The following is a 57671-nucleotide window of genomic DNA, read 5'->3' as shown; positions in this document are numbered from 1 at the left end:
CTGGGCAGCCAGTCGCGGTAGGTCTTGCCGTCGTCGATGGGCCGCACTTCGCTGCCGACCGGCTGCGAGGCATCCCAGTAATTGGCCTGCGAGGATTGATCGGCGCTCTGCAGCTGCACGCCGATATTGCCGCGCACGCCGACCACGCCCCACTCGGTATCCAGGTTGGCGCGCAGCCAGGCGGTGGTGATCTTTTCTTCGACCGTCCAGGCCTTGGAGACCAGGAACGATGCGTCATCGCTGGGGTTGAACAGCATGTAGCGCGAGACCGTGGCCGGCACGTTCCAGGCGGGCAGAGCGCCGATGCCGGCAAAACCCAGATTGACCGGGGCGTATTGCAGGTCGGCAGCCACGGTGGCTTCGCCTTGCGCGCCGAGCGTGATGTTGCCTTCGGGCTGGGTCTTCTGCTTTTCGCGGTGTGCGTAGTTCACGCCCACGTCCAGATCGGAGAACCAGCTCAGTGCTTCAGGCATCGGGAAGCTGGCCTGCAGGCGCGCGCCCTTGAGCACGTCTTCCACCCGTGGCACCTTGCCGTAGCCGGAGCCATAGATGGTGTTGGTCAGGAACAGCGCATCGGGGTTGGAATAATTCAGGCCCGGGCTGAGTTGCGAGAAGCCATTGCCGTTCACCGCCACGCCAACGGTGTCCAGCTGCGGCATCGGCGCGAGCTGGAGATTGTTCTCCAGATTCAGTTCGTCGCGCGTGGCCTTGGAGTAGTTGAGATCGGCGATGATCTTGACCGCGCCTGCGGTGATCTCGTTGTTCCAGCCGAATGCGTCGATCTTGTCTTCGCGCTTGTTGTACATACCGCGCACCAGCGGGTACACGCCGCTGGCGTTACCGCCGAGAAACGTGTTGCGGTCGTTGACGCGCACGTCGGTGATGTTCAGGCCCGGCGTGTAACCGCCGTTGTAGTTGCTGAGGTTGAGCTCGAACTGGTTGGCAGTATCGATCTGCTCGGCTTCGGTGTGGAAGGCATCCAGCGTGCTTGTCCAGGCGTTGGACGGGCGGTACTGCAGGGTCGCCATCACGCCATCGCGCTTCTGGTTGCCGGTGCGGCGCAACGCCTTGATGCCGTCGGAGAAATACACGCCGTCTGCCACGCCCGGGCGCTGCCGCTGGGCATTGACCTGCTGCCAGGGTTCGTACAGGCCGACCTGGTTTTCCTGGATCGGCATGTCCGTATGCGCGTAGCCGATGGTCAGGCCGATGGTGCGGTCGGCGAACTGGTCGATGTAGCTGACGTTGAAGCGGTTGCCGTACGGGTCCACGTTGGCGGCCTTGCCCAGCGAATTGCGCTGGTAGCGGCCACCGATGGCGATCACGCGCTCGTTGTAGCTGAGCGGGCGGGCGGTCTGCATGTCCACGGTACCCGACAGGCCCTGGCCAACCAAGCCGGCATCCGGCGTCTTGTACACGGTGACGCCGCTGACCAGTTCGGACGGGTATTGGTCGAACTCCACGCTGCGGTTGTCGCCGGTGCTGACCACTTCCCGGCCATTGAGCAGGGTGGTCGAAAAATCCGGCGACAGGCCACGAACGCTGATCACCTGTGCGCGGCCGGCGACGCGCTGCGCGGCCAGGCCAGGCAGGCGCGCCAGCGATTCGGCAATGCTCACATCGGGCAGGCGGCCGATGTCTTCGGCCGAGATGGCTTCCACGATCGAGGTGGAATCACGCTTGACCGAAATGGCGCCTTCGATCGCGCGGCGCAGGCCGGTGACCTGCACCTTGTCCAATTCGGTCACTGCACCGGCGTTCTGCTGGGTGCTGGCGGGTGCGTCTGACGGGGCTGCCGTTTGTGCGGCGGCCAACGTCGGTGCCATGGCAACTGCCATGGCGATACTCAGCGCGGTGCGCTTGTGGTTCAACATTTTCCCCTCCCAGGTACATGTTGTTCTTTGATGTTTTGATCCGGCAATTGCCTGGATGTGCTGCATCGCGCGCCAGGACGGCGATCACGCATTCTCGCGACTGCAACGTATGGTAGACACCGCGCTTGCATGCAAACGCGGCCTGCATACGTATTCAACGGCGATTACGCTGCTGAAATCGATTCCACTGATGCGTCATCGAGTGGCGAGTGCTTGCGCTGCGCTGCAGCGAAGGCTGCAGGTTGCAAACGCCGGTCAGCAAGGCGCTTGGTGCAACCGATGGCAGCACTGCGCAGGCAAGGCACGCCCGCGCAGCAACTGCATTAGGGCGCTGACTCCATCGGCACGAAGCGAATCGCCTGGCCACCACCGGGTGCCAGCCGCAGTTCCAGCGTGTCGATGCTGCTGACCTGGCGTTCTTCGCGGATAAAGGCGAACGGGTTGTGCACGTAGCCGGCGTCATCGCCATCGCGGTAGATCTGCGCGCGATAGCGCACGCCCGGTTCCAGAAACCCCAGCGGCACCTGCAACAGGCGGCCATGTTCGTCGGTGATGCTGCCCAGGAACCAGTCGCGGCTATGCCGGTCCTTGCGCGCAATGGTGACGTAGTCGCCCACCTCGCCATTCAACGCGCGGGTCTGGTCCCAGTCCACGGCCACATCCTCAATGAAACGGAACGCATCGCGGTGCTGCAGATAATGCTCGGGCAGATCGGCCGCCATCTGGATCGGGCTGTAGAGCGTCACGTACAAAGCCAGCTGGCGTGCCAGCGTGCTGGGAATCGCCTGGCCATTGCGGCCCTTGAGGCTGACGATGCCGGGCGTGTAATCCATCGGCCCGGCGAGCAGGCGAGTGAACACCAGGTTGACTTCGTGTTCGGGCGGATTGGGCGGCTGGCCCCAGGCGTTGTATTCCATGCCACGCGCGCCTTCGCGCGAAATCCAGTTGGGATAGGTGCGGCGCAGGCCGGTGTCCTTGATCGGCTCGTGCGCATTGACTGCAAGGTGGCGCTCGGCTGCCTCCTGCACCACGTGCAGGTGATGGCGCGCCATCCACTGACCGTCGTGCCATTCGCGCAACGGCGTGCCACCGGCCGGATTGCGCCGCTCCACCTGGCCGTCGTCGCAGACATAGCCGGTCTTGACCGAATCCACGCCGAAACGGGCGTACAGATCCATCGCTTCGGCAATCTGATCTTCGTAATGGTCCACCGCACACCCCGTTTCATGATGGCCGATCAGATGCACGCCCTTGCCGGCGGCATAGCTACTCAGCGCAGGCAGGTCGAAATCTGGCGTTGCTCTGGTGAAATCGAAGCTGCCGCCATTGCCAAACCACTCGCCGTCCCAGCCGGGATTCCAGCCTTCCACCAGCACACCGCGAAAGCCGTGCGCGGCGGCGAAGTCGATGTAGCGTTTGGTCGTGGCGGTGGTAGCCGCATGTTTCGGGCCGGTGGCCCAGGTCTGCTGGTTGAGATGCATCGACCACCACACGCCGACATATTTGGACGGTTTGACCCAGCTCACATCGCCCAGGGCGTTTGGTTCGTTGAGGTTGAGAATGAGGTTGGATTCAACCAGGCCGGTGGCCTGATCGGCGATCTGCAGCGTGCGCCACGGGGTATCGAAGGGCAGGGTGCGGCGTACCTTCCAACCCTCGGCGGCGGGCGAGAGGTGGGCACGCAGCCGCTGCCCTTCGGTACGGCGCAGCCACATGCCGGCGTAGTCCACCAACGCGGCTTCGTGCAGCGCCACGTGCAGCCCGTTGCGGCTGCGCAGCGTGAGCGGCGTATGCGCCAGCGCCACTTCGTTCAGCGGCGTGCGCTGATACAGGTATTCGTAGTGGATGGGCTCGCCGGCGGGGATCCACCACGCCTCGGAAGGCTGCGCAATGGCGAACTCGGTGACTTCTTCGTCGATGATGGCTTCGCGCAGCGCGGCTTGCGCAGGGAAGTGATAGCGCAGGCCGAGCCCGTCGTCGTACACACGCACGATCACATCGAAGCGCCGTTGCGCGCCCTCGCGCTCGCCAAGGCTCACGCGCAATTCGTTGTAGTGGTTGCGCACCAGCCGGGTTTCGCCCCAGGGTTGTTCCCAGGTGTCATCGTGGCTGCTGCGCGCCTGCGACAGCACCTGCAGGCCGCGATCCAGGCGCCCATCGCGCAGCTGAAATCCAAGCCGCGAGCGCTCCACCACCGGCTCACCCAGCCGCTGCACACGGTAGTACGGCGTGCCGCCATCCACTTCCACGGTCACCTGCAAAATCTTGCCGGGCGAGGCAACGTCGATCGCATCCTCGGCCTGGGCAGTGGCAGCGGCGCCGCCCAGTGTGGCGATCACCAGCAGGCGCGCGATCCACGCGGCACCCAATGTCGAGCGTACTCGACGCGAAGACAGCGGCATATCCCCTCCCAAGGTCACCGTTGCACAAGCGCCGACTATGCCGCGCCGTTGCGTGCAGGCGTTGTGCTGCGTGCGGCGTGTGGCCATGAATACGTATGCAGGGGTGCGGAACCGTGGAGTGCGGCACTACCATGTTGCCCACGGTACCTGGGAGGGGCCGCGGCCGTGGCAGGCACTGCCACGCATCACAACGCGTGCAACGAGGGAGGGAGGCCGACGGCGCAAGCTGTCTCGCCGCTTCGATGCTGAAGATGATCTGCATGGCAGCGACGCTGGGCGTCGCCGCAAGTTCGCCGGTAGCGGCCGATGAACTGGAGTTTCAAGGACGCCGGGCGCAAGCGCAGGCGTTGGACGATGGTGGCTTTTTGTTGCGCTGGCCGCAGGGCGAACGCCGCATTCCCGCACAACCGATGCGCACCGACACCGCCAGCCCGGTGTTCGATGGGTTGTTCGCGCTGGCGCAACAGGAACTGGCCGACGACCGCGTGGAGGCGATCCGCGATCCCGCTTTCAATCACGGCAAGCCGGTAGCCTGCGCGTGCTTTGAAACCGGCGAGCGCTGGCCGTATGTGTGGACGCGCGATGTGAGCTTTGCCGCCGATCTCGCGCTGGCGCGGCTGGAGCCGGAGCGCACCCGCACCTCGCTGCGATTCAAGCTGTCGCAGGCGCGCGATGGACGCACGCCGGGCCTGTTTGTTGCGCAGGACACCGGCTCCGGTGGCAGTTGGCCGATCAGCAGCGACCGCGTGGTGTGGTTTCTGGCCGCACGCGGCTTGCTCGAAGATCGCGCGTTTGCCGACGAAGTCTGGAGCGCATTGCAGGCCACCGTGGCACAGGACCGCGACGCGGTCTTCGATGCGGATATGGGTCTTTATCGCGGCGAAACCTCGTTCCTGGACTGGCGCGAGCAGACCTATCCTGCATGGACGCGCGAGGATGTGCGCTTCATCGCCGAATCCTTCGCGCTGTCGACCAATGTGCTGCATTACCAGGCCCTGCGCCTGGCCGAGCAGCTGGCGCGGCAGCGTGGCGACGCGCGGGCCCGCGAATATGCGCGCTGGGCCGCGCAACTACGGCAGGCCATCGATACACGTTTCTGGGATGCAACACAGCAGCAGTACGTCAGCTATCTTGGCAGTGCGGCGCACCCGGTGCGCTACGCCAAGGTGGACATGCTGGGGCTGTCGCTGGGTGTGCTGGCCGATGTGTTTCCCCCCGAGCGAGCGCGTGAGGCGATGCGCCGCTATCCGGCCGTGGCCGGCGGCACGCCCGTGGTGTGGCCGCAGGAACGCATGCAGCCGATCTATCACAACCGCGCGGTGTGGCCGTTTGTCAGTGCCTATGCGCTGCGCGCCGCGCGCACGCTCGACAACGCACCACGGATTGCACTCCAACTGGAATCGCTGATGCGCGCAAGCGCGTTGGCCGGTTCCAACATGGAAAACTACGAGATGCAGTCGCTTGCCGTGCATGTGGAGGAGGGAGCGCGCAGCGGCCCGGTGGTCAATTCGCCACGGCAGCTGTGGTCGGTGGCCGGGTACCTGTCGGCGGTGCTGGAAGGCGTGTTCGGCGTTGCTGCCGATGGCAGTGTGACGCCCAAGCTGCCGCGTTCGCTGGTGCCGCTATTGTTCGGCGACCGTACCCAGATCGTGCTTGAACAGGGTGCGCGGCGCTACGTATTGGTACGCCCCGAAGGCCGCGATGTTGATGGCGATCTGCTGGTCGCCGGGCGCATCGAACACCAAGGGCAGACCACGCGTGTGCAACTGGTTGGCCGTGCCGCGGAGATGCAGGCACCACCGCGACCCGCCCAGGTATTCGCGCCGGAAATGCCGCCTGCGCCGCATGTTCAACCGCATGGCGATGGCCTGCGCGTTGCCATTCCTGCCGGCACCACGCTGTATCTGGATGGCCGCGCGGTAGAGGCCAGCACACGGTTTGACCTGAGCGACGACGGCCTGCTGCACGACCTCAGCCTGACCCGTCGCGCTGACGGTCTGGAGTCACTGCATAGCCCCACGGTCACCGTTGGCCCGATGCAGGCGCTGCCCGGCGCTGCGCAGTGGGCGTGGCAACCCGCACGTGCCGGGCGTCACCGCATCGCACTGCGGTATCGCAATGACAACGGCCCGATCAATACCGGCATCACCGCTGCGGTGAAACGGTTGCAGCTGGAGTGCCCGGGCCATGCGCCGCAGACCCGCACCATCGTGATGCCGCATAGCGTGGGTGAGCAGCTGTCCACGCACGTGGTGTTCGATCTGCCGGCACTGCAGCGCTGCACGCTACGTCTGGAGGAAGGCTTCAACATGAGCGCACTTGCGCATTTTGCCGCGTACAACGGCGGGCGCGGCGGCGAGGATGGTGTGCGAAATCAGGCCACGGTGAGCGCCTTGTTGGTCGGGCCGGTCGCCTCAGCGGAGGCGGCGCCATGAAGGCCAAGCCAACGCTGAGTTTCTGGCAGATCTGGAACATGTGCTTTGGATTCCTCGGCATCCAGTTCGGCTTTGCACTGCAAAACGCCAATGCCAGCCGCATCTTCCAGACGCTGGGCGCGCAGGTCGACGATGTGCCCGGGCTGTGGATTGCCGCGCCGCTGACCGGGCTGATCGTGCAGCCCATCATCGGCTATCTCTCCGACCGCACCTGGACCGGCTGGGGCCGCCGCCGGCCGTACTTCATGATCGGTGCGGTGTTCACCACGCTGGCGTTGCTGGTGATGCCCAACGCGCCGGTGCTGTGGATCGCAGCCGGCACGCTGTGGGTACTGGACGCGTCCATCAACATTTCGATGGAGCCATTCCGCGCCTTGGTCGGTGACCAGCTGCCGGCCGAGCAACGCCCCAGCGGCTACGCGATGCAGAGCTTTTTCATTGGCGTCGGCGCGATTGTGGCGAGCTTTCTGCCCTGGCTGCTGACGCGCTGGGGCGTAGACAACACTGCACCTGCCGGCGAGCTGCCCGATAGCGTGCGCTACGCGTTCTACCTAGGTGCGGCGGTGTTGTTCCTGTCGATCAGCTGGACGGTGCTGCGCACGCGCGAATACAGCCCGGCCGAGCTGGCGGCGTTTGAACCGGCGCCGGCACCGGCTGCCGCGCAACTGGCCGCCACCGATCAACCCAGCCTGCAGGCCAGCGTGCTGTGGTGTCTGGGCGGGTTGCTGCTGGCCGCTGCCATCGCCTGGCAGCACGGCGATCGCATGTTGTACGTGCTGGCGGGCCTGTGCATCGCCTATGGCGTGCTGCTGGCGTTGGCGCGCGTGCTGCCGCGTGGCGGCATGCTGGTCGCAATCATGCACGATCTGCGCCACATGCCGCAGACGATGCGGCGCCTGGCCTGGGTGCAGTTCTTTTCGTGGTTTGCGCTGTTTGCGATGTGGATCTACACCACCGCGGCAGTGCCGCAGGTGCATTTCGGCGCACGCGATACCGTCTCGGCCGCCTACAACGACGGGGCGAACTGGGTGGGTGTGTTGTTCGGCGCCTACAACGGCTTTGCCGCGCTCGCCGCCACCGTCATCCCGCTGATGGTGCGTGCGATCGGGCTGCGCTGGAGCCACCTGTGCAACCTGTGGCTGGGTGCGGCGGGGTTGTTGTCGATGCTGTTCATCCGCGACCCGTACTGGCTGCTGCTGTCGATGCTGGGCGTCGGTTTTGCCTGGGCCTCGATCCTGTCCTTGCCCTATGCACTGCTGTCCGACAGCGTGCCCGCCGCCAAGATGGGCGTGTATATGGGCATCTTCAATTTCTTTATCGTGATTCCGCAATTGGTTGCCGCCAGCGCCCTGGGCTTCGTGCTCCGCGTGTGGCTGGGCGGGCAACCGATCTACGCGCTGGCGATCGGCGGCTTGAGCCTGATCGTGGCCGGTGTGTGCGTGGTGCGGGTCCCAAGCGCCCAGGGAGGGCAATGATGCGCAGCGTCTTGATGGCAGCCATGCTGCTTTATTCGGGAGCAGCCTGCGCTGCGCCTGCACCCGGTGATTACTACGGCACCCTGGAACCGTTCGCCGCCGATGCGGTGTATTTCGTGGTCACCGATCGCTTCGTCAACGGCGACACGGGCAACGATCACCGCGACCAGGGCGGCGCACATCGCAGCTTCGATGTGCCCACACCGTGCGACGGTGGCGTGGGCGACAACATCGGTTACCTCGGCGGCGACTTCAAGGGCATCGTCGATCATGCCGACTACATTCGCGGCCTCGGCTTTGGCGCGGTGTGGATCACCCCGATCGTCGACAACCCGGACGAAGCGTTCACCGGTGGCAAGCCCATCACCTGCGAGAGCACGCTCAGCGATCACGGCAAGACCGGTTATCACGGCTATTGGGGCGTCAATTTTTACAGGCTCGACGAACATATCCCCAGCCCGGGGCTGGATTTCGCCGGGTTCACGCGCTCCATGCACGCCAATGACCTGAAGGTGGTGCTGGATATCGTCGGCAACCACGGCTCGCCCGCCTACAGCATGCCGGTGGCGCAGCCCGGGTTTGGCAAGCTCTACGACGCACAGGGCCGCCTGGTTGCCGATCATCAGAACCTCGCACCCGCACAGCTCGACCCGGCGCACAACCCGTTGCACGCGTTCTACAACACCAGCGGCGGCCTGGCGGAATTGTCGGACCTCAATGAAGACAACCCGGCTGTGCTGGACTATCTAGCCGGCGCCTACCTGCAGTGGATGGAGCAGGGTGCCGATGCGTTTCGCATCGACACCATCGGCTGGATGCCAGACCGCTTCTGGCATGCCTTCGTAGCGCGGATCCGCGAGAAACGCCCGGGCGTTTTCATGTTTGGCGAAGCCTTCGACTACGACCCGGCCAAGATCGCCGGCCACACCTGGGCGCGCAACGCCGGCGTCAGCGTGCTGGACTTCCCGCTCAAACAGCAGCTATCCGCCGTGTTCGGCCACAAACAGGCTGGCTTCGAACAGCTCGCCACGCCGCTGTATCTGCGCAAAGGCCCGTATGGCAACCCGTACGAGTTGATGAGCTTCTACGACAACCACGACATGGCGCGCCTGGATGCCAGCGATACCGGCTTCATCGATGCGCACAATTGGTTGTTCACCGCGCGCGGCATTCCGGTGATCTATTACGGCTCGGAAACCGGCTTCATGCGCGGGCGCGCCGAACACGCGGGTAATCGCAATTATTTTGGCGAAGAGCGCGTCAGCAACGCACCGCAGAGCCCGATCTTCGGCCCGCTGCAGCGCATCGCGACCTTGCGGCGCAATACCCCGGCCCTGCAGCGCGGCGTGCAGGTGGATCTGCAGTTGCGCGGCGACCAGGCAGCGTTCCTGCGCGTCTACCAGCATGCGGGCATGACGCAGACCGCGTTGGTCTTGCTCAACAAGGGCGACGCGGCGGCGGACATTGCGGTGTCCCGCTTGCTGCAGCCCGGCAGCTGGCGCGACGCCTTCAGTGGCGAGCAGGTGCAGGTGCAAGGTCGCGTGACGCTGCAGGTGCCGGCGCATGGCGTGCGCGTGCTGCTGTCGGATGCGCCGGTGACCGACGTCGCCCTACGCAAGCAGCTGGACGCACAGATGGCGGACCAGGCCGCGCGCGATGCACGCAACAAGTAGGAGCGCGCCAGCGCGCGATGCGGCGTTATCGGTGACGCCTCATCGCGCACAAGTGCGCTCCTACAAAGGCATCAGTCGGCTGCAATAGCGTCAGCAGGTCGCGACCAACAACGATGGCGACTCATCCGCGCGACGCATGCTCCAACGATTCCCGCTTCCCGCTTCCCGCTTCCCGCTTCCCGCTTCCCGATTCCCGAATCTCAGCGCGTCGCGTTTCCGCTCGCCGCCTTCCCGCGCAGCCCATCGCTGGACTCCGCAGCCGTCGACGGGTTCCACCCCAGCGGCGGTTGCAGGCCACTGCTGGTCGACGACTCGCGCACCGCCAGCCGAACCGGGATTGTGCGGCTCTGTGCAGCGTCACCACGAATCAGCGCCACCAGGCTTTCGACCAACAGGGCGCCGGCCTGCTTGGTGTCCTGTTGCACGGTCGATAGTGCTGGCGCCACCGAGGCAGCCAGGGCGATGTCGTCGAAGCCGCTGACGGCCACGTCCTGCGGCACGCGCAGTCCGCGTTCGCGCAGTGCCCGCATCGCGCCGATCGCAATCAAATCGCTGGCCGCGCACACCGCGTCGAACGCCTGCCCGCTGTCGAGCAGCGCCAGGCACGCGGTGTAACCGGACAGCTCGGTGGTAATCGCATCGAACTGCAGCGCGGCATCCGCCGCCACACCCTGTAACGCTAACGCTGCGACATGCCCGCGATAGCGCTCCTCGAACTCCGGGTAATGGTTGGAGGCGTGGCCGAGAAATGCGATCCGCCGGCAGCCCTGCGCGAGCAGGTGCTCGGTGATGTCCAGCCCGCCCTGATAGTTATCGCTGCCGATCGAAATACCCGGTTGACCCGGCAGCGCCGCGCCCCAGCGTACGAAGTGCGTGCCTTGTTCGACCAGCAGCTGCAGCCGCTGGCGTGATTCCTGATAATCGCCGTAGCCGAGCAGGATGATGCCGTCGGCCTTGTTGCTGTCTTCGTAATCGGCCTGCCAATCCTTGGACAGCTGCTGGAACGACACCAGCAAGTCGTAGCCCTGCAGCGCGCAGGCACGGGTGATCGAGCCCAGCATCGAGTGGAAGAACGGGTTGATCAGCGAGTCATCGGCGGTGGGGTCTTCGAAGAACAGCAGCGCCAGCGTGCCGGCGTTGCGCAGCCGCAGCGAGGAGGCGTTTTTGTCGACCTTATAGTTCAGCTCGCGGGCAATCCGCAGGATCCGCTGGCGGGTGTCCTCGTTCACCATCGGGCTGCCGCGCAGGGCACGCGAAACGGTCGGTTGCGAGACGCCGGCCAGGTAGGCGATATCCAGCGAGGTGGCTTTACCCTTGATGGTCATGATCGGCAACGGCAGGACAAGTGGCCGGCATCATGCCATGCGCCCGCCGGGCCCGTGCTGCCACGCGCATCGGCCCGCTGATTGGTTTACCATTCGCCTCAGACACCCTTGCGAGAAGGTGGCCCGCGCCCCGCGCCGGCCGAGCGTGCGACATGAGCACTAGCCCTGCCCACCGCTGATCCCGACCGGCGCCAGACCGCAAGGCGCCCACGCGGCGCTTTTTTTGCGCCTGACTTCTTCGCCTGACCCTTTCGAGCCTGTCCCCGCGTGGACGGATCTCTCACTGCAGCAGCCACCGGCTGCGGCCAGACCAGACCCTATCGTTGCCCATGATCACCATTACGCTTCCCGACGGCAGCCGCCGCGAATTCGATGCTCCCGTGTCCGTCATGCAGGTCGCCCAGTCGATCGGCGCCGGCCTGGCCAAGGCCACCATCGCCGGCCAGGTGGACGGCCAGCTGGTCGACGCCAGCGACCTCATCGAACATGACGCCAGCCTGCGCATCATCACCGCCAAGGACGCCGAAGGCGTGGAGATCATCCGCCACTCCTGCGCCCACCTGGTCGGCCATGCGGTCAAGCAGCTGTACCCGGACGTCAAGATGGTGATCGGCCCGGTGATTGCCGAAGGCTTCTATTACGACATCTACAGCGAGCGCCCGTTCACGCCGGAAGACATGGCGGCGATCGAGCAACGCATGCAGCAACTGATCGCGCAGGACTACGACGTGATCAAGAAGGTCACCCCGCGCGCCGAGGTGATTGAGGTGTTCGCCCAGCGCGGTGAGGAGTACAAGCTGCGCCTGATTGAGGACATGTCCGACGACATCACCGCGATGGGCCTGTACTACCACCAGGAATACGTGGACATGTGCCGCGGCCCGCACGTGCCCAACACGCGCTTCCTCAAGGCCTTCAAGCTGACGCGCATCTCCGGCGCCTACTGGCGTGGCGATGCCAAGAACGAGCAGCTGCAGCGCATCTACGGCACCGCCTGGGCCGACAAGAAGCAGCTCGACGCCTACATCCTGCGCATGGAAGAAGCCGACAAGCGCGACCACCGCAAGATCGGCAAGGCACAGGACCTGTTCCACCTGCAGGAAGAGGCCCCGGGCCTGGTGTTCTGGCACCCCAAGGGCTGGTCGCTATGGCAGGTGGTCGAGCAATACATGCGCAAGGTCTACCGCGACAGCGGCTATGGCGAGGTGCGTTGCCCGCAGATCCTGGACGTGTCGCTGTGGCAGAAATCCGGCCACTGGGACAACTACCAGGACGCGATGTTCTTCACCGAATCGGAGAAGCGCACCTACGCAGTCAAGCCGATGAACTGCCCCGGCCACGTGCAGGTGTTCAATCAGGGCCTGCACAGTTACCGCGACCTGCCGATCCGCTACGGTGAGTTCGGCGCCTGCCACCGTAACGAGCCCTCCGGCGCGCTGCACGGCATCCTGCGCGTGCGTGGCTTCACCCAGGACGACGGGCACGTGTTCTGCCTGGAATCGCAGATCGAAGCCGAAGTCACCGCCTTCCATCAGCAGGCGCTGGCGGTCTATACCGCCTTCGGTTTCGACGACATCCAAATCAAGATCGCGCTGCGCCCGGAAAAGCGCCTCGGCGACGATGCGACCTGGGACAAGGCCGAGGCCGCGCTGCGCAGCGCGCTGGGCGTATGCGGCGTGGAATGGCAGGAGCTGCCGGGCGAGGGCGCCTTCTATGGCCCGAAGATCGAGTACCACCTCAAGGATGCGATCGGCCGCACCTGGCAACTGGGTACGATGCAGGTCGACTTCATGATGCCTGGCCGCCTCGGCGCCGAGTACGTGGACGAGCACAGCCAGAAGAAGCATCCGGTCATGCTGCATCGGGCCATCGTCGGTTCGATGGAGCGTTTCATCGGCATTTTGATCGAGCACCACGCCGGCGCATTCCCGGCCTGGCTGGCTCCGGTCCAGGTCGTTGTCGCCAACATCACCGACGCTCAGGCTGAATATGTGGACTCGGTTCGGAAAACCCTTGCAAATCAAGGCTTCCGTGTCAGCGCCGATTTGCGTAACGAGAAGATCGGTTATAAGATTCGCGAGCATACGCTGCAACGCGTGCCGTATTTGCTCGTGGTTGGTGACCGCGAGAAGGAAAATGGCGCGGTCGCCGTGCGGACGCGTTCGGGAGAGGACCTCGGAACCATGACGGTTTCGGCCTTCATCGAACGCCTGCAGGCAGAGCAGGCAGCGTGAGCCAACCCCGGCCGGTCTGGATGATCCGGATGCGCCGGTTCGATTCCCCTGGGAGATTGCAATATCAGTACCCCTGACAACAAACAGAACCGCAAGAACCAAGAAATCCGTGTGCCGCGCGTTCGCGTGATCGGTAGTGACGGTGAGATGGTCGGCGTGTTGTCGCGCGACGAAGCGCTCGCCAAGGCCGAGGAAGAAGGCCTGGATCTGGTCGAAATCCAGCCGCAGGCCGATCCGCCGGTCTGCAAGATCATGGATTTCGGCAAGTTCAAGTTCGAGCAGCAGAAAAAGGCCAACGAGGCCAAGAAGAAGACCAAGCAGGTCGAGATCAAGGAACTCAAGTTCCGTCCGGTCACGGACGAGGGCGACTACCAGATCAAGCTGCGCAACATGCGCCGTTTCCTGGAAGAGGGTGACAAGGTCAAGGTCAACATCCGTTTCCGTGGCCGCGAAATGAGCCACCAGGAACTGGGCCGCGAGATGGCGGCACGGATCGAGGCCGATCTGGGCGAAGACATTGTCATCGAGTCCCGTCCGCGCCTGGAAGGGCGGCAGATGGTCATGATGATCGCGCCCAAGAAGAAGATCTGATCCTGCGCCGCGGCGGGCCCGAGAGGGGCCGCCCAGGCGGCGACAGCGACGATTTGCAAGAATTCCCGGCAACGGGCATACTGCGCGGCCCGGTTTTGCCGGGGAGCTGTGCAAGCGGTACCAGGACCTGTCCTGATCGTGTTCGATCAAGGGCTTACAAGCAGGCAAGGGCAAGGATGGAAAGCGTGGCCACAAGGCTGCCGCCCGTGTCAGTGACAAAACACCATCAAGGACATAGCAATGCCCAAGATCAAGACCAACCGGGCGGCGGCCAAGCGTTTCCGCAAGACCGCCTCCGGCAAGTACAAGTGCGGCCACGCAAACCGTAGCCACATCCTCACGAAGAAAGCGACCAAGCGGAAGCGCAACCTGCGGCAGACGAATCACGTCCGTGCCGAGGACGCTGGCCGTCTTGACCGTATGCTTCCCTACCTCTGAGGACTGACCCATGGCACGAGTAAAGCGTGGCGTACAGGCGCGTCGCCGCCACAAGAAAATTCTGACCCTGGCAAAGGGTTACTACAACGCACGCCGCAAGGTGTTCCGCGTTGCCAAGCAGGCCGTCATCAAGGCACAGCAGTACGCCTACATCGGCCGCAAGCAGAAGAAGCGTAATTTCCGTTCGCTGTGGATCACCCGCATCAACGCGGCTGCCCGCATCAACGGCTTGAGCTACAGCCGTTTCATGAATGGCATGCTCAAGGCTGGTATCACCCTGGACCGTAAGGTGCTGGCTGATATCGCCGTGCACGACGCCGCCGGCTTTGCCGCGCTGGCCGAGAAAGCAAAGGGCGCGCTGGCAGCGTAAATGCAGGTCCCTCTGCAGGCCTCGCACCTATGTGCGGACGCTTGAAGAGAGAGTCCACAACAGCAACCCACACTATGTGCGGTTGTTGAAGAGGGCAGATCACCGTAAGTCTTCGCATCGTCGTGTGCAGGGCTTCGGTGAGGGAAACGCAGATATGCAGGGGGAAGGGCGCGAGTCCTTCCCCTTTTGCGTTTCAGGGAGCGGCCACCGCAGCAACGCGCGGTACGGCTTCCAGGTGTGCAAGGCGGCCCGGTGCAGTCCGGGAGTTCGTTCGGCTGAGCAGGTGAGGCACGAGTGCAATGAGTGAGATTCAATCCCTGACCGCGCAGGCGTTGGCCGATGTTGCTGCCGCGCACACGCCGGACCAGCTGGAAACGCTGCGCGTCGCGCTGCTGGGCAAGAACGGCAGCATCACCGCCCAGCTCAAGCAGCTCGGCACGTTGCCGGCCGACCAGCGCAAGGCGGCTGGTGAGGCGATCAATCTGGCGCGCGATGCGCTGACCACGGCGCTTTCCGAGCGCAAACAGGTGCTCGAAACCGCAGCGCTGGACGCCCGTCTGGAAGGTGAGCGCATCGATGTGACGCTGCCCGGCCGACGCGGTGAGCGCGGCGGTCTGCATCCGGTGACGCGGACCCTGGAGCGCATCGTCGAGATCTTTGCGCGGCTGGGTTACGAGTTGTCTGACGGCCCGGAGATCGAGGACGACTGGCACAACTTCGAAGCGTTGAACTTCCCGCCGCATCATCCGGCGCGTGCCATGCACGACACGTTCTACTTCGGCGATGGCCGCCTGCTGCGCACGCATACCTCCGGCGTGCAGGTGCGTTACATGGATACCGCAGTGGCCACCAAGAGTGGCCCGCCGCTGCGCATGATTGCGGCCGGCAAGGTGTATCGCTCCGATTCGGATCAGACCCACTCGCCGATGTTCCATCAGGTCGAAGGTCTGCTGGTGGACGAGCATTCCAACTTCGCCGATCTCAAGGGCACCTTGTCCGAGTTCGTGCGTGCGTTCTTCGAGCGCGATTTCGAAATGCGCTTCCGGCCCAGCTATTTCCCGTTCGTTGAGCCTGGTGCGGAAGTGGATATCGCCTGGCAGCAGCCCGATGGCAGCACCCGGTGGCTGGAAGTGCTTGGCTGCGGCATGGTGCACCCGAACGTGCTGCGCAGCGTCGGCATCGATCCGGAGCGCTACACCGGCTTCGCCTTCGGTCTGGGCGTCGAGCGCTTTGCGATGCTGCGCTATGGCGTCAACGACCTGCGTGCCTTCTTCGAAAACGACGTGCGGTTTCTCAGGCAGTTTGCTTGAGGGCAGGAAATCGGGAATAGGGAATAGAGAATCGGAGCAGCCAAGCGCGCTCCTGGCTCACCTTCCAGATCCCCGAAGACCTCCCGCTGCTGCGATTCCCGATTCCCTATTCTCTTTTCCCGGCTCCCCATGAAATTCTCAGAAAATTGGCTGCGTAGCCACGTTCCGATCCAGGCGAGCCGCGAGGAGCTTGCCGCGACGCTGACGGCCATTGGCCTGGAAGTCGAAGCGGTCACGCCGCTGGGTGATGCGCTGGGCCAGGTGGTGGTGGCGCGGATCATCGCGGCGGTGCGCCATCCGGAGGCCGATCGCCTGCAGGTGTGCAGCGTCGACGCGGGGCAGGGCGAGTTGCTGCAGATCGTCTGCGGTGCGCCCAATGCGCGCGCTGGCCTGGTCGCGCCACTGGCCCTGGTCGGTGCGCAGATCGGCGAGCTGACGATCAAGGCGGCCAAGCTGCGCGGTGTGGCGTCCAATGGCATGTTGTGCTCGGCCAAGGAGCTTGGCCTGGACAGCGACGCCTCGGGCCTGTTCGAGCTGCCGGACGATGCGCCGGTGGGCCAGGCGCTGGCCGAGTATCTCGGTTTGCCCGATGCCAGCATCGAAATCAAGCTCACCCCCAACCGCGCCGACTGCTTCAGCGTGCGCGGTATTGCCTTTGACGTGGCGGCTGCCTGCGCCAGCGAAGTCGCCGCCTTTGATGCGGCTGCCGTGGCGCCTGTATCGACGCGCACGCTCGCGGTCGAGCTCAATGCCGGCAGCGAGGCGCCGCGCTATTGCGGGCGGGTGATCGAAGGCATCGATCCTGCGGCGACTACGCCGGTGTGGATGGCCGAGCGTCTGCGTCGCAGTGGCGTGCGCCCGGTGTCGTTGCTGGTGGATATCACCCAGTACGTGATGCTGGAGCTCGGCCAGCCGATGCATGCCTTCGACCTGGATACGCTGCATGGGCCGGTTGGCGTGCGGCGCTCGCGTGCTGGCGAGCAACTGGCATTGCTCGATGGCCGTGAGGTCACGCTGGACGACAGCTTCCTCACCATCACCGACGCAGATCGCCCGGTGGCACTGGCCGGCTTGATGGGCGGGCTGGACACGCGCGTCACCAACACCACGCGCAATGTGTTTCTGGAGTCGGCATATTTCGATCCGGCCGCGATCATGGGCCGCGGCCGCAAGCTTGGTCTGCACACCGATGCCGGTCATCGTTTCGAGCGTGGCGTGGATCCGGCGCTGGCACCGCAGGCGATCGAAGTCGCGACGCGCTTGGTGCTGGAGCTGGCCGGTGGCATGCCCGGGCCGGTGGTGGACGCCGCGCTGCCGCACCATCTGCCGCAACCGGCGTCGATTCTGTTGCGGCGTGCGCGCATCGCGCGCGTGCTCGGTATCCAGATCGACGATGCGGACGTGGCGCGGATCCTGACCGCGTTGGGCATGCACGTCGAGGCGGCTGCAGACGGCTGGCAAGTGACGGCGCCGAGCCGCCGCTTCGACATCGCGATCGAAGAGGACCTGATCGAAGAGCTGGCGCGCATCCACGGCTACGACCGTGTGCCGACCACCTTGCCCGGTGGCGCCAGCCGCATCGCCATGCCCAGCGAAACGCAGCTGGACGAGCTCAGCGTGCGCCGCCAGCTGGTGGCGCGCGAGTTGCAGGAAACCATCAACTACGCCTTCGTCGATGCCGCATTGCTGGAGCGCTGGCAACTGACCGATGGCGTGGTGCCGCTGGCCAATCCGCTGAGCGCCGAGCTTGCGGTGATGCGCCCACGGTTGTTGCCGGGCCTGGTGGCCACCCTGGGGCGTAACGTTGCGCGGCAGGTTGGGCGGGTGCGCTTGTTCGAACTGGGCAAGGTGTTCTCCGCTGCAGGCCCTGGCGATGCGCCGGTCGAGTCGCAGCAGGTGGCTGCGGCTGTCTGCGGCGATGCACTGGCGCTGCAATGGGGTGAGCCAGCGCGCAAGGTCGATTTCCACGATCTGAAGGGCGATTTGCTGGCCCTGGCTGCGGCCAGCGGCGCGGTGCTGGAATTCCAGCCGTCCACGCAGCCATTCGGTCACCCGGGCCGGTCCGCCGACATCTATCGCGATGGGGTATGCATTGGCTGGATCGGCCAGGTGCACCCGCGCCTGGCCAAGTCCCTGGACATCGACGTGGACGTCATCGCGTTCGAGCTGCAGCTTGCGCCGCTGGTGAAGCGGGCGCTGCCACGTGCTGGCGAGCTCTCGCGTTACCCCTCGATGCGTCGCGACCTGGCCTTCCTGGTGCCCGATGCGGTGAGCTGGGCGGCGCTGTCTGCAAGCGTGCGCACCAGTGTCGGCCCGTTGCTGCGCGAGGTGCAGTTGTTCGACCGGTATGTGGGTCAAGGGGTCGAGCCAGGTTTCAAGAGTCTGGCTATGGGCTTGATTTTGCAGGATAACTCGCGCACTCTCACCGACCGGGACGTGGATGCGGTCGTCGCCGATGTGGTGGCCGTGATCGAGCGCGAACATCGCGCCCGGATCCGGGGTTGAGGCGGTAACAGGGGATTGGCATGGCATTGACGAAAGCGGAGATGGCCGAGCGTCTGTTCGACGAAGTCGGCCTGAACAAGCGTGAGGCGAAGGAATTCGTCGACGCGTTTTTCGATGTGCTGCGCGATGCACTGGAGCAGGGCCGTCAGGTGAAGTTGTCGGGCTTCGGCAACTTCGATCTGCGGCGCAAGAACCAACGGCCCGGTCGCAATCCCAAGACCGGTGAGGAAATTCCGATCTCGGCCAGGACGGTGGTGACCTTCCGCCCCGGCCAGAAACTCAAGGAACGGGTGGAGGCTTATGCTGGATCCGGGCAGTAATCGCGAGCTACCGCCGATTCCGGCCAAGCGCTACTTCACCATCGGTGAGGTGAGCGAGCTGTGCGACGTCAAGCCGCACGTGCTGCGCTATTGGGAAACCGAATTTCCGAGCCTGGAGCCAGTCAAGCGGCGCGGCAACCGACGCTACTACCAGCGGCACGATGTGCTGATGGTGCGGCAGATTCGTGGCCTGCTGTACGAGCAGGGTTACACCATCGGGGGCGCGCGTCTGCGTCTTGAAGGGGATGGGGCCAAGAGCGAGTCAGCGCTGAGCAATCAGATCATCAAGCAGGTGCGCATGGAGCTTGAAGAAGTCCTGCAGCTGCTGCGACGCTAGGAAAGCGCCGCATAAAGCCGCTATAATCGCAGGCCGCCTCAGGGCGGGACGCAACATCTTCGGGGTATAGCGCAGCCTGGTAGCGCACTAGTCTGGGGGACTAGTGGTCGTCGGTTCGAATCCGGCTACCCCGACCAAACAACAGGCCCATGTCGCAAGACGTGGGCCTTTTTGTTGCGTCGCAACATGTCAGTTCGATGGCATTCCAAGCTATGTCACTATGCGCAACGGCATATTGCAAGGCGGCATATGCAAGTCCTGTGCGCAATTATTTTGCGGTTCAGGCTGCTACATGTCGAGATCGGTAGGCGTCCGTAAGTGCCCGGAAACGCTAGAGTTCGTATGCTGAGAATGACGACCCGGGTCACGTTCTCTTAACGTCGAGGCGACGAACTTGAATCAATAGGCCAACGCCGTCAAAAAAATGGCGTGTTGTGCCTTGCGATGTGTTCGTTCTATGCCATAGTGCACTGCAACACGCGATTCAATGTTGGTCCCGGCACGTGTCGGGATGCAACTTCCTGTCGTACGTTCGTGCTGGCGCCTGAGCCGGTTGAATGCTGCGCGAGGTCCTGTCCCACCCAACAGAGGCAGCCAGCTACACGCATGAAGAAACTGATCGGACGACTCTGCCAAGGCCTCAGCCTGGCTCTGCTCTGCTCGATGTCGCTGGGCGCTTGCAGTACCGGCCCGGAGATGGCGTCTTCGCTGCCGCATCCGGACCCGCTGGCAATGTCCACGGTGCAGCCCGAATACCGTCTTGCACCGGGCGATCTGTTGCTGGTGAAGGTGTTTCAGATCGACGATCTGGAGCGGCAGGTCCGCATCGACCAGAACGGTCACATCTCATTGCCGTTGATTGGCGACGTCAAGGCCGCCGGTCTGGGCGTTGGCGAACTGGAAAAGCTGGTCGCCGATCGGTATCGCGCTGGCTACCTTCAGCAGCCGCAGATTTCGGTGTTCGTGCAGGAGTCCAACGGGCGTCGCGTCACGGTCACTGGTGCAGTGGACGAGCCGGGCATCTACCCGGTGATCGGCGCCAACCTCACCTTGCAGCAGGCGATCGCGCAGGCCAAGGGTGTCAGCACGGTGGCAAGTCGCGGCAACGTGATCGTGTTCCGCATGGTCAACGGGCAAAAAATGATTGCGCGGTTCGACCTGACCGAGATCGAGAAGGGGGCCAATCCGGATCCTGAGATCTATGGCGGCGACATTGTCGTGGTGTATCGCTCGGATGCGCGCGTGTGGTTGCGCACCATGCTGGAACTGACCCCCTTGGTGATGGTGTGGCGCGCTTACCGATGAGTATGAATTCCGACAATCGTTCCTCTTCGTCGCAGCGTCATGGTCATCTGGAACTGGCAGATGTCGGCTTGATGGACTACTGGCGCGCCTTGGTCTCGCAGCTCTGGCTGATCATCCTGATCGCCGTCGGCGCGCTGTTGCTGGCATTCGGCATCACGATGTTGATGCCCGAGAAGTACCGCGCCACCAGCACGCTGCAGATCGAGCGTGACTCGCTCAACGTGGTGAACGTCGACAACCTGATGCCGGTGGAATCGCCGCAGGATCGCGATTTCTACCAGACCCAGTACCAGTTGCTGCAGAGCCGTTCGCTGGCGCGTGCGGTGATCCGGGAAGCCAAGCTCGATCAGGAGCCGGCGTTCAAGGAACAGGTGGACGAGGCGCTGGCCAAGGCCGCCGAAAAGAATCCCGAGGCGGGTAAGTCGCTCGATTCGCGGCAGGCGATCGTCGAGCGCAGCCTCACCGATACGTTGCTCGCCGGGCTGGTGGTCGAGCCAATCCTCAACTCGCGTCTGGTGTACGTCAATTACGATTCGCCAGACCCGGTGCTGGCTGCCAAGATCGCCAACACGTACCCGAAGGTGTTCATCGTCAGCACCCAGGAACGCCGCATGAAGGCGTCTTCGTTTGCGACACAGTTTCTGGCCGAGCGCCTGAAGCAGTTGCGCGAGAAGGTCGAAGACTCTGAAAAGGATCTGGTCTCGTATTCGACCGAAGAGCAGATCGTGTCGGTTGGCGACGACAAGCCCTCGCTGCCTGCGCAGAACCTGACCGATCTCAATGCTTTGCTGGCATCCGCACAGGACTCCCGGATCAAGGCCGAGTCCGCTTGGCGGCAGGCTTCCAGTGGCGATGGCATGTCATTGCCGCAGGTGTTGAGCAGCCCGCTGATTCAGAGCCTGCGCAGCGAGCAGGTGCGTCTGACCAGCGAGTACCAGCAGAAACTGTCGACCTTCAAGCCGGATTACCCGGAGATGCAGCGCCTCAAGGCGCAGATCGAAGAGTCGCGTCGTCAGATCAATGGCGAGGTCATCAATATCCGTCAGTCGCTGAAGGCGACCTACGACGCCTCCGTGCATCAGGAGCAGCTGCTCAACGATCGCATCGCTGGTCTGCGGACCAATGAGCTGGATCTGCAGAGCCGCAGCATCCGCTACAACATGCTCAAGCGCGACGTCGACACCAACCGCCAGCTCTACGATGCGCTCCTGCAGCGCTACAAGGAAATCGGCGTGGCGAGCAACGTGGGCGCCAACAACGTGACCATCGTCGATACCGCAGACGTGCCTACGTCTAAGACTTCGCCGAAACTCAAATTGAACCTCGCGTTGGGCCTGATCTTTGGCGTATTCCTGGGCGTGGCTGTGGCTCTGGTTCGCTACTTCCTGCGTGGTCCTGCTCCGGAGTCGCGGTTGAACTGACATCGTGATGTTGCAAAACGATGGTTAATTGAAGTGACAACTGATTCAGCGTGGAAAAGGTGGGATCCCGTAAGGTGCGGACTCCCTCGTTTGAAGGTTTGTCTCTGTTGAAACAAAGGGCTGTCTTGCGATCTGGGGTCGGTAGGTATTACCGCGGTGATCGGACGACAGGATGATTGAAAGCTCGCGTGCGATTCGTATGTTCCCCCGCATGCGCCGTATCGAGTTTGGAGGACATCCCCATGCTTTTGGCAGACTTGAGTAGCGCGACTTACACGACATCCTCGCCGCGATTGTTGTCCAAATATTCGGCAGCCGCCGACCTGGTCTTGCGAGTGTTCGACCTGACCATGGTCGTGGCGTCCGGACTGATCGCATACCGCATCGTTTTCGGTACCTGGGTACCCGCAGCGCCTTATCGTGTCGCGATTGCAACAACGTTGTTGTATTCGGTGATCTGCTTCGCGTTATTCCCGCTGTATCGCAGCTGGCGCGGCCGTGGGTTGCTGAGTGAGCTGATGGTGCTGGGCGGTGCGTTCGGCGGCGTGTTTGCGCTGTTCGCGGTGCATGCATTGATCGTGCAGGTGGGTGAGCAGGTGTCGCGTGGCTGGATTGGCCTGTGGTTCGTCGGCGGCCTGGTGTCGCTGGTGGCCGCACGCACCTTGCTGCGTGGCTTCCTCAATCATCTGCGTACGCAGGGTGTGGATGTCCAGCGCGTGGTGGTGGTCGGTCTGCGTCATCCAGTGATGAAGATCAGTCATTACTTGAGCCGTAACCCGTGGGTCGGTATGAACCTGGTGGGCTACTTCCGCACGCCGTACGACCTGGCAGTGACCGATCAGCGCCAGGGCCTGCCGTGCCTGGGTGATCCTGATGAGTTGATCGAGTACCTGAAGAACAACCAGGTGGAGCAGGTGTGGATCTCGTTGCCGCTTGGCGAGCGCGACCACATCAAGCAGCTGCTGCAGCGTCTGGATCGCTACCCGATCAACGTGAAGCTGGTGCCCGACCTGTTTGACTTCGGCCTGTTGAACCAGTCCGCCGAGCAGATCGGCAGCGTGCCGGTGATCAACCTGCGCCAGGGTGGCGTGGATCGTGATAACTACTTCGTGGTCGCCAAGGCGCTGCAGGACAAGATCCTGGCGGTGATTGCGCTGATGGGCCTGTGGCCGCTGATGCTGGCCATTGCGGTAGGCGTGAAGATGAGCTCGCCCGGCCCGGTGTTCTTCCGTCAGCGCCGCCACGGCCTGGGTGGCCGCGAGTTCTACATGTTCAAGTTCCGCTCGATGCGGGTGCATGACGATCATGGCACCACGATTCAGCAGGCGACCAAGAACGACACGCGGATTACGCGCTTCGGCAGTTTCCTGCGCCGCAGCAGCCTGGACGAGCTGCCGCAGATCTTCAATGTCTTGGGTGGCAGCATGTCGATCGTGGGCCCGCGCCCGCACGCCGCGCAGCACAACACGCACTATGAAAAGCTGATCAACCATTACATGCAGCGTCACTACGTCAAGCCGGGGATTACCGGTTGGGCGCAGGTCAACGGTTTCCGCGGTGAGACCCCGGAGCTGCGGACGATGAAGAAGCGCATCCAGTACGACCTTGACTACATCCGTCGTTGGTCGCTGTGGCTGGATATCCGCATCATCGTGCTGACGGCCGTGCGCGTGCTCGGACAGAAGACCGCGTACTGATGACGGTGGGGAGTGTGCGACCTGGCGCACCTTGCGCCGCGGGCGGCTGCATCGCAGCCGCCTTTCTCTCGCGGGCGCTGACATGCTGATTCAAATGAGCGAGCAGGCGCGGGTGCGTTGGCACAACGCGCTGATCGAGCTGACCCTGCTGACCGGCGTGGGCTACAACCTGCTGCTGGCGTTGATCAACGCCAACGTGTTCACCGTACGTCCGGTGATCACATATGCAGTGGAATTTCTGGTCTACGCAGCCTGTTTCCTGCTCGGGCTGGGCTCGATGAGCCGACAGCGCATCGCGATGATCTTCGGCGGGCTAGGCTTGATCGTGACGCTGATGTTCGTGCGTTTCCTGGTCAACTGGCAGATCGACCCCAAGTTCTTCCGCGATGCCCTGGTGGTCTTTGCATTTGTCGTGCTGGGGTCTGCTTACACCGGCTCGTTGCCCAAGCTGTTCATACGCATGACGATCATCGTGTCATTGGTCGCTGCGTTCGAGCTGGCGATGCCCTCGGCTTATGGCGATCTGGTCAACCCGAAGAGCTTCTTCGTCAATGCGCGCGGCATGAGTGCAGAAGGGTTCTGGAACGAGGACAGCAATCTATTCGTCAGTGCCACACGACCCGGTGAGCGCAACTTCCTCCCAGGCTCGAACCTGCCACGCGCCTCTTCCTGGTTCATCGAGCCGGTGACGATGGGCAATTACATCTGCTTCTTCACCGCGATCGTATTGACGTTCTGGCGCTGGATGCGGCCGTCGATGCTGATTCTGTCTATTGGATTGATCGGCTTCATGATTGTGGCATCCGACGGCCGACTGGCTGCCGGCACCTGTGTGCTGATGGTGCTGCTGTCGCCGTTATTGAAACGGATGGATCAGCGGTTGGCGTTCCTGTTGTTCCTGTTTGTGATCGCCTCTGCCTGGCTGCTGGTGTGGATGACCGGGATTACGGCCTACCAGGACACCACGATGGGGCGCATCTTCTTCACTGTGAATTCGATGAACAATCTATCGTTCGAGTCGTGGATGGGCCTGGATTTTGCGCAGGCCTACCGGTATTTCGACAGCGGTATTTCTTACTTTATTGCTTCGCAGTCGATTGTCGGCGTGCTGGCGTTCCTGCTGTCTTATTCGTTCCTGCTGCTGATGCCGAGCAAGGAAGGGCAGTTGTTCAAAAACCAGGCGATGTTTGCCTTTGCACTGAGCCTGTTGGTGTCTAACGGCTATTTCTCGATCAAGACTTCGGCGCTGTGGTGGTTTGTCTGCGGCTGCATGTGGCACCTGATGCCATCAGCGTCAGCCGTGCCGGTGCGTGACACAAACAAGGAAGATCCAACGGACAACGGCGTGCATGTGCCGTTGCCCGCAGGAGCGCCGCGGTGAATACGGTGACAGGGGCATCGGGGGCGTGGGCGCCTGTGCAGGCTGCCGGCGCGCGTGCCTTCGCGAGCGGCCGTAGCCGCGATCCACGTATCGATGCGACCAAGGCGATCGCGATATTGCTGGTGGTGTTCTGCCACGCAAAAGGCGTGCCGCACGGCATGACCCTGTTTGCCTACAGCTTTCACGTTCCGCTTTTCTTCCTCGTATCGGGTTGGCTGGCTGCCGGTTATGCCTCGCGCACAACCAGCCTGCTGCAGACAATCACCAAGCAGGCACGTGGTCTGTTGCTGCCCTATGTCGTGTTCTATCTGCTTGGATATGTGTACTGGCTGTTGACGCGCAACATCGGCGAGAAAGCTGCACGTTGGGGGAGCCACCCGTGGTGGGAGCCGATCGTGTCGATGTTTACCGGCGTTGGCCCGGATCTGTATGTGCAGCCGCCGCTGTGGTTCCTGCCGGTGATGCTGGTCACCGTGATTGGCTACGTTCTGCTGCGGCGCTGGATGCCGCCACTGGTCATTGCGGCTGTCGCAGTTGTTCTCGCCTGGTTCTGGATGAACTGGTTTCCGCTCCAGCACATGCGATTGTTCTGGGGCCTGGATGTGCTACCGGTGTCGCTGTGCTTCTACGCACTGGGCGCGCTGCTGATCCACGTGTCGCCGTATCTTCCAACCTCCTTGCCTGGTAGCGCGTTGGTCACCGTAGTGGTGGCAGCATTGGTTGCCTGGCTGGCCGGGGTCAACGGCCGCATCGATGTCAACATGCTGGAATTCGGAAGGCAGCATGCCGTATTCCTGTTGAGTGCAGTGGCGGGTTCGTTGATGGTGATCTGCGCGGCGCGCCTGGTGCAGGAATGGACATGGCTGCAGTGGATCGGGCGCAACACATTGCTGATCCTGTGCACGCACATGCTGGTCTTCTTTGTACTGTCTGGTGTTGCGGCCTTGGCGGGTGGGTTTGGTGGGGCGCGCCCAGGCCTTGGTTGGGCCATCTTCGTGACGCTCTTTGCGCTGGTCGCCAGCGTTCCGCTGCGCTGGTTTCTGATGCGTTTTGCCCCCTGGACCTTGGGTGCACGTCCGGTGTCGGCATGACGACGGCTGCGATCACTGCCGGTCGCGTCGACACAATCGCCTCAACTGTCGCGGAGCGCGAATGGCAGATCGACGTGGCCAAGGCTCTTGCGATCATTCTGGTCGCGCTGGGGCACGCCAGTGGCATGGCACCTGCCTACAAGCTGTTTGCCTACAGCTTCCATGTGCCTCTGTTTTTCGTTCTTTCCGGCTGGGTCGGTGAACGCTTCGGGCGTCGTGCATTTGGCCGGAAGACGGTGGGAAAGCTTGCGCGCACGCTGCTGATTCCCTACGTCAGCTTTTTTCTGGTGGCTTACGGCTACTGGATACTGAGCGCAGTGCTCAACGGCACATCCCAGTCCTGGGCTGGCCACCCCTGGTGGCATCCGTTTGTTGGATTGCTGTGGGCCAATGGATCCAGCTTGTATGTGCTCCCGGCCTTGTGGTTTCTCCCCGCACTGTTTGTCGCCACCGTTGTCTACCTGGCACTGCGCGAAGACCTGAGCGCCGCAGTGCTCGCGGTCTGCAGTTTGCTGGTTGTGTGGGCGTGGACGCGTTGGTTCCCAGGGCTGCGGCTGCGCCTTCCGTTTGCACTGGATGTGCTGCCGGTCGCGCTGTTCTTCATTGCAGTCGGCGCATGGCTGTCACGCTTCGCAGAGAGAGTGCGCGCGCTTCCTGCGGTCGTTTGGGTCGTCGCGTTCCCGGTCCTGGCATTCGCCTGGGGGGGCGTTGCAGCCATGAACGGGCAGGTGGATGTCAATAATCTTCAGTTCGGAAAATCGTCGCTCCTGTTCCTGATCGCAAGCCTGCTGGGTACAGCAATGACGTTGTGCATTGCCTACTTCATGCAAGGGTGGCGCTGGCTGCGTTGGATCGGCGCCAATACGCTGCTGATCCTTGGCACGCACACGTTGGTGTTTCTGGTCGTGACCAGTGTCGTGGTGCGAACCGGGGTGATCGATCGCAAACTCATCGGTACACCTGTCTGGGCGCTGGCTCTCTGCGCCTTTGCCATCGCTGCCTGCATTCCCATGCGTGCCGTGCTGGTGCGCGCCGCGCCCTGGATGTTGGGATTGAAACGCAAGTGAGACATTTTCAGAATCATCAGTCGATGTGGCGTGTTCGTGTGAGTCACCGGCAAAGGAGATCGGCGCAATGAAAGTCGTGCATGTGGTCCGCCAGTTCCATCCGTCGATCGGGGGGATGGAGGAAGTCGTGCTGAACGTGGCACGTCAGCATCAGGCCAACAGTGCCGACACGGTTGAGATCGTGACGTTGGATCGTGTTTTCACCGATCCCTCTGCGCAACTGGCGCAGCACGAGGTCCATCAGGGGTTGCCGATCACTCGCATCGGCTATCGTGGTTCATCGCGGTACCCGATCGCGCCGTCGGTGCTGGGGGCGATCCGTTCGGCGGACGTGGTGCATCTGCATGGCATTGATTTTTTCTACGACTACCTGGCGTTGACCAAGCCGCTGCACGGCAAGCCGATGGTGGTCTCGACGCATGGCGGGTTTTTCCACACTGCCTATGCGTCGCGCATGAAGCAGATCTGGTTCCAGACGCTGACGCGTACTTCTGCGCTGGCCTATGCGCGTGTGATCGCCACTAGCGAGAATGACGGCGATCTGTTCGCCAAGGTGGTCGCGCCGTCGCGCTTGCGGGTGATCGAGAACGGTGTCGACGTGGAGAAGTATGCAGGGCAGGGCGCTCGAGCGCCGGGACGGACCATGCTGTATTTCGGGCGTTGGTCGGTCAACAAGGGCCTGATCGAAACGCTTGAATTGCTGCAGGCTGCGCTCACGCGTGATCCGCAGTGGCGGTTGATCATCGCCGGGCGCGAGTACGATTTGAATGAGGCGGATCTGCGCAAGGCCATCGCCGAACGCGGTTTGCAGGACAAGGTGCAGCTGAGCATGTCGCCATCGCAGCAGCAGTTGTGCGCGTTGATGCAGCAGGCGCAGTTCTTCGTGTGCCTGTCGCGGCATGAGGGGTTTGGGATTGCGGCGGTGGAAGCGATGAGCGCGGGGTTGATCCCGATTCTCAGCGACATTCCTCCGTTCGTGCGGCTTGCCACCGAGTCCGGACAGGGTGTGATCGTCAATCGCGACAGGATTCAGGCCGCGGCCGACAGCGTGCAAGCATTGGCGCTGCAGGCCAATGCGGATTTCGATGCGCGCCGCACGGCGACCATGGCGTATGTGGCGCGCTACGACTGGCGGCACGTGGTGGGGCGTTATATCGACGAGTACCACGCTGCGCTGGGAACACCACGTACGCAGGAGGCCGTGCGATGAGCGCGTCTGCTTCGCTGCCAGTGACGCGTGCTGCTGCGGCGCCCCGGATCACGGTGCTGTTCTCCACCGAAAAGCCGAACGCCAACACCAACCCGTATCTCACCCAGCTCTACGATGCGCTGCCGGACGCGGTGCAGCCGCGCTTCTTTTCGATGCGCGAGGCGTTGTTGTCGCGCTACGACGTGCTGCATCTGCACTGGCCGGAATATCTGCTGCGCCATCCCAGCAAGATGGGCACGCTGGCCAAGCAGGCCTGCGCTGCCTTGCTGCTGATGAAGTTGCAGCTGACCGGCACGCCGGTGGTACGCACCTTGCACAACCTGGCGCCGCATGAAGACCGCGGCTGGCGGGAGCGCGCGCTGCTGCGCTGGATCGATCAGCTCACGCGGCGCTGGATCCGCATCAACGCCACTACACCGGTGCGGCCGCCGTTCACCGACACCATCCTGCACGGCCATTACCGCGACTGGTTCGCGACGATGGAGCAGGGCACCACGGTGCCTGGTCGGCTGCTGCATTTTGGATTGATCCGGCCGTACAAGGGCGTTGAGGTGTTGCTCGACGTCATGCGCGATGTGCAAGACCCGCGCCTGAGCCTGCGCATCGTCGGCAACCCGGCGACGCCGCAGATGCGCACGCTGGTCGAAACCGCCTGCGCGCAGGATGCACGTATCAGTGCACTGCTGGCCTATGTCGAGGAGCCGGTGCTCGCGCGCGAAGTCAGTGCCTGCGAACTGGTGGTACTGCCATACAAGCAGATGCACAACTCCGGCACCTTGCTGCTGGCGTTGTCGTTGGCGCGGCCCGTGCTTGCGCCGTGGAGCGAATCGAACGCCGCGATCGCCGAAGAGGTGGGTCCGGGTTGGGTGTTCCTGTACGAAGGCGAGTTCGATGCGGCGTTGTTGAGCGGCATGCTCGATCAGGTGCGCGCCGCGCCGCGTGGCCCGGCGCCCGATCTTTCACAACGTGATTGGCCACGGATCGGGCAATTGCACTATCGCACCTATCTGGAAGCGCTCGGCAAGGATGGAGACGCCGCGCTGTGACCGCAGAGACATCGACCATGACTTCCCCAACACCGCCGCCGCGCAGCCTCGGGTCGCGTGCCGCTGGCGGCGCCGCCGTGACCATGATCGGGCAGTCGGCCAAGATGATCGTGCAGTTCGGCGGCATCGTGCTGCTGGCACGCTTGTTGACGCCGTACGACTACGGCTTGATGGCCATGGTGACCGCCATCGTGGGGGCCGCCGAAATCCTGCGCGACTTCGGTCTCTCCGCAGCCGCCGTCCAGGCGAAACATGTCAGCCGCGAGCAACGCGACAACCTGTTCTGGATCAATAGCGGCATCGGTCTGATGCTGTCGGTGGTGGTGTTCGCCACCGCGCACTGGATTGCGGACTTTTATCACGAGCCCGCATTGGTGACGATTTCGCAGGCATTGGCGGTGACCTTCCTGCTCAACGGGATGACCACCCAATACCGCGCACACCTCAGTCGGGGGCTGCGTTTCGGTCAGGTAGCGCTGAGCGATGTGGGTTCGCAGGTGTTGGGGTTGGGTGCTGCAGTTGCGGCCGCCTTGGCCGGCTGGGGCTACTGGGCGTTGATCGTGCAGCAGGTGGTGCAGGCCATCGTGAACCTGATCATCGCCGGCGCATGTGCACGCTGGTTGCCGCGCGGGTACGCACGGCAGGCGCCGATGCGCGATTTCATGAGCTTTGGCTGGAACCTGATGGCGGCGCAGCTGCTCGGCTATGCGAGCCGCAACGTTGGCCAGGTGATCATCGGCTGGAGAACCGGGCCCGATGCGCTGGGTCTGTACAACCGTGCCTTCCAGTTGCTGATGATGCCGTTGAACCAGATCAATGCACCGGCCACCAGCGTTGCGTTGCCGGTGCTTTCGCAATTGCAGGATGAGCGCGAGCGTTACAGCGCTTTTTTGTTGCGCGGCCAGACGGTCATGGTGCATTTGATCTTTGCGTTGTTCGCGTTTGCCTGTGCACTGGCCATGCCGCTCATCGTCCTGGTGCTGGGTGAGCAGTGGCGGGAAGCGGTGCCGCTGTTTCAGGTGTTGACGCTGGGCGGTATCTTCCAGACGGCGTCGTACGCAACCTACTGGGTGTTCCTGTCGAAGGGGTTGATGCGCGAGCAGTTGGTGTATTCGTTGGTCGGTCGCATCCTGCTCATCGCCTGCATTTTTGTTGGCTCCCGCTGGGGGGCCATGGGCGTGGCGATCGGCTATTCATTCGGCCTGCTGTTGATCTGGCCGCTATCGCTGGTCTGGATCGGCAAGATCACGGACGCACCGGTCGGTGCGTTGTTCGTCAATGCCATGCGTGCGCTGGTGGCCTACGGTATCGCCGGCGGCTGCGCTTATTACGCATCGGTCACTGTCGGTGGTCCATTGTGGCAGCAGCTGCTGGTCGGCGCCGGCGCGATGGCGCTGGTCTGTCTGCTCGCATTGGCATGGCCGGGATTCCGGCGTGACGTGGTCGCTATCGTCAATATCCGCAAGCTGCTCACGCAGGCGAAGGCGCGCCGATGACACTGCACTGCGGTACTGGAATGTTGGACTTCGAAACTTCCCACTCTTGCAAAGGACACGGCCTATGAGCGTCTCTCCCGCAGCTCCAGCTTCCGGCATTCGCCGTCCCTGCTATCTGGTCTTGTCTGCTCACGATTTCCGCACGCCACGTCGGGCTAACATCCATTTCATCACCGATCAGTTGGCTTTGCGTGGCACGACGCGTTTTTTTTCGTTGCGATACAGCAGACTCTCCCGCATGAAGGGAGATATGCGCCTGCCGCTGGATGACACCGCAAATACCGTTGTCTCGCACAACGGTGTGGACTGTTACCTGTGGCGCACGACAGTGCATCCATTCAATACACGCCGGAGCTGGCTGCGTCCTGTGGAAGATGCCATGTTCCGCTGGTATGCCGCGCATCCGCCAAAGCAGTTGCTGGACTGGATGCGCGAGTCCGATGTCATCGTGTTTGAAAGCGGAATCGCCGTCGCATTCATCGAGCTTGCCAAGCGGGTCAATCCGGCTGCCAAACTGGTCTATCGCGCGTCGGACGGGCTGAGCACCATCAACGTGGCGTCTTACATCGAGCGCGAGTTCGACCGCGTGGCTCCGACGCTGGACGTCATTGCCTTGGTGTCGCCCGCGATGGCCGCAGAAGTAGCGAGCCGCGACAACGTCTTCCATGTAGGCCACGGCGTGGACCACAACCTCGATCAGCTCGGCGACCCGTCGCCGTATGCCGAGGGCATCCATGCAGTTGCAGTCGGGTCGATGCTGTTTGATCCTGAATTTTTCGTCGTTGCCAGCAAGGCCTTTCCGCAGGTGACCTTCCATGTGATCGGCTCCGGGATGGGCCGCCATCCGGGCTACGGCGACAATGTCATTGTCTATGGCGAAATGAAGCACGCGCAGACGATTGGCTATATCAAGCACGCACGTTTCGGCATTGCGCCTTACGCGTCCGAGCAGGTGCCGGTGTATCTGGCAGACAGCTCAATGAAATTGCTGCAATACGACTTTTTCGGCTTGCCGGCGGTGTGCCCGAATGCTGTGGTGGGGCCGTACAAATCGCGCTTCGGGTACACGCCAGGCAATGCCGATTCGGTGATTGCCGCCATTACCCAGGCACTGGAAGCACCGCGTGTACGTTACCGCCAGTGTCTCAACTGGTCCGACACCACCGACCGCGTGCTCGACCCACGGGCGTATCCAGAAACCCGTCTTTATCCGCACCCCCCCACCGCCGCGCCGCAGCTCTCTTCGGAGGCAGCGCTCTCACATTGAGGCGGCGCTTTTTGACCACGTTTGAAGGAGGATCCCTGTCATGGCCAACGCTTTACTGCAGAAATGGGTGGAACGCGCGGAACGTCGCGCATTGTTCTGGTGGCAGCCCAAAAACGGTGGCGTGAACATGGGGGATCACCTGTCGAAGGTGATCGTGTCGTGCGTGTTGGCGTTGCAGGACAAGACACTTCTGGAAAAACGCGATTTGCGCAAGAAGCTGATCGCAACCGGGTCGGTGCTGCATTTCGCCAAAGATGGCGACACCGTATGGGGAAGCGGTATCAACGGCAAGATTCCAGCCGAGCGCAATACGTTCAGCACGCTGGACGTACGCGCGGTACGCGGTCCCAAGACCCGCGCGTTTTTGCTGGAACGTGGCATCGCCGTGCCTGAGGTCTACGGAGACCCGGGATTGCTGACCCCGATGTTTTTCCCCGCCGACGCCCTGGGCCCGGTGACCAAGCGTCCGTTCGCGATCGTGCCGCACTTCAACGAGCCGGTTGAGAAGTACAGCGCCTACGCCGAGCATCTGGTGTTCCCCAACGTCAAGCCGGCCACCTTCATGAGTGCGCTGCTGGGTGCAAAATTTGTCATCAGCAGTTCGCTGCACGGCCTGATCCTTGCCGAAGCCTATGGCATCCCGGCGGTGTATCTGGACTGGGGCAACGGCGAAGACCGTTTCAAGTACGACGACTACTACCACGGCACCAGGCGCATGCAATGGCATGCCGGCCACAGCGTGGAAGAATGCATGGAACTGGGCGGCAACGGCAGTTTCGATCTTGAACGCTTGCAGGCAGGATTGCTGGCTGCGTTCCCTTACGATTTGTGGTGAAACGACAATGCATGGCCAGCCAGCAGGTGTGGAGACGGCAACGGTGAGTCCAGCGACACCTGCGCAAGGGGTGGTGATTCCGCTGGGCGGCTTCCCGGTGTTGTCGACCACGCAGGAAGCCTTTGCGCTGGATCTGTTCCATGCGCTGGCCGCGCATCAGCCGCGGCGGGTGTTTTTCGCGAACACCAACTTCATCGTGCAGTGCCAGGCGCTGCGCGCGCGCATGCAGGCGCCGGCAGTGCGCATCGTCAACGATGGGATCGGCATGGATCTGGCGGCGCGCCTGATCCATGGCCGCCGATTCGCCGGCAATCTCAACGGCACCGACCTGATTCCGTACCTCTGCCGCGAGGCCGCGCAGCCGCTCAAGTTCTTCCTGCTTGGCGGCCGCCCGGGCGTGGGCAAGACCGCCGCAGCGACCTTGACCGGAACGCTGGGCCAGCAGGTCGTGGGCATGTGCGATGGGTATGGCGAATTTGCGGCGGCGGGCGAGGGCCTTGCCGAGCGCATCAATCGCTCCGGCGCCGATGTGCTGCTGGTGGCCTTCGGCAACCCGCTGCAGGAGCGGTGGATCCTGGACCACAGCGAGGCCTTGCAGGTGCCGCTGGTGTTCGGCGTGGGAGCCTTGCTGGACTTTCTCTCCGGCACTGCCAAGCGCGCGCCCAACTGGGTGCGCCGTTTGCATATGGAATGGATGTACCGGCTGCTCAACGAGCCGCGCCGGTTGCTCAAGCGCTACAGCTGGGATCTGCTGGTGTTCTTCCGCACCTGCCTGCGTGCGGGCAAACAGCTGGCGTGATGCACGGCGGCGGTGTGTGGCCTAGCATGCGTGCATGCATCCAACCGCCGCCGCGCTGATTCGAACATTGGGCCTTGCCCCCCATCCGGAGGGCGGCCACTACCGGCGCGTGTACGCGTCGACGCGCCAGGTGCTGGATGACAGCGGTGCGCCGCCGCGTCCGGCGCTGACCGCCATCCGCTTCCTGTTGTGCGCAGGCGAAGCCAGTCGCTGGCATCGGGTGGATGCCGAGGAGTGCTGGCACTGGCAGCAAGGTGCGCCGCTGGAGTTGCTGATCTTCGACGAAGCGAGCGGGCAGTTGCGGCGCGAAGTGCTGGACGCCGCAGAGCGCGGCGACGCCATGCACGTGGTGCCGGCCGGCTGCTGGCAGGCGGCGCGCTCGCTGGGGGACTTCACCCTGGTGGGCTGCACGGTTTCGCCAGGGTTTGTCTGGGAAGGTTTCGCGCTGCTCGAAGACGGCTCGCCGCTGGCGGCACAGCTGGCCGCGTTGGTTGCCGAAGGCGCCGCGCCGGAGCCGCCAACGCTTCCCTAACGCGTGCGGGCCCGCGTTCGCGTAGTGTCCGCGTTCCAACCGGGAGGCGGTACGTGATGCAGCGCAGGGGGGCGGTGTGGCGGGCAGGAATCGCGTTGGTGTCGTTGTTGGCACCGATGCTGGCGTGTGCCGTCGAGGTGGCCGTACAGGCGCCGGCAGCGCCGCCAACGGTGGTCGATCTGGAAGCCATGGTGGTGCGCGGGCAGCAACCCGGCCCCGGCCTGTGGAAGGTCAGCAAGGGCGACCACGTGCTGTGGATCCTGGGCACGTTGTCACCGTTGCCGAAGGACCTGGAGTGGCAAGCGACCGAGGTCGAAACCATCATCGGCCAATCGCAGCAGGTGCTGATGGCGCCGATGGTGCAGGTGGATGCCGACGTTGGCATGTTCGGCAAATTGGCCCTGATGCCCGCGGCGATGAAGGCGATGAAGAACGAAGACGGGCGTGAGCTGCGCGATGTGCTGCCGCCTGAGTTGTATGCGCGCTGGACCGTTGCCAAGGCGCGTTACATGGGGCGCGACCGTGGCGTGGAGCGCAAGCGGCCGATGCTGGCTGCCGGCGAGTTGTATCAGGCTGCGCTCAAACGCTCTGGCCTGGCCCGCTCGCCGGTGATCTGGTCGGTGGTGGAGCGCGCTGCCAAGCGCGCCGGTATCAAGCCGACCTCGACCACGCTCGAATACAAGATCGACAACCCGCGGCAGGCGATCAAGGATTTCCGTGCGGGCGGTATGGACGACACTGCGTGCTTTCGCAGCATTCTGGTGACTGTCGAACGCGATTTGCCGACGATGGTGGAACGCGCCAATGCCTGGTCGGTAGGCGACATCGAGACGTTGCGGCAGTTGCCGCGTGCCGACCCGCAAGCCCCGTGCATGGGAGCGATGGCCAGTACTGGCGTGGCCAAGAAGCGCGGCATCAACGATCTGGAAGGCCGGCTGCGCCAGCATTGGCTGGAGATCGCCACGCAGGCGCTGCAGCGCAACCGCAGCACCTTTGCGGTGTTGCCGATCAGCCGGCTGACCGCCTCCGACGGCTATGCCGCGCGCTTGCGTGCGATGGGCTATGAGGTGGAGGCGCCCTGAGTACGGTGCGAGGTTGTGTGACTGGCTCGACCTGATGTGCGCTTGGACCGGTGTATCGAATGCATGCTGCCCGCGGTGACGAAAGGAGAGGGCGGCGCGCGAGTTTCAGTGCCACCCCGGTGTCGGACGTTATTGCGAAAACCGCAGCGCGCCCAACATGTGCCCTGGCTCGCCACGCATGCGCCCGCGCGGCCAGGTGGGCGATGCCAGTCTCGACCCGCACCAAGTGCCGCCATCCCCATCCCATCGCTACGGATGGCGCTGTGCTCGCCGTGCAAGCCCCACGACTGCGCCAACATTGCGCAGGCAGCTGGGTCTGCCTGGCCGGCCACGGTATGCTGCGCGCCTTCACCAACGAGGCGGATCTGTTGAACGCATTGCCGCTGCGCATCCTGGGCACCGGGTGCCACGTTCCCGCCACGGAAGTGACGTCGCAAGAACTGGACGCACGCTGGCAGTTGCCGCCGGGAACCACGTTCGCGCGGCTGGGCGTCGCCACGCGCCACTATGCAGGCGAGGGCGAAACGGCCTCGTCCATGGGCGCCGCCGCCGCGCAAGCGGCATTGGTCAGCGCCGGTATCGATAGCGGCGAGATCGACTGCCTGATCTCCGCCTGCAGCGTGATGGAGCAGCCGATCCCGTGCCAGGCAGTGCTGATCCAGCGTGCCCTGGGGCTGGGTGACTCTGGCATCCCGGCATTCGATGTCAACGCCACCTGCCTGAGTTTTCTGGTCGCATTGGACATGGCCACAAACGCGCTGGCCCTGGGCCGCTATCGCCGCGTGCTCATCGTCTCCAGCGAAGTGGCGTCGGGCGGGCTGGATGCGGCGGTGCCATCGACCGCCGGCTTGTTCGGCGATGGCGCTGCCGCCGTGGTGGTCGGGCGCAGCGCGCCTGACGAAGACTCGGCGCTGCTGTCCAGCCGCCTGGCCAGCTACGGCAGCGGTGCCGAGCTGTGCCGCATCCGCGGTGGCGGCAGCCGCTATCCGCGTGGCGAAGACAGCACGCCCGAAGCCACGCGGGTCTTCACCATGGATGGGCGCGGTGCGTATCGCTTTGCGGCGCGCCACCTGCCGGCGTTCTGGGACCAGCTGCTGCGCGACGCCGGTACCGAGACCACCGCACTGCGCTGCCTGATCCCGCATCAAGCCTCCGGTGGCGGCCTGGATCATGTGGTGCAGGCGCTCGGCCTGCGCCCGGAGCAGGTGGTGCGCATCCTGCACGCGCATGGCAACCAGGTGGCGGCATCGCTGCCACACGCGCTGCATCAGGCCAGGGTCACGCAGCAGCTGCAGCGCGGCGAACTATTCGCGATGCTCGGCACCGGTGCCGGCCTGTCGATCGGCGGCATGGTGTTGAGGTACTGATGGCGACGCGGGTCTCGGTCGAGTTGTTGCGCATCGGGCATTGCCACCACTGCGAACGCATGGTGCGCGCGGACGGGCATTGGCATTCAGTGGAATTCCCCGCGTTGAGTGTGCTGATCCGGCATCCGCAACGCGGGGCGCTGCTCTATGACACCGGCTATGCAGAGCATTTCTTCCGTGCCACCGATCCGTTGCCGGAGCGGCTGTATCGCTGGGCCACGCCGGTGACCTTGCCCGCCCAGGAGCGTCTGCAGGCGCAGCTGGCGCGCCGTGATCTGGCGCTCGAGGATATTGGCTGGTGCCTGATCTCGCACTTCCACGCCGACCATGTCGGCGGTCTGCGCGATCTGCCCACTGCGCGCTTCGTCTGCCTGCACGCCGACTATGCACAGCTGCGCGCCGCCTCGCGCCTGGGCGGCCTGCGGCGTGCACTGCTGCCGCAACTGCTGCCAGACGACTTCGCGCAGCGCGTGCAGTTTGCCGAGCAGGCGCCGCAGCGCGCACTCGGTGCTGCGTGGAAGGGCCTGGGCGTGGGCTACGACCTGTTCGCCGATGGCAGCGTGATGGCGGTGGCCTTGCCCGGGCATGTGCCGGGGCAGATGGGGCTGTGGTTGCGCGACCAGCACGATCGCGAAGTGTTGCTGTGCGCCGACGCGGTGTGGTCGTCGGCCACCTTTGCAAGCTTGGCGTGGCCGGCGTGGCCCACGCGCCTGCTGATGCATGACTGGTCCGCGTTCCAGCGCACCGTGCGCGTGCTGCATGGCTTGGTGCAGGCGCATCCGGAGCTGGCGATCCTGCCATCGCATTGCCAGCCCAGTCTGGACCGTTATCAACCGGAGTGGCGATGAGCCTGCGTATTCTTGTCACCGGCGCATCGGGCTTTGTGGGCGGCGCCTTTCTGCGGCGCTTTCAGGGCCAGCCAGGGTTGGACATCCACGGCATCGGCCGCCGCGCCTGCGCGTTGCCCAACTACCATCGCATCGACCTGAGCCAGCCGTTTACGCTCGACTGGCAGCCGGATGTGGTGATTCATGCGGCGGCACTGGCGTCTCCCTGGGGCACCCGCGCGCAATTCGAGCTGCACAATGTGCAGGCCACCGCGAATGTCATCGACTTCTGCACTCGCAACGGCAATCCGCGTCTGCTGTACGTGTCATCGAGCTCGGTGTTCTACCGCGAAGAACATCAGTACGGGCTCAGCGAAGACAGCCCGATCGGGCCGCGCTTCGTCAACACCTACGCGCAGACCAAATACCTCGGCGAGACGCTGCTGGATGGGTACGCGGGCGAGAAGAGCATCCTGCGTCCGCGCGCGGTATTTGGCCCCGGCGACACCGTGCTGTTTCCGCGTGTGATTGCTGCCGCACGCAAAGGAGCGTTGCCGCGCTTCGTTGGCCAGAGCCAGCCGGTGATCGGCGATCTGATCTACATCGATGCGCTCTGCGACTACCTGTACCGCGCCGCCGTCGCGCCGCAACTGCAACCGTCCTACAACCTCACCAATGCGCAGCCGGTCGATCTGCAGCAGCTGCTGCTGGATGTTCTGGCGCGCCTGCAGTTGCCGTTGCCGCAGCGGCAGGTGCGCATCGGCACGGCGTTGCGGATGGCCAGTGTGGTGGAGGGCGCCTGCCGGTTGCTGCGCTTGCGTGGCGAGCCGCCGATCACGCGCTTCGGCGTGGGTGTGTTTGCGTACTCCAAGACCTTCGACCCGCGCCGCACGCTGGCCGACCTGGGCACGCCCAGCGTTGGCCTGGACGAAGGCATCGACGCCTTCGTGCGTTGGCAGGCAGCGCAGTGGGTGTAATTACGCTGCTGCTGGCGTTGGCCTATCTCGCCATGCTGATGCTGCGTGCGCTGGGCGCGTTGTGGATTGTGCAGCGCCGCGCCGCAGTGCAGGTGCCAGCGGGAACGCAGGCGGAGGTAGCGATCCTGCAACCCATCCTTGGCGGTGATGCGCATCTGCAGCAGGTGCTCGCCGCCAACCTGCAGGCGCTGCCGCACGCCCAGTTCGTCTGGTTGCTGGATGCCGACGACGCAGCGGGCAACGCTGCTGCAGCAACCCTGGTCGCACAGCATCCTGGCGTGCGGATCGCACGCATCACAGTGCCGCCCGCACCGCTCGGCATCAATCCCAAGGCGTGGAAGCTGCACCACGCACTGCCGCAGGTACAGGCATCCATCACCTTGATCCTGGACGACGATGCGCAGTTAAGCAGCGCTGCGCTGGCGCTCTTGCTGCACGACCTGGCGCACGCCGATCTGGTGACCGCGCTGCCGTACTACCAGGACGGGAGCACGTTGGCAGGGCGGCTGCTGGCGCAGTTCGTCAACAACAATGCCGCGCTCACGTATCTGGGGTGGCTGCCATGGGCGGCGCCTCTCACGATCAATGGCATGTGCTATGCCGGGCGCACGCAGCAACTGCAGGCCTGGGGCGGATTTGCGCCATTGTTGGACCAGCTGACCGACGATCTGGCCTTCGCCGCGCATGTGCGTGCGCAAGGGGGGCGGCTCTGGCAGTCCACCGCGCCGGTGGCGATGCGCACTGCGTTGCCCGATCTGGCCAGCTACGTGCGGCAGATGCATCGCTGGATGTTGTTCGCGCTGTTGCTGCTGCGCCGCCAGCGCCCGGCCGTGAAGCTGGCGATCGGCGCGCTGCATGGGTTGCCACCATGGTTGTTGATCGCCACGCTGCTCTCGGCCTGCCTGCAACCAGGAGCGCTGTCGTTTGCAGCGGTGGCTGGCCTGCTCACCGTGCGTACCGCGCTGCTGTGCCTGCTGCAGTGGCGCACCACCGGCGAGAGCCGGCACCGGCCACTGCTGTCGCTGGCGGCCGAGTGCCTGCAGCCATTGCACCTGCTGCATGCGGCGCTAGTGCGCACGATCCGTTGGCGTACCCGTCGCTACCGCGTGCTGCCGGATGGGCGGTTTCGTGCGCAGTGAGCCGCTGTTGCAGATCGCCTTCCTCACCGGGCAAAGCGATCCGCAGCGCTGCGCGCTGAGCGAGGAGCAGCGCCTGTTTCTGCAGCAATTGCGCGGGCACGGCAGGCGCCTGTTGGACTGCAACTATCCCTATCGTCCGGATGGCGCTGCGCATCGGCGCGTGCCGCTGTGGCGGGCAAGTGCGGCCAACGCGCGGCAGTATCTGGCCGCGCGCAGTGGCCCGGTGGCGCCGCCTGAGCGCGCAGCAGTCATCACGCAGCTGGAGCCAGTGCCGCTCACGCTGCTGCTGGTCGGCAGCTGCGGCCTGCAGCTATTGGCGGCGTTGCACCTGCCGGCGCCACTGCGTGCGCGCGTTGCGGTGTTCGCCTACGGGCCAGTTGCGAATGCGTTGGCACCGTTCGAGCGGCAATGCATCGTGCAGGGGCGCCGCGACTGGATCTCGCGCGCGCTGTATCGCGGGCCGGTGGACATGCAGCCCGCGTGCGGGCACATGGACTATCTGCGCGACAGCACGGTGCGCGCGGCCTGCCAGGCGTTCGCGAGCGAAGTGGAGCAGGCCGGGCGGCGAGGGCAGACATGCGCATCGATCTGATCGCACCGCCGTACAGCGGGCACCTGCATCCGATTCTGGCGATCGCGCGCCAACTGGCGGCACAGCACGACGTGCGCGTGATCAGTACGCCTGCGGCAATGGCGCGCATCGCAGCGTGCGGCCTGCACGGCATCAGCGTGCTGGATGCGCAGGCCGACCAGCTGCTGGCGCAGATCGCCAATCCGCGGCATGCGGTCGGCCACAATCCGTTGCGGCTGCGCCGCCAATTGCACGCAGCATTGGGCCTGATGGTGCGGCTGGGTGAGGGCCTGCAACAGCACTACTGCGTGCGCCGGCCGGAGCTGGTGATTGCCGACTTCACCGTGCCCAGCGCCGGGTTGGCGGCGCAGGCCATGGGCATTGCCTGGTGGACCAGCCTGCCGTCTCCTTGCGTGCTGGAAACCGCCGATGGCCCGCCAGCGTATTTCGGCGGCCTGTTGCCCGCGAGCGGTAGGTCGCAACGGATCTGGCATGCCATCGCGCGCCGTCTGACGCGTGGCTTCAAGCGCAGCCTGCATCGCTGTTATCGGCAGCAGATGTGTGCGGCCGGATTGCCGGCGCTGTACCGCGCGGATGGCAGCGAGGCGGTGTATTCGCCGCACTGTGTGCTCGCGCTGGGGCTGCCGTCGTTTGAATTTGCGCGGCGCTGGCCTGCCGCGGTGCGCTTCGTCGGGCCGCAGTTGTGCACGCCGCCCAATGACGTGCCGCCGCCCAGGTTCATCGACGGGCGCCGCCACGTCCTGGTGACGTTGGGCACGCATCTGCAATGGGTCAAGCAACGCATGGACGCGGACCTACGCGCCTTGGCGCCGCAGTTCCCGGACGTGGTGTTCCATTTCAGTGCGGGCGATACCGCGCTGCCGCCGCAGCCAGCGCAGGGCAATTATCACTGCCTGCCGTATGTCGATTACGCACAGCATCTGCAGCGCTACGTGTTGGTGGTGCACCACGGTGGCGCCGGCATTCTGTACGCGTGCCTGGCGGCGGGGCTGCCATCGATCGTCTACCCGCTGGACTACGACCAGTTCGACCACGCGGCACGGCTGCAGGCAGCTGGTGCCGCGTGGTGGTTGCGCGATCTGGGCGGCTTGCCTGCGTTATTGCAGCAAGCGTTGAACGGCGACGCCGCGTTGCCCGGCGTCAACCGGCTGCAGGTGGAATTGCAGGAGATCAATGCGCAGGCACCGCTGCTGCAGTTGGTGGAAGCCTTTGCGTGCAACGGGAAAGTGCCCACGCTTTAGCATGGTGGTGAATACCAAAGCAGTGCTGCACGATTTCGGGCTTCAGAACGGAGTGCTTGCAAAGCGCTGGCGTCGGTTGCCAATCCGTTCGCGTGCACGCATCGCAACAAGGTGCTGCGTGCATGTGGTGACCATCGGTCAAGCCTGCAGCATCGGATCGCGCTGCTGGCTACGCATTGCATCGAATGCGGTGTAGCAAAGAGGACTCAGCCCTCTCGCCAACGATGCGCGCAGGCCTCAGCCTGCGCTCCTCACGCCATGCAGCACAGCAGGCCTCAGCCTGCCGCTGCATTCAATGCCTGCTGGCCCTTCGCCATCAGCTGCGGCCAGCGCTTGAGCACGGCGGCGCGGATGCCGGCCTGGTCAATACCGGCCTCGGCGAGCAGGTCTTCGCGGCTGGCGTGGTGCTGGAAGCTGTCCGGCAGGCCCAGGTGCAGCATCGGCATCAGCACGCCTTCGGCATTGAGCAGCTCGGAGACGCCCGAGCCTGCGCCGCCGGCCACCACGTTGTCTTCGATGCTGACAAAGGCTTCGTGGCACTTGGCCAGCTCCAGCAGCATCGCCTTGTCGAGTGGTTTGACGAAACGCATGTTCACCACGGTCAGGCCCAACTCGCGGCCGACCGCTTCAGCGGCATCCACCGTGGCGCCGAAGCCGAGCAGCGCGATGCGTGCGCCGCTGTGACGCAGCTGCGCCTTGCCGATCGGCAAGGTGGTCAGGGCGGCATCCAGTGCGGTGCCGGGGCCGGTACCGCGCGGATAGCGCACCGCGGCCGGGCCCTCATAGCGCAGGCCGGTGGTGAGCATCTGGCGGCACTCGGCCTCATCTGCCGGCGCCATCACCACCATGTGCGGTACGCAGCGCAGGAAGCTCAGGTCCAGGTTGCCGGCGTGGGTGGCGCCATCGGGGCCGACCACGCCGCCGCGATCGATCGCGAACAGCACATCCAGTTTCTGCACCGCCACGTCGTGCACCAGCTGGTCGTAACCGCGCTGCAGGAACGTCGAATAAATCGCCACCACCGGCTTGGCGCCTTGCGTTGCCATGCCGGCGGCCAGGGTGACCGCGTGTTGCTCGGCAATCGCCACGTCGAAATAGCGCTGCGGATATTCCTTGCTGAAGCGCACCAGGCCGGAGCCTTCGCGCATCGCCGGGGTGATCACCAGCATTTTGGGATCGGCCGCCGCCATGTCGCACACCCAGTCGCTGAAGACATCGGTGTAGGTCGGCTTCTTGGCGCCGGCCTTGGCCACCAGGCCCTTGCTCGGGTCGAACGGGCCGACCGCGTGGTAACCAATCTGGTCGCCTTCGGCGAGCTCGTAGCCCTTGCCCTTGGTGGTGATCACGTGCAGCAGCTGCGGACCCTTCAAGGTCTTCAAGGTCTTCAGCGCGCCGACCAGGCTGGGCAGGTCGTGGCCATCGATCGGGCCTGTGTAGTGGAAGCCCATTTCCTCGAACAACGTGGACGGCACGAACATGCCTTTCCAGTGTTCTTCCCAGCGGCGCACGAAGCGCGCGGTGGGGTTGTTCTTCTTGTCGCCGAGGATCTTCTTGCCGCCCTCGCGGATCGCGTTGAGCGTGCGGCTGCCGCTGGCACGGCCGAGCATCTTGGTCAGCCCGCCCACTGCCTCGGAGATCGACATGCGGTTGTCGTTGAGGATCACCAGCAGGTTGGGTTCCGGGTCCATGCCGCCGGCGTGGTTGAGCGCCTCGTAGACCATGCCGGCGGTCATTGCGCCATCGCCGATCACCGCCACCACCTTGCGGTCGTCGCCATTGCGCTGCGCAGCGATCGCCATGCCCAGCGCGGCGGAGATCGAGGTCGATGAATGCCCAACACCGAAGGTGTCGTACACGCTCTCCTCGCGCTTGGGGAACGGCGCCACGCCGTCCTTTTGCTTGACCGTGTGGATCTGGTCGCGGCGCCCGGTCAGGATCTTGTGCGGGTAGGTCTGATGGCCCACGTCCCACACCAGTTGGTCGACCGGCGTCTGGTAGAGGTAGTGCAGGGCGACGGTGAGTTCGATCACCCCCAGACCCGCGGCGAAATGGCCGCCGCTCTTGCCCACCGATTCGATCAGGTAGGCACGCAGTTCGTCGGCGACCGCGGTGAGGTCGGCCTCCTCGAAGGTACGCAGATCGTCGGGAGTCTGGATGCGCGACAGGCGCGGATAGCGGGTGGAGTCGATCATCATCGTGTCAATGTGCTGAAGCCATATTGTCCTCCCCATGCGAAGGCCCGGCAAGCAAACCGGTTCAGGTGTCAGCGGGAAGTGATGGCTGCAGCAGCCGTGATGCACGCGTGGCGTGGCTGCGCCGCATGCCTGCGACGAACTGTCGCAGTCGCATGCGGGCAAGCGCGAGCGCGGTCTAGAGCGAGAGCTTGGAGCGCTTGGGCAGTTGCGCCCGCAAGAACGCCATCTGGTCGGACAGGATGTTGCGGTTGGACAGGATCAGATGCTCGATCCAGCTCGGCCGGTAGGGCACGGCCAGCAGCGGCATGTGCGCCTGCTGCGGTGTACGGTTGGCCTTGCGCGAGTTGCACTGGAAGCACGCGGTCACCACGTTTTCCCAGCTGTCGCGGCCGCCCTTGGATACCGGCATCACGTGGTCGCGGGTGAGGTGCGGGCGGCTGAAGTGCTGGCCGCAATACATGCACAACTGCGAGTCGCGTGCGAACAGGGCGGTGTTGGTGAGGGTGGGCGTGGGGTCGAGCGCGCGCGAACGGGCGTGGCCGCGTGCCGCAATGATTGGATGCAGCTCCAGCACGCTGCGCTCGCCGGTGAGGCGCGAGACGCCGCCGTGGATCTGCATGCAGGGCTCGCCCAGCGTCCACGACACCGCATCGCGTGCATACAGGCAGGCGGCGTCTTGCCAGTTGATCCAGTCCAGCACACGGCCATGCGCGTCCAGGGAGAGCAGGCGCACGGTGGGCAACGGCGGGGATGCGGCGACAGCGCTGCCCGTGACCGGGGCGGGGAAGCCTCCGGGGACGATCACATCACCTACGTGCGTGTCTGTCTCCATCGGGAAAACAGCTTATACCCGATCGTTGACAGTTTGTGTATCTGCGGGATCTCGGCGGTTGTTCGACTGTGCGGGCGGCGGCGGTGTGTGCTGTGAAGTCATGGGTGGCCAGGACGATCCCGCGAATGGCCGCACAGCGCCTACAGGCGCGCGCGGCAGACACGGGCGCCATCGACAACGGCGCCATGCACCGTAGGAGCGCACTTGTGCGCGATGTGGCGTCACCGATAAGGCTACGAAGCGTCACCGGGGAAGCTTCATCGCGCGCAAGCGCGCTCCTACGCGCGGCTGGTTTCTGATGCGTTGGCGCGCCCAGCCCGGCCCTACGCTGGTTGCTGCAGGCGCTGGCCGAGCACGTCGGCGTCTTGCATCTCTCTAGAGGGTGCATCTCAAGAACACCAAACCCGCTCGCGCCCACGCTTTGCCAACGTCGGCCGCCTGCTGAGCTGGCGCGCTGGCCCGATCGGCCCAACGGCCTAACTAACGGTCGCGAGGCGCAAGCGGCACGCGAGCCACGCGAGCGATGCACATGCGCCTGCCATCGACGCACGTGTAGGAGCGCACTTGTGCGCGAAGGAGCGTTACCGAGAAGGCTTCGAAGCGTTGCCGGGAAAGCTCCATCGCGCGCAAGCGCGCTCCTACGTAGGGCTGGCGTCCGGGTAGGGCGCTTTCTTCAGCATGGCCGAAGGGTGACTAGCCGCAAACGCTTGCACGCACCCGCACCCGCACCGGCACCCGCACCCGCACCGACACGACACGACATGACAGCGACGCCCGCATCGACACCCGACAAGCCCCACTCTCAAGGCACATCGGTCACGCAGGGCAACATCGCAGCGACACGGCTGCTCACCCCTGCCAAAACAACTCCGCTTCCAGCGTCATCAACGGGGCGGCGCCGCTGCGGATGGTGGCCGCGTGGGTGAGGGTACGCGGCAGGATCCGGGCGAAGTAGAAGCGCGCGGTCTCGCGCTTGGCGCGCTTGAACTCCTCGCCGTGCGCGGAGGCGTCGGCGGCCGCCACGCTGCGTGCCCACCAATAGGCCAGCACCACGTAGCCCGAATAGAACAGGTAGTCGTAGCTGGCCGCGCCCAGTTCGTCCGGGTTGCGGGCGGCGCGGTCGAGCACGTCGCGGGTCAGCATCGCCCACTCGCTGGCCTTGTCGCGCAAGGGCTTGATGAACTCGGCCAGGGCCGCGTTGTCGGCATGCGTGTTGGCAAAGGTTTCCACATCGGCCAGGAACAGCTTGAGCCCGGCGGCCTGGCTGCTGGCGGTCTTGCGGCCGATCAGGTCCAGCGCCTGGATGCCGGTGGTGCCTTCGTAGATGGTGGTGATGCGGGCGTCGCGGGCCAGCTGCTCCATGCCGTATTCGCGGATGTAGCCGTGGCCGCCGAAGCACTGCAGCGCGTGATAGGTGTTTTCCACCGACCACTCGGTCTGGCAGGCCTTGGAAATGGGGGTGAGGAAGCTCACCAGCGTCTCGGCATCGGCGCGCTCCTGCTCGCTGCCGCCGCGGTGCGCCACATCGACCAGGCTGGCAGCGTGCAGCGCCAGCAGGCGGCTGCCTTCGGTCAGCGCCTTGATGGTCAGCAGCATGCGGCGCACGTCCGGGTGGACGATGATCGGGTCGGCCGGCTTGTCGGGGAATTTGGCGCCGCTGATTGCGCGCGATTGCAGCCGCTCGCGGGTGTAGCGCAATGCGTTTTGATACGCGCGCTCGGAAAGGCCAATGCCCTGCAACCCCACGCTCAGGCGCGCGGTATTCATCATCGTAAACATGGCCTGCAGGCCCTTGTGCGGCAGGCCGACCAGATAGCCCTGCGCGCCCTCGAAATTCATCACGCAGGTCACCGAGCCCTTGATGCCCATCTTGTGTTCGATCGAGCCGCAGTGCAGCGCGTTGCGCTCGCCCACGGTGCCATCGCGGTCCACCTTGAACTTGGGCGTGACGAACAGCGAAATGCCCTTGGCGCCGGCCGGTGCGTCCGGCAGCTTGGCCAGCACCAGATGCACGATGTTGTCGGTGAGGTCGTGCTCGCCGGCGGTGATGAAGATCTTGGTGCCGGTGATGGCGTAGCTGCCGTCGGCGTTGGGCTCGGCGCGGGTCTTGAGCAGGCCCAGGTCGGTGCCGCAGTGCGGCTCGGTCAGGCACATGGTGCCGGTCCAGCGGCCATCGATCAGCGGCTTGAGGAACACCTCCTGCTGCCACGCTTCGCCGTGCTGGCGCAGCGCTTCCATTGCGCCATGCGAGAGCAGCGGGAAGTTGCCCCAGGCCAGATTGGCGGCATTGATCATCTCGCTCAGCGGCACGCCCAGCGTGTGCGGCATGCCCTGGCCGCCGAATTGCGGCTCGGCGGTAAGCCCGTTCCAACCGCCTTCGACAAACTGGTCGTAGGCCGCGCGGAAGCCGGGCGGGGTGGTCACCGCATGGGTGCTCTTGTCGAAGGCGCAGCCGATCTCGTCGCCGATGCTGTTGAGCGGGGCCAGGACCTGGGCGGTGAAGCGGCCGGCTTCTTCCAGCACGGCGTCGACGATGTCGGCACTGGCGTCGGTATAGCCGAGCCGGGCGAACAGCGCCTCGGCGCCGAGCACGTCGTACAGGCCAAAGCGGAAGTCGGTCAACGGTGCGATGTAGCTGCTCATGCGGGATCCTTGAAGCGTGTGCGTGGAGGCGTGCGCGTCAGCGCAGCACGCCGTTGAGGCCCGGGGCCGGGCTGAGCGTGTTGCGCGAATCAACCGTGAACTCGCGTTGTTTCTTGTCCTGCGGGGTGGCCCACACCGTGCCTTTGAGCGTGTACGGCAGCGAGCGGCCACCGGCCAGCACATCGGCAATGGTGATGCGGCCGAGCGAGGCGGGCTGCAGGCTCACCGTCACGACATCGGCGGTTTCCGGGCCGATCGAAATGCCCACCGCCTGGTCGAGTTTGCCGGCAACCCCATCGCCCATGCCGATCTCCAGCGCCACGCGCTCGAAGCGCATCGGAATGCTGCTGTAGTTCTGCAGGCGCAACTCCACCGACCAGCCACCGTCCGGGCGCACGGTCAGCTGCTGGATACGGGCAGTCGGCTCGGAGACACGGCGAACCGCGCCGCCACCGCAGGCGCTCAACAGCAGGCCGCACGACAGCGTCACGATCAGGAGGCGAAAGGCACGGTGCATGAACTCGGTTCCTTGGCGGGTTGGTGCATTGCCAAGAATACTACGCAGTACGGTGCCCGCCGGGCGGTGGCCGCCCTCAGCGCAGTGGCGCCGCCACAATCAGGGGCGACAGGTCGTAGCCCATCTGCGTGGCGGTGGCCTTCAACTGCTCGAACTGCGCGCGCGGCATCTCTGGCGAGCGCGACAGGATCCACAGGTACTTGCGATCCGGCTCGCCGACCACCGCCCACTGATAGTCGGGATCGAGCGCAATCACCCAGTAGTCCGCCCAGACCAGCGGGATCCACGACAGCCATTCCGGCGCGAAGCGCACCTGCAACTGCCCGGGGTGCCCGGCCACCGGGCGTGCCACGCCGTCGGCCTGGGTCAGGCTGCCATCGGCAACGCGGCAGCCATTGCGCACCCCGATCAGGCCGTCGTCGCGCAAGGTGTAGCTGGCGGTGATATCGCTGCGGCATTTCTTCTGGAACGACACCGGTAGATGGGCGATCTCGTGCCACTGCCCGGCATAACGCGAGATATCCAACGCCGGCACGGCGCGCACCGGTTGCTGCGCAAGGGCAGCCAGCGGCAGCAGGGCGGCGAATGACAACAACAGGCGAGGCAGGCGCATGCGAATCTCCAAAGGACGCGCGCAGGCTAGGCCATCGGCGCCCCCGCTTGGCGTGAACCGGCGCAAGAAACCGGGCTGCGGCTCAGCCCCAACACGACATGCGCGCGAACGCTTGCCGAAATCCCGCACGCTCGTTATGATGCGCCTCCTCGCAACGCAGGCATCGCGTCGCAGGCAGTGGCCGAGTAGCTCAGTTGGTAGAGCAGGGGATTGAAAATCCCCGTGTCGGCGGTTCGATTCCGTCCTCGGCCACCAGTTCTAAGCGTTGCAGCGCGGGCGTTTCGCCCCTTCTAGCCGCTGCTGATATCAAGAATTTTGAAGTCTACCTGCGCAGATTTGCACCAGGCGCGAAGGTTCACTCTTGCGTTGCATCTGGCGATGGCGTCCAGTGACCGATCCATTCCATTCCATCCGGTGCGACGTGATCGGGATGCACGCCAAGCCACCGTGTTGCAGTCACGCGCACCGGCGTGCAGGTGTTGACGCTGCGGCCGAATGAAGTGCCGCGTTGCGTGCTGGGCTAAGAGCGGCTAACAAAACGTAGCGAGCAATCGTCAGGTGGGTGCGGACGGCGCGGAGGAAACCGGAGTGTACGTGGGTACATGCCGATTCCGAGCACCGGCCGCGCCCGCCTTGAGGCTGCGCAGTCGTTTTGATAACTGCTCTAAAACCTGATTGCACGCGCTGGCCGTAGTGCGGCGCACGCCTGGCATCGCACGACCAGGCCGCGATCCAGGTGGTGGAAGGGCTGCATCCGGTGGTGGATACGCTTTGGCTGATCCAGCGCGCCGAATGGCCGTTGTCTGCGCGCGCGCAGCAGGTGGTGGCCTGCATGCACGCAGTGTTCGCGCAGCAGGTGCCGGCCACGCAGCAGCGCAGTGCTGTGCAATCGCGCCGAAGCAGAAAGCGCTGAGCCAGTTGGGCCCGCTTGCGGCTACAGCAGCGACACGCAATGCAGCTGCGTCTCCAGATATTTGCGCAGGATGCGGTAGCAATCGCGGTCGAATGCACCGGGTGTCGCCTGCAAACGGCGTGCGCCCGCCAACGAGGTGGCGCTGCCCAGATAGTGCCAATCGCGCAGCACATGGAACTGGGTGCGTTGCGCGCCTTGCTCCTTCAGCGCGATGGCGCCGGGAAATGGCCACGCCGCCTGTTCCAGATGCTGCAGCACGCTGCGTAGCCGTTCTTCGTGCGCGTCCAAGGGCTCGGCACCATGGCAGGCGCCGCTGCAGCGTTTCAGCATGGCGCGGAAACAGGGCCGGCCTGCTTGCAGCCGCTCCAGTCCCAACAAGCCGTAACAAAGATGATGCTGGTCGGCGAGGCGGCGCAACGTTTCCTTGGCCGCACGGGGGCTGGAATACAGCCCGTACAACCAGGGCGCTGCCGCCGGATCGATCTCGCCGGAATGTTCGATCGACACCTCGCCGCGATACAGCCGGATCGAAAACTGGCGCGGGATCCGCCGCAGCTTCTGGTTGTACAGCGGGCGCAGGGTCTTGATCAGCTGCGACTCCAGCAGCTGTGCGCCGATGTCACCGGCCATTTCGATCACCTGGATGCTGCGCGTCTGACGCAGCAGCGAGGCTTCGGCCGCGTTACGGAAATGGTCCATGACGCGGTTGCGCAGGTGGATGCTCTTGCCGATGTACAACGGCAACGTGCTGCTCTGTCCATGGAACAGATAGACCCCGGGCGTGGCCGGCAAGGTGTCCAGTTCTGCACGCAGATGCTCGGGGTAGGTGTAGTCCGGAGCGCCCCAGCTGCGCTTTGCCCGCTCAGCGCGCCCCACCATCGCCGGCCTCCTGTCTCGGTGGTAACGCGTTGCTTGGCGCGATGCCAGGCGCGCAGTGCCGCCGTTCAATCAATGTGGTGCGGCGAGTAGCCGTTGTGGTGCGTGTCATCGGCGGCGATGCTGCCAAGCACGCGTCTCAGTGGATGAGACGCGCGGTCATCGGACATCAGACGGCGGCCATGGCGCAGCGCTGCGCCCACCAGGCCGCGCGGCAGTGAACGGTTTAGCGTTTTGTCGCAGCACAACGACCGGCAGGCGGACGGAAGTTGTGGCGATGCTGGCGGGCGCGCTATCGTCTCGCCCGCGACGGGCACAACCGATGCCGCACGCGGGCAGTCTTCACGGGGAGTCGCTAACGCCATGGAGCATGCACGACGCTGTCGACCGCCCGCCGTTCGATGGCAAGACGCATCGCGCACGCCTGCCGTATTTCCGGCAGTGGTCCACCCCAACTACGTCAGACGCGATGCCCGTTGATCCCAGTGGTGATTCGTTTTCCTTCCTTGCCGGTGGTGGCGAAATGGGCGCGCGGATGCGTGCGCACGACTGGAGTGGCTCGGCGCTAGGGCTGCCGTCGCAGTGGCCGCAATCGCTGCGTTCGGCGCTGTCGATCTGCCTGAACTCGCCGGTGCTCGCCACGGTGTTGTGGGGCCCGGACCTGGTGATGCTCTACAACGACGCCTATATCCCGTCGATGGCCGATCGCCATCCGTGGGCGTTGGGCCAGCCGGTCTCCGAGGTCTGGGGCGCGTCCTGGGAACAGGTGGCGCCGCCGTTCCGCCGATGCCTGCAGACCGGCGAAGGTTTCGAGCAGCGGCATGTGGAACTGCCGATGGTGCGTCGCGGCGTGCCGGAGACGACCTATTGGAACTTCAGCGCCGCACCGATCCGCGGCGAAGACGGCAGCATCGTGGGCCTGTTCAACCAGGGCATCGAGATCACCGAGACGGTGCGCGCCGATCGCCTGCGCGCCGCCGAAGCCGAGCGGCAGCGCCGGCTGTTCGAACAGGCCCCCGGGTTCACCGCGATCTTGCACGGCCCGGAGCATGTGTTCGCCTTCGTCAATGCCGCTTATTTACGGCTGGTGGGCGGTCGCGACATGCTCGGCATGAGCGTGCGTGCCGGCCTGCCGGAGCTCGAAGGCCAGGGCTTCTACGAATTGCTCGACAGCGTCTACAGCACCGGCGAGCGCTTCGTGGCGTCGGCCGTGTCGATCCAGCTGCAGCGGACCGGTACCGGCGCCGAGCAGCGCTTTGTCGATTTTGTCTATGAGCCGGTCAAGGACGATGCCGGCCGCGTCACCGGCATCTTCGTGCAGGGGTTCGACACCACCGATGCGCAGCAGGCGCAGCAGGCCTTGCGCGAGAGCGAAAAACGCTACCGCATGCTGTTCGAAAACATCGACGCCGGCTTCTGCATTGCCGAGGTCAAGTTCGATGCGCAGGGTCAGGCAATCGACCATCGCATGCTCGCGGTCAATCCGGCCTTCGAGCGGCATACCGGCCTGACCGATGTGGTGGGCAAATGGTCGAGCCAGTTGCTGCCCGGCATCGAGCAGGAGTGGCACGAGGCGTATGGCCGCGTTGCCCGCAGCGGCGAGCCGCTGCGCTTCGAGCGCGAGGCCGCACGGCTGGGGCGCTGGTACGACGCGCACCTGTTTCCGGCCGGCACCCACGACAATCACGTGGCGATGCTGATCGTGGACATCACCCCGCGCCGGCGGGTGGAGCAGCAGTTGCGCGACTTGAACGAGACGCTGGAGCAGCGCGTTGTCGAAGCATTGGCCGAGCGGCGCCTGTTTGCCGACTTCGTCGATAGCACCGACGCGGCCGTGCTCGCTTGCGACATGGACTTCACCATCCTGGCCCTCAACACCGCCAGCGCCGAGGCTTTGCGGCTCGCCTATGGGGTATCTGCGCATGTGGGCGACAACCTGCTAGGTCTGCTCGACGGCTTGCCCGAACATCGCGCGCAGGTGGCGCGCCACTGGGGCCGCGCGCTAAGTGGCGACGAGTTCCTGGTGCTGGAGGAGTTCGGCGACCCGGCACGCGCGCTGCGGCATTACGAAGTGCGCTTCAGCCAGCTGCGCGATCGCCATGGCGGACGAGTGGGCGCCTTCCAGGTGGCGCAGGATGTCACCGACCGCGTGCAGACCGAAGCCAGTCTGGAGGTGGCACGCGAGGCGTTGCGGCAGAGCCAGAAGATGGAAGCGGTGGGGCAGCTCACCGGCGGGTTGGCGCACGACTTCAACAATCTGCTGACCGGCATTTCCGGCAGCCTGGAGTTGATGCAGACACGCATGGGCCAGGGCCGCTTCGACGATGTGGAGTGCTACATCGCGGTGGCGCAGAAGGCGGCCGGCCGCGCCGCAGCGTTGACCCATCGCCTGCTGGCGTTTTCGCGCCGGCAGACGCTCGCGCCCAAGCCGACCGATGTGAATGCATTGATTGCCGGCATGGAAGATTTGATCCGGCGCACGGTGGGGCCGTCGATCGAACTCACCACGGTGGCCGAGCAGGCGCTGTGGCCCGCGTTGGTGGACCCATCCCAGCTGGAAAATGCGCTGCTCAACCTGTGCCTCAACGCGCGCGACGCGATGCCGGACGGCGTCCGCATCACCATCGAAACCTCCAATAGCTGGTTGAACCATTCCGCCACGCAACAAAACGAAGTGCCCGACGGCGAGTACCTGTCGTTGTGCGTGAGCGACACCGGCACCGGCATGCCCGAAGACGTCATTGCGCGCGTGTTCGAGCCGTTCTTCACCACCAAACCGATCGGCGAGGGCACCGGCCTGGGGCTGTCGATGATTTACGGTTTTGCGCAGCAGTCCGGTGGCCAGGTGCGGGTGTCGTCGACCGTGGGCGAGGGCACCACCGTCTGCATCCACTTGCCGCGGCATCTGGGCGATGCCACCGGCGATGCGCAAGCGCGCACGCTGCCGGCGATGCCGCGTTCGCAACAGGGCGAGACCGTGCTGGTGGTGGACGACGAACCCAGCGTGCGCATGCTGGTGGCCGACATCCTGGAGGAACTGGGCTATACCGCGTTGCAGGCGGTGGACGGCGCATCCGGCTTGAGCGTGCTGCAGTCCGATGTGCGGATCGATTTGCTGATCACCGATGTTGGCTTGCCGGGTGGCATGAACGGGCGGCAGATGGCCGATGCGGCGCGGATCGCGCGGCCGCGCTTGAGCGTGTTGTTCATTACCGGCTATGCGGAAACCGCCGTGCTGGGCGCCGGCCAACTTGCGCCGGGCATGGCCGTGCTGACCAAGCCGTTCGGTATCGATGCGATGGCGGCGCGCATTCGCGAGATGATTCGCTAGGTGTTCGCGGCAGTGCTGTGCGGTGGCATCGCGTTGCCGCGCCTGCGCGAGATGCACAGACAGTAGGGCGCTCTCAGGCGCCCGGTCTCAGGTCAATGACATACACCGTGAGCGCTTCCGGAGAGCGCATGGCCCTCCGGAAGCGCCGCGCGGTCAGCGATTGCCGCCGCCGCTGGACTGGCCGCCCTTCTTGCCGGCTTCGCGTGCTTCTTCCGAGCTGAATTCGTGTGCGTTGCCGCTCTGATGGGCTGCCTTGCCGCCCTTGGAGGCGATTTCCCGCTGCTTGTCTTCATCCATCGAAGCAAAGCCGCGGTTACTGGTGCCGCCCTGGTTTTGGTTCTGATTTGCCATGGAGAGTTCTCTTGGTTCGTTGCTTGGGGAATGCACGCACGCGTTTGCGTGGTGCGAGGCAGAGCATCGCGCCGCCTGCATAAAACGCACGTCGGCGATGCGCCAATCGCACGTGAGCGCATAAGCGGACTTGGCGATTTTTCTTCACTGCCAAGAAACGGGCGATGGCGATGGCGATCGCTGGCGCGTAGGCATGTGGACGGATGCGTTCGCGTTCGGTCGCGCATGCCCAGACGCACAGGCAGTTGCACGGCCGGCTATGCTGCACGCCCGGAACGAAATGGATGAGCATGCAGATGCGAGGTCACGCAGCGGCGATGGTGTTGGCAACGGCGATGGCAACCGGCCCCTGTGCCGCAGCGGCGCTGCCGCCCGAGCTGAGCGCGCACCTGCCTGCCGGCTATACGCTCATCCAGGCGGTTGATGCGGATGTGAATGGCGATGGCCGACGCGATTACCTGGTGGCGTTGCGGCGCGCCGACGAAGTAGCGCAGATTGCCGCCGGCAAGGATGCACCGCAGCGGCTGTTGCTGGTCCTAATGCAGACGGCCGATGGCCGCTTTGTCGAAGCCGCGCGCAACGCGCAGGTGATCTTCAAGGCCGATGACGGTGGGCAGTGCGATCCGTTCGAAGACGACGGCCAGGGGTTGGTGGCCAAGGGCGCCTATTTCACCGTGCAGAATGGCGTTGCATGCGGCCAGCACTGGACCGACTACATCACCTTCCGCTACGACCGCACGCAGCGTGCAGTGCTGTTCCATGTGCGCATCATCGAAGACTGGGTGACCAACCCGGACGCAGAGCGCGATGGCGAGGCGCTGCGTCTGAGCCGGCACGAGGTGATCAAGGCCGACCCGCGCAAGCCGGTGTCACTGTCTGCCTACAGCCCCATCGGTGGCTGGGTGTCGCGCTAACGTGATGGCGTGATCCGCAGGCGAGTGCCGGGCCTGGCATCGGCGTGTGCCGCGCGTTTGCTGCGTTATCTGCGCAGCGCCGGTGTGTGGCCGGCGCCTGCGCCGTGCGGCGAGCCCGCAGCGTGATCGCGCGGCTCAGCCAGCCGGTTGCCGCGGCTCCGCGCCACGCCGGTAGACAAACAGGCGCGGCGCCTTGGCGACGTGCACCGAGGCCTGGCGTTCGCCGGCAATCAATGAAAAACCGATGTCGGCCAGCATGCGCGACAAGGTGTTCGCATTGCCGCGGCCGGGGTCGCTGATCACGATTTCGCAGGCCGGTTTGGCCAGGTCGGGAATCAGCTTGGCCAGCAAGGTGGCGTGGCGGGTTTCGTAGAGCACGTCGCTGGCGATGATCATGTCGAACTGGCCCATGTCCGCCGCGCCCGCGTCCCAATCCAGGCGCCGGTACGGCACCGATTCCAGCGCATTGAGCGCAGCGTTGTAGGCCAGGAAGACTTCGGCCAGCGGGTGATGGTCGCTGGCCACGATGTCGGCGCCGCGGCGGCGCAGCACCAGGCTGGCCAGCCCAAGGCCACAACCGAGTTCGAGAATGCGTTTGCCGGCCACCGGCCGGGTGGCCATCGCTTCGGCCAACAGCTGGCCGGCGGGCCAGACCTGGCCGAACAGGCTCCACTGCGCCGAGGAAATCCCCGCATCTGCGGCTGTCTGGTCGGGGTCTGCGTATTGCTGCTTGTCCGCCAACGCACGGATGCTGAAGGTGTGCTGCCCGAAGGTCAGCGCATGGATCTGGGTCTGATAGCCCGGCATGGTCGCGTCGCGTGATCACCAGGCGCGCAGGCCGGCGGAGAGAGAAGAGCGCGCAACGGCGCCAGAACGGCCGGACGAGACGCAGGAGCTGCGTGGTGCACGCGCATGCTACGGCAAACCCGACCGTGGCGCGTTAGCGCGCGCGGTGCGTGCCGGCAATGGCGCGCAGCCCGGTGCTTGCATGCAAGCCGGTGGCTGCCGTCATGGTCGCGGCATTGAACGCGTGGAGACGAGGATGAAGCACTGGGTGTTTCTGGCGGTGGCAATCGTTGCGGAGGTGATGGCGACGGCGGCGCTCACATCCAGCGAAGGCTTCACCCGGCGATGGCCGTCGCCGCTGACCGTGCTCGGCTATGCCGTGGCGTTCTATTGCCTGGCGGCGACGTTGCGGGTGATCCCGGTCGGCATCGCGTACGCGCTCTGTTCCGGAGCCGGCATCGTGCTGATCTCGCTGGTGGCCTGGCTGGTGCATGGCCAGCGGCTGGATCTGCCGGCCATGCTGGGCAGGGCGCTGATCGTGGCCGGTGCGGTGGTGATCAATGTGTTCTCGAAGATGGCGCCGCAGTAACGGCGCACGGCGGGGACACGTCTCCCGCGCGCCGAGCAAGACCGGCAATCGTCTGCATCGCGGCTGTCCACACGCTCCGCAGCGAGGGTGCCGGGCAGTCACCCGGGCGCAGCTACGTTCGGCTGCAATCAAAGGTTGCATCGCGGTCATTTGCCGGTCTGGAAAGGCTCACGGATGTGATGGGGGCCTCACCGGGCTCGTCTAAACTAGCGCCACGGGAATGGCCCCGCGGAGAGCACGCACTTGAACGATTCCGGTTACGGAGAGCCACGGGCGCCATTGATTGGCGAATCGCAGACGCTTCCGGTCAGCAAGCATCGCTCGGACATCTTCTTTGCTGCGGTGGAAACCACCCGCATGCCGATGACGGTGACCGACCCATACCTGCCGGATAACCCGATCGTGTTCGCCAACCGGGCCTTCCTGGAAATGACCGGGTACGCTGCCGACGAAATCATCGGCAACAACTGCCGCTTCCTGCAGGGCCCGGAGACCGACCGCCAGGCGGTGGCCGATGTGCGTGAGGCCATCGACAACCGCCGCGAATTCGCCACTGAAGTGCTGAATTATCGCAAGGACGGCTCAACATTCTGGAATGCGCTGTTCGTTTCTCCGGTCTTCGATGACACCGGCAAGCTGGTGTATTTCTTTGGCTCGCAGCTGGACGTCAGCCGCCGCCGTGATGCCGAAGATGCCCTGCGCCAGGCGCAGAAGATGGAAGCGCTGGGCCAGCTCACCGGCGGCATTGCACACGACTTCAACAATCTGCTGCAGGTGATGTCCGGGCATCTGGAATTCATCCAGATGATGGTCAGCAACGGCAACGGCAGCCCCGATCGCATCGCGGTCAGCGCGGAGCACGCCGCCGCGGCGGCGGCCAAGGCCGCGACCTTGACCCAGCAGTTGCTGGCGTTTTCGCGTAAACAGAAATTGCGTGGCCGGGTGGTGAATCTCAACGGCCTGGTGTCGGGCATGAACAATATGGCCGAGCGCGCGCTGGGGGGCGGCATCACATTGCGTCAGGCGCTGGAAGAACGGCTGTGGAATTGCCAGATCGACACGACGCAGGCGGAAGTGGCGCTGTTGAATGTGCTGATCAATGCGCGTGACGCCATGGCCAATGCCGAGCGCAAGGAAGTGATGGTGCAGACGCAGAATGTGGAGATCACCAGCCACGACCTGTCGATGTATCACCAGCTCGCGCCGGGCCGCTACGTGAGTATTGCCGTGACCGACAGCGGCTCGGGCATGCCGCCGGAAGTGGTGAGCCGGGTCATGGAGCCGTTCTTCACCACCAAGGAAGAGGGGCAGGGCACGGGCCTGGGCTTGTCGATGGTGTATGGCTTCGTCAAGCAATCCGGTGGCACCGTGCGCATCTACAGCGAAGTGGGCGAAGGCACCACGGTGCGGCTGTATTTCCCCGCCTCCAGCGATTACGAAAACGCGCTGC

At 64.5% G+C, this 57671-nt stretch carries 46 protein-coding genes, 2 tRNA genes and 1 other RNA gene (2 of these 49 running past the window's edge); 37 read left to right on the top strand and 12 right to left on the bottom strand.

Annotated elements, in window-relative coordinates:
• Both XCC_RS12835 and XCC_RS12830 read right to left on the bottom strand, forming a co-directional pair.
• Positions 1-1874: the 5' portion of a TonB-dependent receptor gene (locus XCC_RS12835; protein WP_012438010.1), read on the bottom strand. Its footprint begins 889 nt before the window's first position; 1874 of the gene's 2763 nt are visible here — the first part of the coding sequence; the start codon lies at positions 1872-1874; its stop codon lies beyond the left edge, outside the window.
• Between the two features lie 323 nt (positions 1875-2197).
• Positions 2198-4276: a glycoside hydrolase family 97 protein gene (locus XCC_RS12830; protein WP_011037605.1), complete on the bottom strand. Its 2079-nt coding sequence runs from the start codon at positions 4274-4276 to the stop codon at positions 2198-2200.
• 242 nt (positions 4277-4518) lie between these two features.
• Between XCC_RS12830 and XCC_RS12825 the strand changes: the two genes are divergently transcribed.
• Genes XCC_RS12825 through XCC_RS12815 form a run of 3 tightly spaced genes read left to right on the top strand, consistent with a single transcriptional unit; the run spans position 4519 to position 9859 of the window.
• Complete coding sequence (locus XCC_RS12825) at positions 4519-6711, top strand: MGH1-like glycoside hydrolase domain-containing protein (RefSeq protein ID WP_011037604.1); 2193 nt, start codon at positions 4519-4521, stop codon at positions 6709-6711.
• Positions 6708-8186 carry an MFS transporter gene (locus XCC_RS12820; protein WP_011037603.1) on the top strand — a complete coding sequence of 493 codons (1479 nt, stop codon included), beginning with the start codon at positions 6708-6710 and terminating at the stop codon, positions 8184-8186. Before XCC_RS12825 ends, XCC_RS12820 begins: the two co-directional genes overlap by 4 nt.
• Positions 8183-9859 (top strand): alpha-amylase family glycosyl hydrolase, encoded by a 1677-nt coding sequence (locus tag XCC_RS12815; protein WP_164923336.1) that lies wholly within the window; start codon positions 8183-8185, stop codon positions 9857-9859. Before XCC_RS12820 ends, XCC_RS12815 begins: the two co-directional genes overlap by 4 nt.
• 200 nt (positions 9860-10059) lie before the next feature.
• Here XCC_RS12815 and XCC_RS12810 read toward each other — a convergent pair whose 3' ends face one another.
• A complete protein-coding gene (locus tag XCC_RS12810; RefSeq protein ID WP_014508157.1) occupies positions 10060-11184 on the bottom strand; it encodes a LacI family DNA-binding transcriptional regulator in 1125 nt (374 codons plus the stop codon).
• A gap of 329 nt (positions 11185-11513) precedes the next feature.
• On the opposite strand from XCC_RS12810, the gene thrS reads away from it, so the two are divergent.
• From thrS to XCC_RS12665, 29 genes are all read left to right on the top strand, one after another.
• Positions 11514-13418, top strand: coding sequence for a threonine--tRNA ligase (gene thrS, locus XCC_RS12805; protein WP_016944299.1), 1905 nt, complete (start codon positions 11514-11516; stop codon positions 13416-13418).
• Positions 13419-13466: 48 nt separating this feature from the next.
• A complete protein-coding gene (gene infC, locus XCC_RS12800; protein WP_070690874.1) occupies positions 13467-14009 on the top strand; it encodes a translation initiation factor IF-3 in 543 nt (180 codons plus the stop codon).
• 240 nt (positions 14010-14249) lie between these two features.
• Positions 14250-14447 (top strand): 50S ribosomal protein L35, encoded by a 198-nt coding sequence (gene rpmI / locus XCC_RS12795; protein ID WP_002811096.1) that lies wholly within the window; start codon positions 14250-14252, stop codon positions 14445-14447.
• A gap of 10 nt (positions 14448-14457) precedes the next feature.
• Positions 14458-14817, top strand: coding sequence for a 50S ribosomal protein L20 (gene rplT / locus XCC_RS12790; RefSeq protein ID WP_011037598.1), 360 nt, complete (start codon positions 14458-14460; stop codon positions 14815-14817).
• A 299-nt stretch (positions 14818-15116) separates the two neighbouring features.
• Positions 15117-16127, top strand: a complete 1011-nt coding sequence (gene pheS, locus XCC_RS12785) for a phenylalanine--tRNA ligase subunit alpha (RefSeq protein WP_011037597.1) — start codon at positions 15117-15119, stop codon at positions 16125-16127.
• 129 nt (positions 16128-16256) lie between these two features.
• Complete coding sequence (gene pheT, locus XCC_RS12780) at positions 16257-18632, top strand: phenylalanine--tRNA ligase subunit beta (RefSeq protein ID WP_011037596.1); 2376 nt, start codon at positions 16257-16259, stop codon at positions 18630-18632.
• Between the two features lie 20 nt (positions 18633-18652).
• Entirely contained in the window at positions 18653-18952 is a 300-nt protein-coding gene (locus XCC_RS12775; protein ID WP_002811076.1) for an integration host factor subunit alpha, read from the top strand.
• Positions 18933-19289: a MerR family transcriptional regulator gene (locus XCC_RS12770; protein WP_005995911.1), complete on the top strand. Its 357-nt coding sequence runs from the start codon at positions 18933-18935 to the stop codon at positions 19287-19289. Before XCC_RS12775 ends, XCC_RS12770 begins: the two co-directional genes overlap by 20 nt.
• A 60-nt stretch (positions 19290-19349) precedes the next feature.
• A tRNA-Pro gene (locus XCC_RS12765) sits at positions 19350-19426 on the top strand.
• A 469-nt stretch (positions 19427-19895) separates the two neighbouring features.
• A complete protein-coding gene (locus XCC_RS12760) occupies positions 19896-20594 on the top strand; it encodes a polysaccharide biosynthesis/export family protein (RefSeq protein ID WP_029216900.1) in 699 nt (232 codons plus the stop codon).
• Positions 20576-22015 carry a GumC family protein gene (locus tag XCC_RS12755; RefSeq protein WP_029628930.1) on the top strand — a complete coding sequence of 480 codons (1440 nt, stop codon included), beginning with the start codon at positions 20576-20578 and terminating at the stop codon, positions 22013-22015. The genes XCC_RS12760 and XCC_RS12755 overlap by 19 nt, the downstream gene beginning before the upstream one ends.
• A 242-nt stretch (positions 22016-22257) precedes the next feature.
• Positions 22258-23712, top strand: a complete 1455-nt coding sequence (locus XCC_RS12750) for an undecaprenyl-phosphate glucose phosphotransferase (RefSeq protein ID WP_011037593.1) — start codon at positions 22258-22260, stop codon at positions 23710-23712.
• 94 nt (positions 23713-23806) lie between these two features.
• Positions 23807-25093: a hypothetical protein gene (locus tag XCC_RS12745; protein WP_029628931.1), complete on the top strand. Its 1287-nt coding sequence runs from the start codon at positions 23807-23809 to the stop codon at positions 25091-25093.
• A gap of 35 nt (positions 25094-25128) precedes the next feature.
• Positions 25129-26184, top strand: coding sequence for an acyltransferase family protein (locus XCC_RS12740; RefSeq protein WP_019237541.1), 1056 nt, complete (start codon positions 25129-25131; stop codon positions 26182-26184).
• A complete protein-coding gene (locus XCC_RS12735) occupies positions 26181-27251 on the top strand; it encodes an acyltransferase family protein (protein WP_011037590.1) in 1071 nt (356 codons plus the stop codon). The genes XCC_RS12740 and XCC_RS12735 overlap by 4 nt, the downstream gene beginning before the upstream one ends.
• A gap of 67 nt (positions 27252-27318) precedes the next feature.
• Complete coding sequence (locus tag XCC_RS12730) at positions 27319-28461, top strand: glycosyltransferase family 4 protein (protein WP_011037589.1); 1143 nt, start codon at positions 27319-27321, stop codon at positions 28459-28461.
• Positions 28458-29507, top strand: coding sequence for a GDP-mannose--glycolipid 4-beta-D-mannosyltransferase (locus XCC_RS12725; protein WP_011037588.1), 1050 nt, complete (start codon positions 28458-28460; stop codon positions 29505-29507). Before XCC_RS12730 ends, XCC_RS12725 begins: the two co-directional genes overlap by 4 nt.
• A 17-nt stretch (positions 29508-29524) precedes the next feature.
• Complete coding sequence (locus XCC_RS12720) at positions 29525-31003, top strand: lipopolysaccharide biosynthesis protein (RefSeq protein WP_029628934.1); 1479 nt, start codon at positions 29525-29527, stop codon at positions 31001-31003.
• 64 nt (positions 31004-31067) lie between these two features.
• A complete protein-coding gene (locus XCC_RS12715; protein ID WP_011037586.1) occupies positions 31068-32270 on the top strand; it encodes a glycosyltransferase in 1203 nt (400 codons plus the stop codon).
• Positions 32271-32310: 40 nt separating this feature from the next.
• Positions 32311-33105 (top strand): polysaccharide pyruvyl transferase family protein, encoded by a 795-nt coding sequence (locus tag XCC_RS12710; RefSeq protein ID WP_011037585.1) that lies wholly within the window; start codon positions 32311-32313, stop codon positions 33103-33105.
• A gap of 7 nt (positions 33106-33112) precedes the next feature.
• A complete protein-coding gene (locus XCC_RS12705) occupies positions 33113-33904 on the top strand; it encodes a WecB/TagA/CpsF family glycosyltransferase (RefSeq protein WP_011037584.1) in 792 nt (263 codons plus the stop codon).
• Between the two features lie 34 nt (positions 33905-33938).
• A complete protein-coding gene (locus XCC_RS12700; protein WP_011037583.1) occupies positions 33939-34436 on the top strand; it encodes a cupin domain-containing protein in 498 nt (165 codons plus the stop codon).
• A gap of 56 nt (positions 34437-34492) precedes the next feature.
• Positions 34493-35518 (top strand): TraB/GumN family protein, encoded by a 1026-nt coding sequence (locus XCC_RS12695; protein WP_029628935.1) that lies wholly within the window; start codon positions 34493-34495, stop codon positions 35516-35518.
• Positions 35519-35853: 335 nt separating this feature from the next.
• Entirely contained in the window at positions 35854-36885 is a 1032-nt protein-coding gene (locus tag XCC_RS12690) for a 3-oxoacyl-[acyl-carrier-protein] synthase III C-terminal domain-containing protein (RefSeq protein WP_019237545.1), read from the top strand.
• Positions 36885-37733, top strand: a complete 849-nt coding sequence (locus XCC_RS12685; protein WP_011037580.1) for an MBL fold metallo-hydrolase — start codon at positions 36885-36887, stop codon at positions 37731-37733. Before XCC_RS12690 ends, XCC_RS12685 begins: the two co-directional genes overlap by 1 nt.
• Positions 37730-38689, top strand: coding sequence for an NAD-dependent epimerase/dehydratase family protein (locus XCC_RS12680; protein WP_011037579.1), 960 nt, complete (start codon positions 37730-37732; stop codon positions 38687-38689). Before XCC_RS12685 ends, XCC_RS12680 begins: the two co-directional genes overlap by 4 nt.
• A complete protein-coding gene (locus tag XCC_RS12675; RefSeq protein ID WP_011037578.1) occupies positions 38680-39828 on the top strand; it encodes a glycosyltransferase in 1149 nt (382 codons plus the stop codon). Before XCC_RS12680 ends, XCC_RS12675 begins: the two co-directional genes overlap by 10 nt.
• The gene (locus XCC_RS12670; RefSeq protein WP_019237547.1) at positions 39806-40420 is read left to right on the top strand and encodes a hypothetical protein; all 615 of its coding nucleotides are present in this window, start codon (positions 39806-39808) and stop codon (positions 40418-40420) included. Before XCC_RS12675 ends, XCC_RS12670 begins: the two co-directional genes overlap by 23 nt.
• Positions 40405-41661: a glycosyltransferase gene (locus XCC_RS12665; RefSeq protein WP_011037576.1), complete on the top strand. Its 1257-nt coding sequence runs from the start codon at positions 40405-40407 to the stop codon at positions 41659-41661. Before XCC_RS12670 ends, XCC_RS12665 begins: the two co-directional genes overlap by 16 nt.
• 275 nt (positions 41662-41936) lie before the next feature.
• Here XCC_RS12665 and dxs read toward each other — a convergent pair whose 3' ends face one another.
• From dxs to XCC_RS12640, 5 genes are all read right to left on the bottom strand, one after another.
• Positions 41937-43853, bottom strand: coding sequence for a 1-deoxy-D-xylulose-5-phosphate synthase (gene dxs / locus XCC_RS12660; protein WP_011037575.1), 1917 nt, complete (start codon positions 43851-43853; stop codon positions 41937-41939).
• A 178-nt stretch (positions 43854-44031) separates the two neighbouring features.
• Positions 44032-44688, bottom strand: coding sequence for an HNH endonuclease (locus tag XCC_RS12655; RefSeq protein WP_011037574.1), 657 nt, complete (start codon positions 44686-44688; stop codon positions 44032-44034).
• 849 nt (positions 44689-45537) lie between these two features.
• Positions 45538-47331, bottom strand: coding sequence for an acyl-CoA dehydrogenase C-terminal domain-containing protein (locus XCC_RS12650; RefSeq protein WP_011037573.1), 1794 nt, complete (start codon positions 47329-47331; stop codon positions 45538-45540).
• Between the two features lie 37 nt (positions 47332-47368).
• The gene (locus XCC_RS12645; RefSeq protein WP_011037572.1) at positions 47369-47848 is read right to left on the bottom strand and encodes an LEA type 2 family protein; all 480 of its coding nucleotides are present in this window, start codon (positions 47846-47848) and stop codon (positions 47369-47371) included.
• Between the two features lie 76 nt (positions 47849-47924).
• Complete coding sequence (locus XCC_RS12640) at positions 47925-48461, bottom strand: lipocalin family protein (RefSeq protein WP_011037571.1); 537 nt, start codon at positions 48459-48461, stop codon at positions 47925-47927.
• A gap of 179 nt (positions 48462-48640) precedes the next feature.
• Here XCC_RS12640 and XCC_RS12635 point away from each other — a divergent pair.
• Positions 48641-48716, top strand: a tRNA-Phe gene (locus XCC_RS12635).
• Between the two features lie 273 nt (positions 48717-48989).
• Here the strand turns inward: XCC_RS12635 and XCC_RS12630 are convergent.
• Both XCC_RS12630 and cho read right to left on the bottom strand, forming a co-directional pair.
• A non-coding RNA gene (locus XCC_RS12630) (sX9 sRNA) lies at positions 48990-49065 on the bottom strand.
• 330 nt (positions 49066-49395) lie between these two features.
• Complete coding sequence (gene cho / locus XCC_RS12625) at positions 49396-50253, bottom strand: excinuclease Cho (protein WP_011037569.1); 858 nt, start codon at positions 50251-50253, stop codon at positions 49396-49398.
• Positions 50254-50620: 367 nt separating this feature from the next.
• Here cho and XCC_RS12620 point away from each other — a divergent pair, with 367 nt between their 5' ends.
• Positions 50621-53581: a PAS domain-containing protein gene (locus XCC_RS12620; protein ID WP_228442132.1), complete on the top strand. Its 2961-nt coding sequence runs from the start codon at positions 50621-50623 to the stop codon at positions 53579-53581.
• 153 nt (positions 53582-53734) lie between these two features.
• Here the strand turns inward: XCC_RS12620 and XCC_RS12615 are convergent, their stop codons facing one another.
• Entirely contained in the window at positions 53735-53932 is a 198-nt protein-coding gene (locus XCC_RS12615; RefSeq protein WP_014508120.1) for a KGG domain-containing protein, read from the bottom strand.
• A 284-nt stretch (positions 53933-54216) separates the two neighbouring features.
• Here XCC_RS12615 and XCC_RS12610 point away from each other — a divergent pair, with 284 nt between their 5' ends.
• Positions 54217-54846 (top strand): hypothetical protein, encoded by a 630-nt coding sequence (locus tag XCC_RS12610; protein ID WP_019237551.1) that lies wholly within the window; start codon positions 54217-54219, stop codon positions 54844-54846.
• Positions 54847-54981: 135 nt separating this feature from the next.
• On the opposite strand, the gene XCC_RS12605 is transcribed toward XCC_RS12610, so the two are convergent.
• Complete coding sequence (locus tag XCC_RS12605; protein ID WP_011037565.1) at positions 54982-55653, bottom strand: class I SAM-dependent methyltransferase; 672 nt, start codon at positions 55651-55653, stop codon at positions 54982-54984.
• Between the two features lie 235 nt (positions 55654-55888).
• Here XCC_RS12605 and XCC_RS12600 point away from each other — a divergent pair, with 235 nt between their 5' ends.
• Positions 55889-56221, top strand: a complete 333-nt coding sequence (locus XCC_RS12600; RefSeq protein WP_011037564.1) for an SMR family transporter — start codon at positions 55889-55891, stop codon at positions 56219-56221.
• A 243-nt stretch (positions 56222-56464) separates the two neighbouring features.
• Positions 56465-57671: the 5' portion of a hybrid sensor histidine kinase/response regulator gene (locus XCC_RS12595; protein WP_011037563.1), read on the top strand. The gene runs 416 nt beyond the window's last position; the window shows 1207 of its 1623 coding nt (coding positions 1-1207); the start codon lies at positions 56465-56467; its stop codon lies off the right edge, out of view.

The organism is Xanthomonas campestris pv. campestris str. ATCC 33913, from assembly GCF_000007145.1.
Lineage (GTDB): Bacteria > Pseudomonadota > Gammaproteobacteria > Xanthomonadales > Xanthomonadaceae > Xanthomonas > Xanthomonas campestris.
Note: the sequence above shows the minus strand (reverse complement) of the source record. Positions and strands in the feature narration are given on the sequence as shown.

Bases quoted from the DNA above. Each gene is read 5' to 3' on its own strand.
- XCC_RS12830 (WP_011037605.1), bottom strand. From the start codon at position 4,276: ATGCCGCTGTCTTCGCGTCGAGTACGCTCGACATTGGGTGCCGCGTGG.
- XCC_RS12825 (WP_011037604.1), top strand. From the start codon at position 4,519: ATGCTGAAGATGATCTGCATGGCAGCGACGCTGGGCGTCGCCGCAAGT.
- XCC_RS12820 (WP_011037603.1), top strand. From the start codon at position 6,708: ATGAAGGCCAAGCCAACGCTGAGTTTCTGGCAGATCTGGAACATGTGC.
- XCC_RS12815 (WP_164923336.1), top strand. From the start codon at position 8,183: ATGATGCGCAGCGTCTTGATGGCAGCCATGCTGCTTTATTCGGGAGCA.
- XCC_RS12810 (WP_014508157.1), bottom strand. From the start codon at position 11,184: ATGACCATCAAGGGTAAAGCCACCTCGCTGGATATCGCCTACCTGGCC.
- thrS (WP_016944299.1), top strand. From the start codon at position 11,514: ATGATCACCATTACGCTTCCCGACGGCAGCCGCCGCGAATTCGATGCT.
- rpmI (WP_002811096.1), top strand. From the start codon at position 14,250: ATGCCCAAGATCAAGACCAACCGGGCGGCGGCCAAGCGTTTCCGCAAG.
- rplT (WP_011037598.1), top strand. From the start codon at position 14,458: ATGGCACGAGTAAAGCGTGGCGTACAGGCGCGTCGCCGCCACAAGAAA.
- pheS (WP_011037597.1), top strand. From the start codon at position 15,117: ATGAGTGAGATTCAATCCCTGACCGCGCAGGCGTTGGCCGATGTTGCT.
- pheT (WP_011037596.1), top strand. From the start codon at position 16,257: ATGAAATTCTCAGAAAATTGGCTGCGTAGCCACGTTCCGATCCAGGCG.
- XCC_RS12775 (WP_002811076.1), top strand. From the start codon at position 18,653: ATGGCATTGACGAAAGCGGAGATGGCCGAGCGTCTGTTCGACGAAGTC.
- XCC_RS12770 (WP_005995911.1), top strand. From the start codon at position 18,933: ATGCTGGATCCGGGCAGTAATCGCGAGCTACCGCCGATTCCGGCCAAG.
- XCC_RS12760 (WP_029216900.1), top strand. From the start codon at position 19,896: ATGAAGAAACTGATCGGACGACTCTGCCAAGGCCTCAGCCTGGCTCTG.
- XCC_RS12750 (WP_011037593.1), top strand. From the start codon at position 22,258: ATGCTTTTGGCAGACTTGAGTAGCGCGACTTACACGACATCCTCGCCG.
- XCC_RS12745 (WP_029628931.1), top strand. From the start codon at position 23,807: ATGAGCGAGCAGGCGCGGGTGCGTTGGCACAACGCGCTGATCGAGCTG.
- XCC_RS12735 (WP_011037590.1), top strand. From the start codon at position 26,181: ATGACGACGGCTGCGATCACTGCCGGTCGCGTCGACACAATCGCCTCA.
- XCC_RS12730 (WP_011037589.1), top strand. From the start codon at position 27,319: ATGAAAGTCGTGCATGTGGTCCGCCAGTTCCATCCGTCGATCGGGGGG.
- XCC_RS12725 (WP_011037588.1), top strand. From the start codon at position 28,458: ATGAGCGCGTCTGCTTCGCTGCCAGTGACGCGTGCTGCTGCGGCGCCC.
- XCC_RS12720 (WP_029628934.1), top strand. From the start codon at position 29,525: ATGACTTCCCCAACACCGCCGCCGCGCAGCCTCGGGTCGCGTGCCGCT.
- XCC_RS12715 (WP_011037586.1), top strand. From the start codon at position 31,068: ATGAGCGTCTCTCCCGCAGCTCCAGCTTCCGGCATTCGCCGTCCCTGC.
- XCC_RS12710 (WP_011037585.1), top strand. From the start codon at position 32,311: ATGGCCAACGCTTTACTGCAGAAATGGGTGGAACGCGCGGAACGTCGC.
- XCC_RS12705 (WP_011037584.1), top strand. From the start codon at position 33,113: ATGCATGGCCAGCCAGCAGGTGTGGAGACGGCAACGGTGAGTCCAGCG.
- XCC_RS12700 (WP_011037583.1), top strand. From the start codon at position 33,939: ATGCATCCAACCGCCGCCGCGCTGATTCGAACATTGGGCCTTGCCCCC.
- XCC_RS12695 (WP_029628935.1), top strand. From the start codon at position 34,493: ATGCAGCGCAGGGGGGCGGTGTGGCGGGCAGGAATCGCGTTGGTGTCG.
- XCC_RS12690 (WP_019237545.1), top strand. From the start codon at position 35,854: ATGCTGCGCGCCTTCACCAACGAGGCGGATCTGTTGAACGCATTGCCG.
- XCC_RS12685 (WP_011037580.1), top strand. From the start codon at position 36,885: ATGGCGACGCGGGTCTCGGTCGAGTTGTTGCGCATCGGGCATTGCCAC.
- XCC_RS12680 (WP_011037579.1), top strand. From the start codon at position 37,730: ATGAGCCTGCGTATTCTTGTCACCGGCGCATCGGGCTTTGTGGGCGGC.
- XCC_RS12670 (WP_019237547.1), top strand. From the start codon at position 39,806: ATGGGCGGTTTCGTGCGCAGTGAGCCGCTGTTGCAGATCGCCTTCCTC.
- XCC_RS12665 (WP_011037576.1), top strand. From the start codon at position 40,405: ATGCGCATCGATCTGATCGCACCGCCGTACAGCGGGCACCTGCATCCG.
- dxs (WP_011037575.1), bottom strand. From the start codon at position 43,853: ATGATCGACTCCACCCGCTATCCGCGCCTGTCGCGCATCCAGACTCCC.
- XCC_RS12655 (WP_011037574.1), bottom strand. From the start codon at position 44,688: ATGGAGACAGACACGCACGTAGGTGATGTGATCGTCCCCGGAGGCTTC.
- XCC_RS12650 (WP_011037573.1), bottom strand. From the start codon at position 47,331: ATGAGCAGCTACATCGCACCGTTGACCGACTTCCGCTTTGGCCTGTAC.
- XCC_RS12645 (WP_011037572.1), bottom strand. From the start codon at position 47,848: ATGCACCGTGCCTTTCGCCTCCTGATCGTGACGCTGTCGTGCGGCCTG.
- XCC_RS12640 (WP_011037571.1), bottom strand. From the start codon at position 48,461: ATGCGCCTGCCTCGCCTGTTGTTGTCATTCGCCGCCCTGCTGCCGCTG.
- cho (WP_011037569.1), bottom strand. From the start codon at position 50,253: ATGGTGGGGCGCGCTGAGCGGGCAAAGCGCAGCTGGGGCGCTCCGGAC.
- XCC_RS12620 (WP_228442132.1), top strand. From the start codon at position 50,621: ATGCACGACGCTGTCGACCGCCCGCCGTTCGATGGCAAGACGCATCGC.
- XCC_RS12615 (WP_014508120.1), bottom strand. From the start codon at position 53,932: ATGGCAAATCAGAACCAAAACCAGGGCGGCACCAGTAACCGCGGCTTT.
- XCC_RS12610 (WP_019237551.1), top strand. From the start codon at position 54,217: ATGAGCATGCAGATGCGAGGTCACGCAGCGGCGATGGTGTTGGCAACG.
- XCC_RS12605 (WP_011037565.1), bottom strand. From the start codon at position 55,653: ATGCCGGGCTATCAGACCCAGATCCATGCGCTGACCTTCGGGCAGCAC.
- XCC_RS12600 (WP_011037564.1), top strand. From the start codon at position 55,889: ATGAAGCACTGGGTGTTTCTGGCGGTGGCAATCGTTGCGGAGGTGATG.